Genomic DNA, 57,671 nt, shown 5'->3' with positions numbered 1-57,671 from the left:
TGTAACAGATGTGATATCGGTTTTAGACGTTGCCGTTGCTGTAGTTTGATATGAAGGATTAAGAACAACTCTGAATTTACTATCAGAGGTTAAACCAATATTGAAACTCTTTCTATCTGCAGAAGTTTGTTTATCAGCGCTAAAGTCTACATACACGATATTTGTATAGTTTGATTCTGCTGTTTTACCACTAAGTGTTAAAGTACTTCCATCAGAAGGAGGAGCAATAAGAACAGGTTCTTCAGTGTTCTTTTTACAGGCCATAAATGTTACCGCCAAAAAAGCGACGGCGATCATTGAGTTAAGTTTATTCATCTTGTTATAATTATGTTGTTTATTGTTAAAGTTTATTCCAGTTATAGGTTAATCCAAGAACATACGATCGACCATAGCTATATGGAACATCGCCACCTGTACTATGCGCGCCACCAGTGGCAGTTGAAGTATTGCTAAGTTGTGTTACGTTAAAGAGGTTTTTTACACCCGCATTAATGGTTAAAGATTTAAACAAGTTTTTATTCAGCATTAAGTCTGCGGTATGGAAATCGCCAATCTTTACCAGTTTTATTGAGCTGGGATCATTTTCGATTGTAAGTTTATAGCTTGGTAAGCTTCCTGTGTATTTGTAAAACAAACTAATGCTACTGTTTATTTTAGGGAACGTATAGGTTATATTCGAGTTTACTTCTGTGGCCCATGCAAATTCAGGAGTCTCCAAATCCAGATTGCTCTCTCTTAAATCATTGTATCGGCCGATATAAGATACCCCGAGAGTTGCCTGAAGATTTTTATAAATCAAGGTATTGTCTAATGTACCACCAGTTGTTTTATATTTTTCTACATTAAATAGTGAGGTTATGGTGTTATCTGTGGGAGATTGAGCAAAGTTAATCCTGTTTTTAAATAGATTATAGAAGCCGGATAGGGTAGAACGGAATTGCAGATCTTTTTCGTGTATGCCTGCCCAGGCCAACGAGCCATTAAAACTGTTCGATTCTTCAGCTCTTAAATTCGGATTGCCCAAAATATTATGACTGGCATCTACAAAATCGTAATACAACTCCCTCAAAGCAGGCGAACGAAAACCCTTAGCGTAAGCCAGACGTAGATCTAAATCTTTTGTTAAAGTAAATTTGGTATTTAATGATGGTATAACCGGAGGCGCATGATAAATAGAATTCTTGATAAACCTCAATCCAGGCCTTACATTTATTCCATCAGTAAGTTTAATCTCAGCAGAAATAAAAGCTGCGTAATCATTAATTACAGGTGATCCATTAATTCTTTGTCCGCTAGCAGCATCTCTATTGTATTCGATGCCAGGCTGAAATGAAACTGATTTATTTAACGTGTAAATTGCAGTGGCCCTAAAAATGGTCGAGTTGAATTTTGCTATGTCTTGCTCACCTTTATCTTTACTTAAAATTTCAGTATTATTTGTAAAGTTATGAATAACGGTATGGGTCGAACGTTTTAGATCAGTATAACCTCCTATAGCTGTGACTTGTAATTTATTACTTACCCTCCATTCAGACTGCAATTGTTGGGTATAACGTTTTGTCATATAGGTGGCGAGCTTTCCTTCAAAACTTGATGGATTTATTCCAAAACGCGAATCTATATCTTCATTTAAGCCATCTACACGGTACCATATATTAAAATTTTGGTTTCTATAACCTATTTTGGTGTTACCAAGCCATTGTTCTTTAGGCTTCCATTGATTTTTATAGATACTAAATTCTTCTAAAAATCCTGTTTTTGGAGCCATATTCCAACCACCAAAATCGACATGGGATGCACCTAATAACACACTCCAGCGTTTTTTCTGCCAACTAAAACTTAGATTCTGGTTGTGCTGCCCTGCGCCATTGAGTAGGTTATATTCTTTTCCCGCTGTTTCTTCCTGTACACGTGCGTTAACACTCAGTAATTGTTTTCCAGGATTTTTGGTTATGATATTAATTACGCCGGCCAGAGCATCAGTACCATACACCACAGACATCGGACCTTCTACAATTTCTATCCTTTCTATAGTATTAATGTCAATCTGATTTAAACTTTCACGGGCATCCGATCGGTCTACCATTGGCACGCCATCGAGTAGGATTTTAATATTTCTGCCAGTCATCCCCATCAAAGAAACATCAGCTGTACCTAAGGTTAAATCGTTACTAAAGCGAAAACCGAGTTCAGTATTTAAAATCTGCTGCACATTGGTTGCTGCTCTTAACTTAATCCGCTCTGCACTTATTGTTTTTACATTGTATACCGAATTCCGCAAAGTTTGCGGCCCATATTGCCCCGTAATAACTACATCTTTTAAATCATTTGCCTTTGCAGTATCAACTTTAATTTCTTGAGCCACAGTAACAAATCCACAAAGCGATAAGACAACTGATAAATATATCTTCATTTATTTAGACTAATTATAAATAATTATGCAAATTTGTAGATAATCACAAAAAACAGATAACGTTAAACGGATAATTAATACCGCCAAACGGATTAAATGAATAGGAAACCATCATGATTTTTTAAATCACTCAATGGAATGAATAAAATCATGATAGCTTCATCACCTTTAAAAAAGAATACATACAGATGAAAATTAAACTCTCAACATATCCAAAAGGAAAAATTATTTATAAGAATACCTATCCTGATAATTTTGATAGTATTAAGGATGTAAATGAGGAGGCTGTAACATTGGAAAAGGACGGTGTGAAATACCATGTAAAAGAAAAGTGGTTTAGGGGAATTCACATTGGTATTATTGAGATCGATCCGCATCAGGAAGAGAATTTTTGCTTAGAATCTTCTCAGCAACATATCGGCTTTCTATTTTGTATGAGCGGTGCGATCAATTATTGTTATAATCATGAACAGGATAATTTTTCATCATTGATTAAAAACGAGCAGGATTTTAATATAGGCAACGTTAATTCGATTAAATTTAAGGTAACAGCGAAAAGCAGATACCTTTATATACAGCTCACAGAACAGTATTTCCGAGAGGTAACTGGCGGAGAACTTATTAATTATATCAAAACTGCAATTCAAAAATCCATTAGCCCGGAAATCGGGTTGATACTGCAGCAAATTATTTACCCTAAGCACGAGGGTAGGATAAAGCGCCTATTTCTGGAAGCCAGGATATTTGAGTTAATTATCGCTTATTTTAATCAAAAACTAGAAAAACAAATACTCGTTTTAAAAAAGGAGGATGTAGAAAAAATTCTGTTGGCCAAACAATTGGTAGAGTACGATTTACAACATCCGAATTCGTTAATGGAGCTGTCGCGTAAGGTTGGTATTAATGATTATAAGCTTAAAAGAGGTTTTAAGGAATTAATTGGGCATACTGTATTTGGTTATCTCCATAAGATCAGGATGGAAAAGGCCCATTATTTTCTATCCAAGGAAAAGAAAACTGTAAACGAAGTTTCTTTTCTTGTAGGCTATAAAAACGCCCAACACTTTATCACAGCTTTTAAAAAACAGTATAATATTTTACCAGGAAGTTTAAATAAAAGCTAGAAATTCAGCGCAAACGTTTGTTTATTCTTTTACCTCGTTTACAATTAAATCAGACTCTACAATGGTATTGTAATAGGCTTGATTCTCAGAATTAGGACTATGAATAAGATCTAACAAGATATTGGCAGCCTTTTGTCCTTGTAAATATGGATATTGCTCTACTGAAGCTACAGGCGAATTATCTAAGTAGCTGATAATTGGCAGATTTGCGTAACTCACCACATCAAAATCATTAATTACATTCAGTTTTTTGAAATACTTGATCAAGAAGAGTGCTACATAATCGTTAAAGGCTACAATTGCCGTAGGTTTACGCTTATGGTTTAAAAATTGATTGGCAGCGTCGATAGTGCCTTCCTCAGTTAAATCACAGTTCACCACCAAAGATGGATCGAACTTTAAACGGTTAAAAGTAATGGCTTGCATATAACCATCTTTACGTTCTTCACTCGCATATAAAGTAGTTGGCCCATTAATCATTCCAATACTTCTATGTCCCTTTTTAAGTAGGTAGTTAACGGCCTTTATAGTAGCACTTTCTAAACTACAAGCTACGTAATGAACATTTTTAAAAGGTGGTATCCGATCAAAAAATACAACAGGGATATTGAAAGAATTCAGCTTCTCAAAATGATCAAATTTCGAAGTGTCTTTACTGATGGATACCAACAAGCCATCAACACGCTGATTCTTCATTTTTTCAACGAGTTTTACTTCCTGCTCGTAGTTATCATGCGACTGGGCAAAAATAACCGTGTAATTTTTCTTAATCGCCTCATCTTCAATTGCAGAAATGGCAATGGAGAAAAAGTGCTCAGAAAGTTCAGGTAAAATTACACCAATAGTATAAGTCTTTCCCTTCTGAAAAAGGATTGCAGCATTGTTAGGCTCATAGTTTAGAGACTTTGCCAACTGTTTAATTTTCTCTCTCGTTACGGCTCCAATACTGGGATGATCGTGCAATCCCCTGGAAACACTAGAGGGAGAAATGTTTAAAATTCTGGCTATTTCTTTGATTGTGGTTGGTTTCGATTGCATTCTAAGTGCTAAACTACATTAAATTTCTTCAATATGTAATATTACAAAATTAATCAAACGTTTGCGTTGTTTTTTTCTTTCATTTCTTTTCTTCCACCTGTAAATATCGATACATTCGGGGAAGTAAAACCATACATTATTCTAAAAATTAATAATAGGAAATTTATAAGTAGAAAACAATTTTGGATCGTTTAAAACGAATTTCGACATTAAAAATGAGTTGTAATGATAAAGAAACACCCCAATGATTAACAAAAAATGCCCCTCAATTGAGGGGTGTTTAAAAGAAAAAACGAGAAGTGTTCGTACCACTCCTCGTTAAACGGGTTATTTTCCTGCTAACAGGAAACAATAAGTTATCTAAGCTATATGTTTAACCCATTTCAAAGGTATAAAATTTACGCATTTTTAATAACGTAATTCGTTAAACAAGTTATTCCTAGCTATTGTTGTAATGCCTCAAAATTTGAGGCATTTTTTGTTAAATAATGAGGTGGAGGGAAGTAATCCATACGTCATATATATAGCTGAAGCTATTTTTATAAAAGCATATTCATACTTTGGTTTTATTTTTAATTGAAATGATAGCTGTATATATTGTACTCTTTTTGGTTGTAATGTTTTTTATTATTACCAATATTCCGGTTTTTGGCCGTTTACCAAAAGATTTAAGGCTGGAGAAAATCCATCAATTGCCCAATTACAAGGATGGTGCATTACAAAACCAATCGATAACACCCATGCAACCAGAAGGTGTTAGCTTTCTTAAGGTTTTAAACGCATTTCTTTTCGAAAAACATCCTAATAAGGCTCCAGATAAAGCACTTCCTTTTATTGCACCTAACTTAAACGGAAAGCCTAAAAGCGATGCTCCTGAAATTATCTGGTTTGGCCATTCATCTTACCTGATCAAAGTAGAAGGTTTAAGAATTCTGGTTGATCCTATTTTCAGCAAAACTCCTTCTCCATTTTCATTTATCGGGAGTAAGGCCTTTTTGGGTACGGATGTAGTAAAAGCAGAAGAGTTTAAAAATATCGATATCCTGATCATTACACACGATCATTATGATCACCTGGATTATAATAGTATCTTAAAGATTGCACTACAAGTTAAAACGATTGTTACTTCGCTTGGCGTGGGGGAACATTTAGAAAAATGGGGAATTAAAGCCGATAAGATAAATGAGTTGCGCTGGAATGAATCGCTAACGTTGTTTAATAGCTTAGTTTTAACTGCTGTTCCGGCGAGGCATTTTACCGGAAGGAAATTTAAAAGAAATCAAACCCTTTGGTCGGCATTCGTACTGAGCACTGCCAAATATAAACTCTTTTTGGGAGGCGATTCTGGCTACGATACACACTTCGCCAAAATAGGTGAGGAGTTTGGCCCTTTCGATTTAGCCCTGCTCGAATGTGGGCAATATAATGCCTATTGGCCATATATCCACATGTTTCCGGAAGAAACAGTGCAGGCTGCAATCGATTTAAAAGCAAAAGTTTTAATGCCAGTACATTGGGGTAAATTTAGCTTAGCCATGCATCCATGGAACGAGCCCATTAAAAGAGTCGTTCTAGCTGCTGCAGCAAAACAGCTTCCTTTGGTTACGCCGAAATTAGGGGAAACAATAATTATAACTGAATATCTGCCTACCGAAAACTGGTGGCTGGAAGAATAAAAACTAAACAATAATTGTACTATGGTGTTTAATTCTAAAATCAAATACAATTATGAAAACTGATCTTGTAGAAATTTTTCAAACCATTAGGGCCGGAATACAACCGTATGCTACACGTGGTTACACCGTACATGAAAACTCCGAAACAGGATACGATTTGTATAGTGAAAAAAATATTGAGCTAAGCGGAGAAAAAATAACTGAACGCTTTTTTACTGGTGTTTACATTAATGGGAGCGAAGTAGAAGTTAAAATAAATACAACCGAATTTTCTACAACGAATCAGAACTTAAGCCACTTCGGAGAAAATACCGCAGGTTTAAAAATTACTGAATTGGATGATCCTAAATTAAAGGAAGTAGAAACCCTCGTAGAAATTATCCATACTAACTTTAAAGAAAAAGAATGGATTTAACAATCTGATGGTTAAATTTGCAGCAGATAATTTTTCTGCATAATCTTCTACTGATTGAATAATTTAACCTCTGATTTTAACTGGCATCATCAATTAAGTTTGGCACTTGCTAATAATAAAATTGAGTGCCTTTTTTTTATAGAAGATAAATTTCGGTTATTACGAATTCATCATCAATTATTAATTCATCTGGTAAGTTTAAACCATAAATTTACCCCACAAGATTTCATTGGGTTGCAAGAAAGATATTACCAAGAAGGTATTAAACTCATTCACCTTTGGGAAGACCTATGGCAATCAAAACCAGATCAGGTTTTAGCGAGAATAAAATCTCTGCTTGGCAAAAATATCCGTATTCACGGTAGAAAAACCAAAGTATTCAAAATTACTAAACCAGTTTCTGATTCTTTTTTAATTGAAAATCACTTGCAGGGATCAGTAAGTAGCCGCTATAAAATTGGTTTAGTTGAAAAAGATGAACTCGTGGCCGTTGCTACTTTTTCGGCACTTCGCAAAATGAATCATACCGAAAATTATAAATCGGCAGAATTGATCAGGTTTGCCGTTAAAGCTGGTTATTCTATTACCGGAGGGCTAAGTAAGCTGATTGCTTTTTTCGCTGAAACGTATAAACCTAATGACCTGATGACCTACGCAGATCGCGATTGGTCTGCAGGAGAGGCTTATATCAAATTAGGTTTTAAGCAAACAGCAATTTTGGAACCTCAAATATATGTTCTGGATGAAAACCTAAATCGTCAGCTTAAAAAAGACCATCAGGTTTTGTCAAAGGAAGTGTTTAACACAGGAAGTTTAAAGTTTATTCTCAAATTTTAATGAATAGGCACAATCTCATCATCATTTTAGGTGCAACGGCATCGGGTAAAACGAAACTTGCCGTAAAGGTTGCTGATGCGCTAAATGGAGAAATTATTAGTGCCGATAGCCGTCAGATATTTAAACGGATGGATATTGGTACAGGAAAAGATTTGCAAGAATATCAGATTAACGGCAAAACAATCCCTTATCATTTAATCGATATTTTAGCGCCGGGCGCACGTTATCACGTAGATGCCTTTAAAAACGATTTCTACAAGGCCTTTGAATCTATAATAGAAAAAAACAAAATACCCATCCTTTGTGGCGGAACAGGAATGTACATTCACAGCCTTTTGCAAAATCAAACTTTTACTGCGATTCCTGTAAATCAACAACTAAGAGATCAATTCAATTTATTATCGAAAGAAGAATTGATTTCAAAATTGCAAAGTGATAAAAACCAAAATATTGATCATGTTGATCTATCCTCAAAAAAGAGATTAATCCGTGCATTAGAGATAGCAGAATATTTGAAACATAATACGCTGGAAGCTATAGCGCGGCCTGAAATTAAACCCATTATTTTTGGATTAAAGAATGAAGTGGAAATAACACGTGCAAAAATCCTGGCAAGATTGGATCAAAGATTCAAAGCAGGCTTAATCGAGGAGGTAGCTCAATTGCTTAAAGAAGGCATTAGTAAAGAAATATTGGTTTTCTACGGACTAGAATATAAATTCATCGTAAACTACCTGGATGGATTATTAACTTTTGAAGAATTAAAGCTAAGACTTGGCATTGCCATTTGCCAATATGCCAAACGACAAAATACTTTTTTTAGAAAAATGGAAAAGGACAATGTGGAGATCATTTGGCTAGATGCTTCAGCGGATACAAACTTACTACAACAGCTGATTATTGAAAAAGTTTCAATTAGCGAAAATTAACTTTTATTAGTCATTTTAACGTTGGAATAAGGTCTAAATTGCTTCAAAAAAGCCCTTTTGGCACAACCTTTGTGTTTGTTGGAACATATTAGTTTAACTCAAAAATAATAATAACCTTAAATGAAAACAATTACTAAAATTATTGCTACTTCAGCAGCTGTCGTGGCTTTATTCTTTACTACAAATGCTAACGCGCAATCTAGAAACTTAGGCATAGGATTAAATGTAGGTGCTGGAACAACAACTGGATATGGCTTAGTAGTAGGTGGAGACATTAGATATCAATTTAACGTTGATAAACAATTATCTATTCCTGTTACAGCAGGTTATAATAACTTCTCAATAAAAGACTCTTACGGAGGTGGAAGTTTTGGAATTATCCCAGTTAAGGTTGGTGCAAAATATTTCTTTAATGATTCAGGAGCAGGCGCTTATGGTTTAGCTGAGCTTGGTGCTGGTTTTGGCACAAATAAGGGTTCAGGTACTTCATTTGTTTACTCTCCAGCAATTGGTTATGCATGGAGTAATGGTTTAGATTTAGCTGCTAAATATGAAGGTTACTCAAACAATGGCAGTATTGGTTTCGCTGGTATTCGTTTAGCTTACGGATTTAGCTTGTAAACTTAATCACAGATCATATCGAAAGCCCCGACTAAAGTCGGGGCTTTTTTATTTCACAACATTCTGAAAAAAATGAAAATTTTAAAATCCACATTAGATATTTTAACGTATATAAACTAAACCCTTAATTAATAACTTAAAATATCTAAAATGAAAACAGTTACTAAACTTTTTGCAACGACATTAACGGCCCTTGCAATTTTAACCACATCAAACCTAAAAGCACAAACCATGGATTCTACGGAACCAATGACAGCCGGAAGTGGTATGGCTTTTAAAATCGGTGTAGGTGTAAATGGTGGATTATTTCCAGACAAGTCTGAAATGGATTACGGTTACGGTGCAGATGTAAAACTTCAGTATGATTTAAGCCCATTCGTAGCAGTAACAGCTTCTGGTGGCTATACCCGTTTAAAATGGAAAGGTAGCCCGCTTAAATTCGAATTTATTCCTTTATTAGGTGGTGTTAGGGTATTCCCGATTGAAAGAATGTACCTGGCTACTGAACTTGGTTCAGGTTTAGCTATAAAAGATGGTGCCAACATGAACTTTATCTATACCGGAGGTTTAGGTTATGAATGGAAAAATGGTCTTGATCTTGGTGTGAAATACGAAGGTTATGTAAACAATAGCGCTTCTGATCTTTACTTCATGAAAACCGGGCAATTTAATCTGAGACTAGCTTACAATTTCAAATTATAATTAAAACATCATATAATTTAAAGTCCCGATGAAAATCGGGACTTTTTTATTTATTTACCATTTTAATTGCTATTTTGAACCCAAAACCAAATACAATGAAAAGAATATTCGGAATAGCAATACTTACCGCTTTAATGGCCTGTAACCAGGCAGAAAAAAAATCTGCTGAAACTAACGACTCCACCAAAACGGATGCTGCATCGGTTAAAAATGAGATTTCGATAAAAGACGAAAAGAAGCTGGCCATATTTACACAATATGTAGATTTAAAAAATGCGCTGGTAAAATCTGATGCTGTAAGTGCACAAAAATCTGCTGCTGTATTAAAAAATAGTTTAGCCGCCTACGAAGGTTGCGAACCCACTGCTGATATTGCCGGGAAAATTGCTGCAAGCAATAATCTGGTTTCGCAGCGAAAAGATTTTACTGTTTTAAGTGCTGATCTAATTGCTTTACTTAAAAATGCAGAAATAGAAAAAGGTACAATCTATGTTCAACATTGTCCAATGGCGAATAAAGGAAATGGAGGAGATTGGTTATCAAGCGAAAAGGAAATTAAAAATCCTTATTACGGTAACGAAATGTTAGAATGTGGTAGGGTTGCCGAAGAGATTAAAGCAAAATAAGGTTCCAAATCTGGTTTTATTAAGCATGATTGTTACGTCATTTTGACTAATTATTCATATTAATTTAACAGATTTGTTATGCATGTATATTAATTTTATATAATTTAGAAAGCTATAAACACAATACAATAATATGTCAGATATTGCAGAGATAAAAGTTGATGGTAAGACAGTAGAATTGCCAGTAATTACAGGAACAGAAGATGAAAAGGCCATTGATATTTCGAAATTAAGAGATTTAACTGGCTTCGTAACTTTAGATACTGGTTTTAAAAATACTGGTTCTACAAAAAGTAAAATCACTTTTTTAGATGGTGAAAAAGGCATTTTAAAATATAGGGGATATTCAATTGAAGAGCTTGCCGCAAAATCGAGTTTTCTGGAAGTGATTTATCTGATTATTTATGGTAATCTTCCAACACAAAAAGAATTAGAAGATCTACAGGCCGATATTAGCAAGCATACATTGATTCATGAGGACATGAAGAAATTCTTTGATGGTTATCCATCAAGGTCTCATCCAATGGGTCAATTGGGATCTCTGATTTTCTCGTTGTCTACATTCTATCCAGAGTGTTTAAAACCTAATCAAACGGCAGAAGAACAAGATTTAACTATCATTAAACTTTTGGCTAAATTCCCAACCATTGTTTCTTTCGTTTATAAAAAATCATTAGGTCATCCACTTATTTATCCAAAAAATAAATACGATTATGTAACCAATTTCCTTTGGATGACATTCGGGCAACGTACAGAAGATTATGATGTAAATCCAATCGTTGTTAATGCCATGAATAAATTGCTTATTCTGCATGCAGATCACGAGCAAAACTGTTCAGCATCGACAGTTCGTATAGTAGGTTCGTCTGATTGTAATTTATATGCTTCAATTGCTGCTGGTATTGCCGCACTTTGGGGGCCACTACATGGTGGTGCTAACCAGGCTGTGATCGATATGCTTGAATTAATTAAAGCTGATGGTGGTGATACAGAGAAGTGGATTAATAAAGCAAAAGATAAAAACGATCCATTCCGGATGATGGGCTTTGGACACAGGGTTTACAAAAACTTCGATCCAAGAGCTAAAATCATTAAAAAAGCATGTGATGATATCTTAGAAAACTTAGGTATTGATGATCCGATTTTAGAAATTGCTAAAAAATTAGAAGAAGCAGCTTTAACCGATCAATACTTCATCGATCGTAAGTTATATCCAAACGTAGATTTTTATTCAGGTATTATTTACCGCGCATTAGGCTTCCCATCTGAAATGTTTACCGTTTTATTTGCGCTAGGCCGCTTACCAGGATGGATTGCACAGTGGAAAGAAATGCATGAGAATAAAGAACCGATAGGTCGTCCACGTCAGATTTATGTTGGCGAAACAGATAGAGAGTTTGTTGAGCTTAAAGACAGAAAATAATTTCGTTAAGTATAAAAAAACCACTCGATAGTATCGAGTGGTTTTTTTATGAGTTCTATTTTTTATTAAATTCTGTCATTGTAGCGATGCTCCCCGTGTACCGTCATTTCGAGCGGAGTGCAACGAAGTCGAGAAATCTGTCTCGAGAACACTTCTGATTAGATCTCTCTCCCGACTTAATGTCGGGACTGCGCTTCAGTCGAGATGACGTAACGTATTAAGTAGCTACGTAATAAATCAAATTGATCATTGCCATTTCCGATAACTTGAAGGCCACAGCATAAAGAATCAAAATCCAGAAGATTTTAAATATGGTGCTCCAGGTTTTGCGCTGATAAAAAATGGTAAGGGCCTTAAACATGTACCAGAACAAAAATACCGTAACACCCACTTTAATAATACTACTTACCACAGAGTCTTCACCGAAAACATGTTTCATGATGGGTTGGGTAAAAATGGAGATGATAAAATAAACCATCATTCCATGAATGGTAAAAATCAGGTGATCTAAATAGTAAATGTGGTTTTTCCTGAAATTGAGCATAATAAACCAGGCCAGTAAAGGCATTAACAAAAAGTATTGCTTTGGTCGGTTATGTTCTAAGGTTTCCTGAATTACTTCTGATTTTTCTCCGATCGAAATCGCCCTCTTTTTTTTCCATTTCTTATACCAGCCATCTTGTTCAGAAAGAGGTAGCTTTTTCTGTCTGGATAGATAAGCAGCATAAGTGCTATCGTTCCTTTCGATATGGATATCATTATATTCGTCAATGATATCAGTAAGCGAATCAGATTTTAACTTCGCATTTTCTGCGTTTAATCTGTTCAATTCCTTTCCCTGATCGGCAAATCCAAGATTAATAAATTCTTTTTTCTGAATTGCTTTATTAATCGATTTTGTAGCTTTATTTGCAATGTCTTTAGATATCCCAGTCAGCTTTAGCGCTTTATTCACACTATCCGTAACATTTTGATCCTTTTTCTTTTCAATACTGATATGGCCATAATCAGAATCCTTTTCTACATGTTTTGGTGAATACACGACCAAAAAATATACGATGGATACAAAGATGTACATACTCACCGGATTGATGTACCTGGCTCTTTTACCAGCTAGATAATCGAGCGTAACCTGACCAGGTTTTGTTAAAAGAGGAGAGAGGGTTTGAAAGAACTTATTGTCGAAATGAAAATAATGTGCTACGCTATGGCTGATAAAGCCCCAAAAACTTTCTTTTAATTCTAAATTAGGTTGACCACAGTCGCTACAATAATGTTTCTCAACGTGGGCACCGCAGTTTAAGCAATTGTGTTCTTTTCTATACTTACCAGCTGACATGGGATAAATCGAAATTATAAATGGTTAATGGCTTCTACTTCTGCTCGGGTATGTTTGTGTTTAAATATGATTACAAATACTATTGAAATAACTAAAACATAGATGGTAAACGATAGCCAGATATTATGCCAGTCTTTTACATCTAATGCCCTGCTTAAATTTCCATTTTCCAATACACTGATTCCTTTGTTTTTCAAAAATTGAAGCAGATGTTTATTGTCTGCTTCGCTCTTTACATATTTAGATAGCGAATCAATACTGCTATAATAAGTAGTAAAATATTTATTGATCATCCAGCCAGATACTAAACTTCCAAAAACAGCTCCAAAACCATTTGTCATCATCATAAACAGTCCTTGGGCAGATGAACGTGTTTTAGGTGTTGTTGAAGTTTCTACGAACAGTGATCCCGAAATATTAAAGAAATCGAAGGCCATACCGTATACAATACAAGAGGCAATGATCATCCATAAATTGGTGGATGGATCACCAAAGGCAAATAAACCAAAACGTAATACCCATGCGAACATGGCGATTGCAATTACCCATTTAATACCAAATCTTTTCAAAAAGAACGGAATGGCAAGAATGAACAATGTTTCAGATATTTGAGAGATGGACAAAATGATGGTAGAATACTTGATCACAAAAGATTCCGCAAAAACAGGGAACAGCTTAAATTCATCTAAAAAAACATCTCCATAAGCATTTGTTAACTGTAAAGCAGCGCCCAAAAACATAGAAAAAATGAAGAACAGTGCCATTTTATAATCAGCAAAAAGCTTAAATGACTCTAGCCCCAGCTTTTGTGCAAATGTTTTTTTCTCGCTAATTAAATTCAGAGGTTTACATGCCGGGAGTGTAAAAGAATATACCCCTAATAATAATGCACTTACACCTGCAATGTAAAATTGATTTGCACTTGCCTTATTCCCGGTTAAATTGGTAAGCCACATGGCAGCAATAAAACCAACGGTTCCCCAAACACGGATGGGTGGAAAGTTTTTTACAACATCGAAGTTGCCGTTTTTTAAGGTTGTGTAGCTGATTGAGTTACTTAATGCTATGGTTGGCATATAAAAACACATGGCCACCAGCATTACCCAAAAGAAACTATGCGGACTTTCTACCTGAGGCAGATAAAACATAGTGGCTGCATAAAGAATATGCAAAATGGCATAGAGCTTTTCTGCATTGATCCATTTATCGGCTATGATTCCAGTTATGGTTGGCATAAATAGCGAAGCAATGCCCATTGTAGAAAAAATTATCCCAAAATCTGCGCCATCCCATTGTTTGGTCCCGAACCAATAATTTGCAATCGTAATTAACCAGGCAGCCCATACAAAGAATTGCATGAAACTCATTATAGTTAAGCGAAACTTAACATTCATAATAATAGTTTAGTTTGATTATTGAAAGTAAAAGCTGAATATAGAACTATTTTGAATCATAATCCAAAATGCACCCAAATTATTTTAAACAATTTGGGTCATCTTAGAATTTAGCTTTTTATTTAGGGATTTTCAGGAAAAATCTGAAGAAATTTTGATTGGATGAACATTTTTAAAGAAAAATTAAGATGTTCCCCGTTTGTTTAGTTCGTCTCTTAACCTCGCAGCTTTTTCGTAAGCTTCTTCGGCTATGGCTTCCTGTAATTTTTGCTGAAGTTCTTCCAAAGTTAGATCACCAAAGCCTTGTTGGGTAGTTGATGTTGGCACACTATCTGCTTCTGGCTCCTTTGCAATTGAATCCATATTTTCCAGAAAAAGAAAATCGTTTCCTTCAATTACGATTCCGGCAGAGGCCAGTATAAATTCGTAGGTATAAATCATCGCATTAAAGCGAACGGCTAAAGCAATTGCATCAGATGTTCTGGCATCAACCTCGTGCGTATTTTTACCATCGCTACAGATCAGCTTAGCATAAAAAACACCATCAACCAAGTTGTAAATAATAATTTCCTGAATATTGATATGAAAAGTATCAGCCATTGATTTGAATAAATCATGTGTTAATGGCCTACTAGGAGTCATTTTCTCAATTTCTATAGCAATGGCCTGCGCTTCAAATGCACCAATAATAATCGGTAAGCGACGGCGTCCATTTACTTCTCCTAAAACAAGGGCATAAGCACCAGATTGAGTCTGGCTGTAAGATAAACCTACAATATCTAATTTAACTTTTTTCATATTTGTTTTCCAAACCTCGCAGGTTTAATTCGGGTGATAAGTTTTTTTTCGGTCTCATTAAAGGCTATCGCCATTTTAAAACCTGCGAGGTTTAAAGGTTTATTTTTATGCTTTATGTGCTTTTAATGCTTCAATTAATTTTGGTACAACCTCAAAAGCATCGCCAACAATACCATAATCGGCTACTTTAAAGAAAGGAGCTTCCGGATCTTTATTGATTACTACAATCACTTTTGAAGAACTAACACCTGCTAAATGCTGGATAGCGCCAGAAATACCGATAGCAATATAAAGGTTAGGACTAATGGCAATACCAGTTTGACCAACGTGTTCTGAGTGTGGTCTCCAGTCTGCATCCGATACTGGTTTAGAACATGCTGTAGCTGCGCCCAATAAACCAGCTAATTCTTCGATCATTCCCCAATTTTCTGGTCCTTTTAAACCTCTACCAGCCGAAACTACCAATTCTGCATCAGGTAATGACACTTTATCTGTTGCCCTAACAATCTCTTTAATAACAGTTCCTAAATCTGATTGTTTAACATCAGCGGTAAAAACTTCTATTGCTGCATCTGTAGCATTTTCTTTAACACCGAAAGCATTTGGATTTAAGGCAATTACTTTATTGGCCGATGTTAATTCGGTAATCGCGAATGCTTTACCTGAAAAAGCGGTTTTCTTAACCGAAAATTTACCATCAGTGCTCGGTAATTCTACTGCACCGTCAGCTAAACCTGCTTTAAGTTTTACTGCAATACGCGGTGCCAAACCTTTACCAGAGAAAGAGTTAGATAAAACTATAATATCGGCACCATCTTTTTCTGCTGCTGCAGCAATAACGCTTGCATAGGCTTGGTTTACAAATGTTTTTAGTTGATCGGTACTTACATTTAATACTTTTGATGCACCGTATTTACCTAATTCCTTTAATTCGCTGTCGGCTACATCGCCTATAGAAATTGCGATTAAATTAGTTGATTGTTGATCGGCAATGGCTTTGGCATAAGATACGGCTTCAAACACCGATTTCTTAAATTTTCCCTCAGCTTGTTCTACATATACTAATACTGACATATATTTACCCCTAAATCCCCTAAAGGGAAATTTTATTTTATAATGAAATTAATTCTATTTATTATCTCTTTCTTATTAGACAACTGAAAATTGCCAACTGTTCTATATTACTTTAGCTTCGCTATGTAACAAGCTGATTAACTGTTCTGTTTGATCGGCAGGAATTAACTTTACCGTTCCACGAGGAGCAGGGGTTTCGTATTTGGTTACTTTGGTTACTTCTTCAATTGCAACAGCATCTATCACAACCAATGGTTTTGTTCTGGCACTCATGATACCACGCATATTCGGAATTTTAGGTTCTGCTACACCTTCGGCACAACTTGCGATAAACTTACCCGAAACAGTTAGAACTTCTTTACCACCTTCAATTTCTCGTTCTATCGTTGCAGTATCTCCGTCAAGATCTAATTTTTTGATAATCGATACAGATGGGATATCTAAAAATTCGCCAACCATAGCAGCAATCTGATTACCATTGTAATCGATAGATTCGCGACCAGTTAAAATAATATTGAAATCTTTATCTTTTGCATATTCTGCAATCTGTTTTGCCACGAAATAGGCATCTCTCGGTGCCGCATTAACCCTAACTGCATCATCTGCACCAATTGCTAGCGCTTTTCTAATAGTTGGGTCGTTGCTCGCTTCGCCAACATTAATCACTGTAACTGTTCCTTTACCGCCTTCAGTTAACTCAATTGCCCGTGATAAGGCGATTTCATCGTATGGATTAACAATATATTGCACACCTGACGTATTGAATTCGGTATTATCATTGGTAAAAGTTATTTTTGTCGTTGTGTCTGGCACATTACTGATACAAACTAATATTTTCATATGTTAATAGTGGTTTTTATTGCTATGACATTATCAAGCCGAAATTTTTAGCTCATGATAATTTCATATGTTATGTGTTTATTATATAAGGTCTTTCTGCAAATTTAATTAAAAAAGCAAGGAAATAAAATGTCATCAACCCGTTTAATCAAGTTATTAGAATTTTTAGAAAGCGATCCTAACGATCCTTTTATACTATATGCCTTAGCCACAGAGTATAACGCACAAAATGATAAGGAAAAGGCTTATTCTTTTTACCTTCAGTTAACGGATAAACACCCCGATTATGTTGGCACTTATTACCATTTGGGTAAATTACTCGAAAAAGACGATCAAAAAGACAAGGCTATAGCCATTTATCAGAAGGGTATGCAAGTGGCACGCAACAAAAGAGACATGCATGCTTTTTCTGAATTACAGGGTGCATATAATACAGCGGCTGGATTAGATTATGAAGACGATTAACCCCCAACCCCTTAAGGGGCTTTTAGTTTAAATTATAAATGCAGATAAAACCTATTGCCACTAAAAAACAATGGCTGTTTATCAGAAATGTGATCTTTTTTACATTTACTTCTTTTGGAGGGGCGCAGGCGCATTTGGCGCTATTGCTTAAATACTTCGTTCAGAGCACTAAATTTATCTCAGAAGAAGAGTTGTTAGAACTAAATGCACTGGCACAGGTACTCCCAGGACCAGCATCTACACAAACCCTGGTTGGGATAGCCTGGAAGGTTGGAAAACTTAAATTAGCCATTATTACTTTCCTGATCTGGATTTTACCAACAGCAACCATAATGACCTTTGCTGCAATCAGTTATGCTTTACTCGATCAAAAGCAAAAGTTTAATGATATTTTAGAATACATCCAGCCAATTGCACTGGGTATTGTAGCTTACGGCGCATGGAAACTTGGTAAAAAGGTTTTATCCTCGCAGGTTTCTATATTTTTGGCCATTGCCTCGGTTATAGCAACCTTGGTTTTAAGAAATGCTTATGTATTTCCGCTATCTATATTAATAGGCGGAATGATCTCGTCAGCGATTGAAACCCCGAAAGAAGAAACTGAGTTAAGGGTTAAACTTTTTTCGAATATAAACCCGCGGAAATTAGTTTACTTTATTGGCGCATTATTATTGTTTGCATTGGTAGGGGCGATCATTAACAGAACATCACCTTTTAGCTTACCTATCCGTTTATTAGAAAATTTTTACCGGAACGGCATATTGGTGTTTGGTGGCGGACAGGTACTTGTTCCTTTGATGTTTACTGAGTTTGTAGAGATGAAACATTATTTACCTTCATCCGGTTTTTTATCTGGTTTTGCCTTACAGCAAGCCTTACCTGGCCCAACATTTTCGTTTACCAGCTACTTAGGCGCATTAAGCATGAAGAATTTTGGATACGGATTATGGGGCCAAATTCTAGGAGGATTAATTGGGGTTATCGGCATAAACTTACCTGGACTAATTCTCGTTTTATTTATTGTACCTTTTTGGGATGATCTGAAAAAGATCTCTCGGATCCGTCATAGCCTATCAGGAATCAATGCTGTTAGTGTTGGATTTATTATCGCTGCGTTTATTCTCCTCTTAATCCCAATGGGATTTAACTGGGTGTTTTTGGGGATTATGCTCGCTACGTTTCTGTTACTTAATTTCACTAAACTAAGCCCACCTGTTATCGTGTTGGCAGGCATATTAATTGGATATTTATTTTAGTATAAAATAATATCCAAATCGAGTTTATAGAAAAATTGTTAAAACTTGAAAAGCAAATACAGTAAATTTCAGGTTAATACAGTCCCGCTTTCACTGCTGCTCCGATGAAGAATCGGGAGCATTCGTTCTATCAGGTTTAGATTGGTTGGGCTTCGTGCTACTAGGCTCAGTTTCCGTGCCAGTGACATAGTTTTTAGTCTTTATTGCAGATGAAATCCTTTTTTGTCATGCTTAGGGATAATTTGTTGCATAAAAAACAATATTGATGACAGGAGAATTTAAGGAAAATAAATCTCCTCGGGGGGGCGTCATTTCGAACGAAGTGCAACGTAGCCGAGAAATCTATCTTCCAATTTAATCTGCCTCAAAGATCTCTCCACTCCGCGGTGCTTTGGTCGAGATGACGATCTATCAATAAGATTCTGTAAATGGTAACAGAGTCGAAGGGCAAAAAAGATCATAGCATAAAGCAACTGCAAACTTCAAAAAAGCTTAAAACCCCTATGCTAAAAAATAAAATAAGTTTTGTTCCGAATAACGGATATTGATTACTAGTTCCTAAAACGGCGGATCGTCATCGTTATAATCATCCATTTTTGATGGACGGATAATCACATTGCTTTGTTTTTCGAAATCTTGAGAAGGGTACATTCCGGCAGAGGGATCTGCAGCAAATGAATTTGGTGGTGCGTTAAAATCATCTTCCAGATCGACGAACTTCACAAACTTACCTATGAATTTAAGTGGTACAATTCCGGTTTCACCGTTACGGTGTTTTGCAATAATAACCTCACCAATACCAGCCTGCGATCTTCCTTGCTCATCTTCAGTAATACCGTAATACTCAGGACGGTACAAGAACAACACCATATCCGCATCCTGCTCAATTGAACCTGATTCACGTAAATCGGATAACATTGGTCGCTTTCCTTGTAAACCAGGTCTACTCTCTACCGCACGACTTAACTGTGATAGTGCAAGCACCGGAACATCAAGTTCTTTCGCAACAGATTTTAGCGCCCTAGATATACTACCAATTTCTTGCTCACGGTTACCGCCACCTTTTCCTTCTCCTTTACCATGCATTAACTGCAAGTAATCGACAATTACTAATTGAATATCGTATTGTGATTTTAATCTTCGGCATTTTGCCCTGAACTCAAAAATATTTAGTGCAGGTGTATCATCAATTAATAGGGGAGCTTCGGTTAAACGGCCAATTTTACTGTGCAACTGCTGCCATTCCCATTCCTGTAAATTTCCTTTTCTGATTTTTTCCTGTTCAATTTCTGCTTCTCCAGAAATCAAACGGTTAACCAACTGAACTGACGACATCTCTAATGAGAATACAACTGTTGGTTTTGCAAAATCAACGGTGGCGTTTCTTGCGCAGGTTAGTACGAATGCCGTTTTTCCCATCGCCGGACGTGCAGCAATAATTACTAAATCTTGCTTTTGCCAACCGCCTGTTATTCTATCCAATCCTGTAAAACCTGTTGGCACACCGGTTAAACCATCGGTTTTAGTACGAAGTTCTTCAAGCGTGGCTAACGATTGTTTGATAATATCGTCCATTTTCTGTGTATCTCTACGCAGGTTATTCTGTGCGATTTCAAAAAGTCCTTTTTCTGCCTGATCTAAGAGATCGAAAATATCAGTCGTATCTTCATAGGCATTTGTAATAATCTCGGTTGAGATTCTGATCAATTCACGCTGAATATATTTCTGAGAAATAATACGGGCGTGAAACTCAATATTCGCTGCTGAAGCAACTCTATTGGTTAAATTAGTGATGTAGTAAGCGCCTCCAACTATTTCTAAAGTACCTAATGTTCGCAGTTCAGCTGTTACTGTTAAAATATCAACCGGTCGTGATTTCTGAAATAGAATATGGATCGCTTCAAAAATTTTCTGGTGAGCAATGTTGTAAAAAACCTCTGGTTTTAAAACATCAATAACAGCAGAAAGCGCATCTTTTTCAAGCATCAAGGCACCTAAAACGGCTTCCTCGAGGTCTAATGCCTGAGGAGGAATTTTTCCTTGTGAACTAATGGTATTACTTAACCTGCTTTTTCTAGCAGTCATACTATTCTTTCCGCCTTGTTCATTATCGATACTCATTCAACAAAAGTAAACAAATTTTGATGCGATTGTTTGAATTAGTTACTAGCTGTTTGTTAACAAATTGAAGCATAATCAGATTAAATTTTCTAGGATTTTATAAATCGCAAAAATTTTTAAACAATTAAATGTTAATAAGAATGATATAGATTAGGGCTAAAACATTTTATTTGAATACTTTTGCCTAACAATTTCAAAACATGGATAATTTTAGAAGACCGCAACGCGCAAAAGAGAATAATGAGTTTGTATTTGGTATCAGAGCCGTAATTGAAGCCGTTAAAGCAGGAAGAGATATTGAAACAATTTATCAGCAACGCGGCTTAGGTGGCGAATTATTCTTAGAACTGAAAGCACTTTTAAAAGATACCCTGATCCCGTTAAATTCAGTTCCGATTGAGAAACTTAACCGCATGTCGCAGAAAAACCATCAAGGTGTAATTGCGGTGATTTCTCCGATTACCTATCAGAATATTGAAGATATTGTTCCTGCTGTTTTTGAAAAAGGTGAAGTGCCATTAATTTTGGTTTTAGATAGCGTGACTGATGTTCGTAATATGGGTGCAATAGCACGTACGGCTGCCTGTGTAGGTGTTCATGCTATTGTTGTTCCGTTAAAAAATGCGGCGCAGATCAATGCTGATGCGATTAAAACATCCGCAGGTGCATTATTTAGCATTCCGATTTGCCGCCATGCCAACCTGCACAAAACCTGCTTGTTTCTACAGGAAAGTGGCCTGCAAGTTGTAGCCTGTACCGAAAAAACCAGTGATTTTATTTATGCCCCGGATTATACCATGCCTACAGCAATTGTTATGGGCGCTGAAGATGAAGGAATTTCTAATGATCTTTTAAGGGTAGCCGATCATTTAGCTAAAATACCAATGGCTGGTAAAATCGAATCGCTAAATGTTTCGGTAGCTGCCGGGGTAATTTTATACGAAGCTGTTAGACAAAGAACAGTTTAATGTAAAAGGAGAGATGTAAAATGGATGATGTAGCGTAGTTCACATCATCCATTTTACATCACACATTATCCTTTCTAAATAAACTTATTCCCAAATCGGGATTTAACTTCAGCTACAAACTCTTTAACCCTTTGCTCTTCGTTTCTTGGGCAGATCATGAGCATATTATTGCTTTCTACAACAATGTAATCGTGAAGCCCCTGCAGGATAACCAATTTATCTTTCGGAACATTTACCATGCAGTTCGATGAATCGAACATCAGTACCTGCTCTGAAGGGATAACGGCATTACCAACATAGTCTTTCTCAGCCATCTCATAAATAGAGGCCCAGGTTCCTAAATCAGACCAGCCAAAATCAGATGGAAGCACATAAACATTATCTGCTTTTTCCATAATCCCAAAATCTATTGAAATATTGGTGCATTGGAAATAAGCATTATTAATAAAGGCTTTTTCTCCTTCAGTATTCAATTCAGATCTACCGATATTAAATATTTCATACATATCTGGCAGATGTTTTTCGAAGGCATTTAAAATCGCTTTAGCCGACCAGATAAATATCCCGGCATTCCAAAGAAAATCGCCGCTTTGCAAAAAAGATTTCGCCAATTCTAAATTTGGCTTTTCTGTAAATGTTTTAACCTTATGCAGATCAGTATCAGTGTTGAGCACATAATCGGTATGCTGAATATAACCATAGCCCGTATCTGGACGATTTGGTTTAATCCCTAATGTGATTAAACAATCGTTTTTGGAAGCTGCATCCAATGATTGCTCAATAGACTCTATAAAGCCATCAATATTGGCAATGGTATGATCAGAAGGAGCCACAACAATGGTCGCGTTTGGATTTAATTCTGCAATTTTTAAACTTCCGTAAGCAATACATGGTGCTGTATTCCTTAACAAAGGCTCTGCTAGAATTTGATTAGCGCTAAGCTGTGGTAACTGCTCTTTTACTAAATCCGAATAAATTTCGTTCGTAACAATAAAAATATTTTCAGGAAGGCAAATTTTTAAAAATCGATCGTAGGTACTTTGTATTAAAGTTTTACCTACGCCAAAAAAATCGATAAACTGTTTTGGGTATTCTGTTCTGCTTACTGGCCAAAAGCGACTTCCGACGCCACCAGCCATAATTAATGCATAATAATCTTTATTCATTTTATAAATTAAAATTACACGATACCTTCATTTAAAAGATCGTGTAAATGGATAATGCCAAAGTAAGTATTTTGTTCCAGAACTAACAACTGCGTTATATTGTTTTGTTTAATAATATCTAAGGCATCAACTGCTAAAGCATCAAATTGTATGCTCTTTGGTGTTCTGCCCATTATATCTTCGGCTTTTAAGTTTGCAATAGAATTGTTATTTTCTAACATCCGCCTAATATCACCATCGGTAATGATGCCAAGCACCTTATCGTCATCATCAACAACAACAACAGCACCCAAACGGTTTTTGCTAATTTCTATTAAAACATCTTTAACAGAAGCTGATGGATGTATGGCAGGTTTTTCATTAGATAGGGCAAGATCTCGGGCCTTTAAATATAATTTTTTTCCTAAAGATCCGCCCGGGTGATACTTTGCGAAATCTGATTCGTTAAAATCTCTACATTCCAATAAACAAATCGCTAAGGCATCGCCTAATGCCAATTGCGCTGTTGTACTTGTAGTGGGCGCCAAATTATGCGGACAAGCTTCTTTTTCGAAAGAAGTGTTCAAAATCAGATCAGCTTGCTCAGCTAAAAAAGAATTCATCTCACCAACCATCCCTATTAAAAGATTGCCAGAAGTTTTTAACAAAGGAGTAAGCACTTTTATCTCTGGAGTATTTCCACTTTTAGAGAGGCAGATTACAATATCATCCACCTGGATCATCCCCAGATCGCCATGAATAGCATCAGCAGCATGCATAAAAATAGCAGGAGTACCTGTTGAGTTAAAAGTTGCTACCATCTTTTGTGCGATGATTGCACTTTTCCCTATACCCGTTACAATTACCCGTCCTTTACCATGTAAAATGCTTGATACGACTTTTTCAAAATCGCTGTTAATATTCTTTGCAACATTTAATATTGCTGCTGCCTCAAGCTCTAATGTGCTTACAGCTGATTGGATTATCGATTTTTTACTTTTCAAAGAGAAAATAATTGTATGTTAATACTTGAAATTCTTGTAAAATTATGTTATTTTGGATACAAAAATAGCATCGCATATTTTATTACACAAAATGGACGTGAAAAAGTCGTTATTTGATAACCTACAAAATTTCTTCGGGTTTGATAATTTCAAGGGTGATCAGGAGTCGATCATTACAAATATTTTAGAAGGCAATAACACGTTTGTTATTATGCCAACAGGCGGAGGGAAGTCTATTTGCTATCAGTTGCCCGCTTTAATGAGCGAGGGAACAGCAATCGTTATCTCTCCACTAATTGCATTGATGAAAAACCAGGTAGACCAATTAAGGGCTTTTGGTGGAAATGACAGTATTGCTCACTTTCTGAATTCATCATTAAACAAATCTGAAATTACTCAAGTTAAATCTGATCTTTTAAGCGGTCAGACTAAGTTATTGTATGTTGCGCCCGAATCTCTGGCGAAGCAGGACAATATTGAATTTTTAAATCTGATTAAAATCTCTTTCGTTGCTGTTGATGAAGCGCACTGTATCTCTGAATGGGGGCACGATTTCAGACCAGAATACCGTAAGATCAAACAGGTTATTGCAGGATTGGGGAACAACATTCCAATTATTGCACTAACTGCAACTGCTACACCAAAAGTGCAGCAGGATATTATGAAGAACCTCGGAATGACGGAGGCAACATTGTTCAAATCTTCGTTTAACAGACCGAATCTCTTTTACGAGATCCGCCCTAAAAGAGACATTACTAAAGAGATTATTAAGTACATCAAGTCTAATCCAGGCAAATCGGGCATTATTTATTGCCTGAGCCGTAAAAAAGTAGAAGAAGTTGCAGAAGCGTTAAATCTGAATGGAATTAGCGCTTTGCCTTATCATGCAGGTTTAGATCCTAAGGTGAGAGCCGATACACAAGATAGGTTTTTGATGGAAGATGCAGAGGTTATTGTAGCTACCATCGCTTTTGGTATGGGGATCGATAAACCCGATGTTCGCTTCGTTATTCACCATGATGTGCCAAAGAGTATGGAAGGCTATTATCAGGAAACGGGTAGAGCTGGCCGTGATGGCGGTGAGGGGGTATGTATCGCTTTCTACGCTCAAAAAGATGTAGACAAGCTGGCTAAGTTTATGAAAGACAAACCAGTTTCAGAACGCGAAATTGGCACACAGATATTGAAAGAAGTGATTGATTATGCTGAATCTGGCGTTTGCCGTCGTAAGCAAATCCTTCATTATTTCGGTGAAAATTTTAATGAAACAGGATGTAATTGCATGTGTGACAATTGCAAAAAGCCTAAAAAACAATTTGATGCCGAAAGTCAATTGTCAACCGTTTTGAAATTTATCGAAAAATCAGGCGAAAAATTTGATGATGCACACTTGTTGAATGTTTTCTTAGGTTTAGAAACCGCTCAAACCATTGCTTACGAACACAGCAAAATTCCTGAATTTGGAATCGGTAAAGAAGAAGGTGAGTTGATGTGGAAATCGATTATTCGACAGGCTGTTTTAAATAATTACCTATTTAAAGATATCGATAATTACGGTTTATTAAAATTAACCAAGCAGGGAAGAGATTTTATTGTTAACCCTTATAGCCTTAAATTCATACTAAACGAACCAATAGAGAATGGTGTTGACGATGATGATGATGATGTAAAACAAGGTACAGGTGCTTTAGATACACATCTTTTATCGTTACTTAAAGAGCAGCGTAAAAAAATTGCGAAACAGAAAAGCGTGCCACCTTTTGTTGTATTTCAAGACCCATCTTTAGAGGAAATGTGTACACATTATCCAATTACGATGGAAGAACTTCGCCAGATTTCTGGTGTGGGTTCGGGTAAAGCGATGAAATTCGGAACACCTTTTATCGAACTGATCAAAAAATATGTCGAGGATAACGATATTGAACGTCCAATTGATCTGATTATTAAAACGCAGGCCAATAAATCGCAGATGAAGGTTTCGATCATTCAAAATATCGACAGACAGATTGGTTTGGAAGATATTGCCGATTCGAAAGGAATCACTTACGAAGAAATTCTGAAAGAGGTAGAGTCGATCGTTAACTCAGGTACTAAACTGAACCTGAATTACTTCATTGATGAAGTAATTGATGATGATAGGCAGGATGAAGTTTTTGATTATTTCAGGGCGGCCGAAAGCGATTCTATCGACGAAGCGCTCAATGAATTAGGCGAAACCGATTATACCCGCGAAGAAATTCAATTGATGCGAATTAAATTCATGTCAGAACTAGGAAACTAAAAATTAGACGTGAGGTATGAGAAGTTAGATTTCAGACAAATTCAGATCTCACATCTCGTGTCTCATGTCTCACATCTCAAAAATGATAAACTATTTAGATAAATTAAAAAATACAGCTTCAGGAAATTTCTTTTTAATGGCTGGTCCATGCGCCATTGAAGGTGAGGATATTGCCATGAGAATTGCCGAAAAGATTATTACAATTACCGATAAACTTCAGATTCCATATATTTTTAAAGGTTCGTACCGAAAAGCCAACAGAAGTAAACGAAGTTCTTTTACTGGCATTGGCGATGAAAAAGCTTTACGCATCTTAGAACGTATTGGTAGAGAATTTGGCGTACCGACTGTTACTGATATTCACGAAAGTGCTGAGGCTGCAATGGCTGCTGCCTATGTAGATGTATTGCAGATACCAGCATTTTTATGCCGTCAAACGGATTTATTAATCGCCGCTGCTGAAACAGGAAAAGTGGTGAATGTAAAAAAAGGCCAGTTCCTTTCTGCAGGTTCAATGAAATTTGCTGTAGAAAAAGTAAAAGAGGCTGGTAATAATAAAGTAATCCTAACTGATAGAGGTAATACCTTCGGTTATCAGGATTTGATTGTTGATTACCGTGGATTACCTGAGATGCAAAGTTTTGGCGTACCAGTGGTGATGGATTGTACACATTCCTTGCAGCAACCTAATCAGAGCAGTGGTGTAACTGGAGGTAAACCTGAGTTAATTTTAACCATTGCTAAAGCGGCAATTGCAGTTGGAGCAGATGGTTTATTTATTGAAACACACCCCGATCCTGCAAATGCAAAATCAGATGGTGCCAATATGTTACATTTAGACCTGTTGGAAGAAACGTTAACAAAACTGATCCGAATCAGACAAGCTATACTATAATTTTGAACAATCCGAAAGTATTTCTCACTGCCGAATGGCGCAAACTTGCTTTGGCACAGTATGCTGTAGATCAGGAAATACTTTCGAAATATCTCCCTCCACATACTGAGCTGGATGATTGGCAAGGTAAATACTATGTGAGTTTAGTGGGCTTTATGTTTGTTGATGTTAAGCTTCGAGGCCTTAACATTCCTTTCCATACCAATTTTGAGGAAGTTAATCTTAGATTTTATGTTAAATTTAAAGATGGCAGTACCTGGAAGCGGGGAGTAGTTTTTATCAAAGAATTTGTACCCAAGCCAGCCATCACCTTTGTAGCAAATACCATTTATAAAGAAAATTACCAAACATTTCCGATGAAACATGTTTGGATAGAACAGGAAAATCAAATTGAGGTAGATTATCTTTGGAAGAATAAAAATTGGCATAATTTTTCAGTAACGGCTGTATCAAAAGCTGAAGAAATCTTGGTCGGAAGTGAAGAAGAGTTTATCACCGAGCATTATTGGGGTTATACCAAAATCGGGAAAAATAGAACATCTGAATACGGGGTAGAGCATCCGCGCTGGGAAGCTTATCCTATAAAAGATTATAAAATCAATGTCGATTTTGAGATTAATTATGGTAGTGATTTTGCTTTCTTAACGCATACCAATCCCGATTCCGTAATGCTTGCAGAAGGTTCCGAGATTAGGGTTTTAAAAGGGAAGAAGTTTTAATACTGCCATACTTTTGTCATTCTGAATGCAATGAAGAATCTTTATATATAAATTTCAACCTGTATTTCATAAGCTAAGGATTCTTCACTATTTTCAGAATGACTGATTGCAAAGAACGATCGTCTTTCCCGCGCAGGCGGGAATCTTAATGCAATCTACAAATCATATAAAAGCATTACGATTCCCAATCGAGTTGGGAATGACGTATCACTCTAATGTTTTAGCTAAAAACTGTATTCTCAGAATGACAAAGTTACTATTATATTCTATGGTAATCTCCTCGCCAATGCTCAATGGCTTGTTTAAGCTCATCAGGAGATAACTTATTAGCCACAGCTCTATCAACTAAGGCTAAAAATTCTTCATCACTAGCAAAACGCAAAGCCATTATTTGTCTCATCCTTAACTCATTGGGAAGCGCTTTACCGGAAAGAATGTAATAACGCAACTTTTCTTCGGCCCTTGCAGCTCTATCCTGTGCTTTAAGCGCAAACATCCGTGCCATTACAGCTATAATCGCTATCAGGAAAAATGCAAGCACAATTAAGCCTGTAATTATGGTGGGGATGGCCATGCAAGAATAAATGGCAAAACCTAATCCTAAAATTGCTAAGGGTATTGTGAAAAAATGAAAAGGTGGATAAAATCTTTTATGGTTTCCGTAGTGCTGCGACATCTTTATCTATTTTATATATTATTACTTTTTATTTCTTGAAATTTGAAGCACATTTTTAATATGTTCAGCAACCGCTGCGCTTTGAATATTTTCTCCAGTTTCGATATACCTATTTACTGGTCCACCACATTTAAGACAAAAGCCTCTTAAAATAATATCATTCAATTTATTTAAATAAGGTTTATAATTCGTGATAGTAGACATCTTTTTACATTCTGTACAATAGGAGCTTTCTAGTATAATATCGAGGTGCTTATACTGCGCTAACATAATAATTTCTATGTCGTAATCTTCAATTTCTATTTCCATAAAATTCACCAATTATATTTTAGTGATCAAGAACGAGGTTCTACGGTTATTTTTTCGGCCTAATTCTGTTTTATTATCGGCAATGGGCTTACTGGCCCCAAAACCCTTAAAGGTAAGCTTTTTAGCATCAATACCGTTTTTGATCAGGTATTCGTAAACCGCATTTGCACGGTTAAATGATAATTTCTCATTCAATTTATCATCTCCAACATTATCTGTATGGCCCTGAATCTCAATCTGAACACTTTCATTTTGATGCAAAAAATCGATAAGTAGATTAAGTTCACGGATAGAGGCAGGTAAAAGATTAAACTTGTTGGTATCAAAGAATATATTCCTTAGTGTAACATTTCCGCCTTGCTTGATCTTTTCGATATAAACTTCAATCTGGTAAGGTTTATTAATATCCCCAGCCTTGAGCTCGAAGTTTTCAGAGTAAAACATGTAGCCTTCAGCATTTACATTAAACAAATAATTGCTTCCAACTGGCATTACCGCTAGAAATTGGCCAGTCTCCGGATCAGTATAATCATCAAAAACAGTTTTATTGGTTTTCAAATCTACCACCTGAACATTGCTTTCGATCGTTTTCTTAGTATCCCGGTCCCTTACAATCCCCTTCACATAAGAAACCTTTAATGGTTTGGCTACTTCAGGGATACCAAAACTATAAATATCCTGTAAACCAAATCCTCCTTTTAAGTTCGAAGAAAACAGGCCGAAATTCCCATCGGCACTTACTACCAAACCACTTTCATCTTCAAAAGAATTGATCGGATAACCAATATTAATGGGCTTTTGCCATTTGCCATCATTTTCCTGTCTGCTATAATAAATATCTTTATTCCCGAAACTTGGCCAACCATCAGAAGAAAAATATAAAGTTTTACCATCCACATGCAAAAAAGGGGTATTCTCATCGAAAGCGGTATTAATGTCTGGTCCAAGATTAATGGCAGGTCCCCATTTGGTATCGTCGGTAATGGTACTTTTCCATATATCATAACCACCGGATCCACCAGGTCTGTTGCTGATAAAATATAAAGTCCGTCCATCGGGGCTTATTGCAGGCTGCGATTCCCAGAATTCTGAATTAACGGGCTGACCAACATTATAAGGTTCACCCCAATCTTTTCCTTCACGGTGCGAAACGTAAATATCACACCTACCTAAACCATCAGGGCGGTTGCACCCGGTAAAAAACAGATACTTACCATCAGGAGAAATGGTTTGTGCACCTTCATTGTATTTCGTTGTGTTTATTTTGCTTGATAATGGTGTGGCAAGACCCCATGAGTTATTTTTAAACTGCGAGGTCCAAAAGTCTTCATTGCCATTCACCTGACGAGTAAAAACCAAGGTTTCGCCATCAGCAGTTATCGCAGGAAAGTACTCAGCATCAGTTGTATTTACGCCTTCACCTAAATTTGTTGGGCTATATTTTACGGATTTCTTTATTGCTATGGTAGCAAAATCGCAATCTAAAAGGTATTTTTTTGCTCTTCTCGCTCTATCAGACGACGAATCTAGCATCAAAAATTCACTAAAATGTTGTTTCGCTTTTAAATACTCTTGCGTAGCAAATTCTGTTTCGGCCAAGCCATAAATTACTTGTGGAGCCACAGCTTTATTGATCAAGATCGCTTTTTCATAAGCCGTTCTGGCATCCGGATATTTTTTTTGTGCTTTATAAATACCACCTAATACTACATAGGCATTTTGAAATAATGGATCGGCCTCAACAGCACTTTTTAAAGCCTGTTCGGCAGATATATAATCCAGTTTCTGAATCAGTGGACCAGCCTTTTCGAAAAAAGTCTGTGCTTTTTTGTTAGATGAGCTTTGCCCAAAACAATAAATGCTCAGTATGCTAAAGATAAGGACGAGACGGAATTTCATTACATTAACATTTGGTTATAAAGCTAATGTATTGTTTTTAAGGAATATTTAAAAATTTGTGGGTTTGTAAAGAAATTTCCCATTTAGGATTGGCCATTACATATTCGATAATTAATGGAGTAATTTCTTTTGATTTAGACCATTCTGGTTGAAGGTATAGCTTACAGGTAGGAGATACCATTGCTGCATATTCTTCTGCCCATTTAAAATCACTTTTATTAAAAACAATAACCTTTAATTCATGTGCAAATGGCGTAATATCTGGTCTTGGCGCCTTAAATTTCTTTGGCGACAAACAGATCCAGTCCCAGTTTCCAGAAAGTGGGTAGGCACCAGATGTTTCGATAAAGGTAAGAATACCTCTTTCTTTTAACTTATTGGTTAAATAATCGAGATTATAAATCAAGGGCTCGCCACCAGTAATTACAACAGCTTTACCCGGAAATTTATCGGCATTTTCTACAATAACATCTGATGGGGTAAGTGGATGCATTTCTGCATCCCAGCTTTCTTTAACATCGCACCAATGGCAGCCTACATCGCAGCCTCCTAAACGGATAAAATAAGCTGCTTTACCAGTATTAAATCCTTCGCCCTGTATAGTATAAAATTCTTCCATTAAAGGAAGTAATGTGCCGTCTTCTGGTATTTCTTGTTTCATTTTTGAGGATGCAAATATCCTAAAAAAATATGGTGAAGCAGTTCCTCTTTTGAAATTTAATGGAAAGATGAAATAAGAGTGATATTTATTTGCTGTATTTTAGCAGAATGAAGTGGTTTAAGGCATTAAATAACAACCAAATTCCCCGTCCAGATACCATCAAAACCATTGAGGTTGCCGGAAAACAGATCTGTCTGATCAATAATGACAATAAAATTATCGCGACTCAATCTCATTGTCCGCATGCTGGTGGCCATTTTAGTGGAGGCTGGTGCAAAAATGGAAACCTTGTTTGCCCAATCCATCGATATGAGTATAATTTAACCACAGGTAGGGGCGCAGAAGGGCAAGGCGATTACATCAATATCTACCCAACCGAATTACGTGAAGATGGCCTCTATATTGGTTTCGAAGAAAGTTGGTGGAGTAAACTTTGGGGATGATATATTCACGTCATGCTGAATTTATTTCAGTATCTCTTTAATTAAGACCCTGAAATAAATTCAGGGTGACGAGTGTATTATAAAATCAATTTAACAAATGCCTCTTGAAAAAATCCTGGCAGTTCAAAATTTCAATTTCTGAGAAATAAAAATCTTCAATATCTTCTGTAATAATACATTTGCACTCAACAGATTTGGCAGCATAATATTCCAGTCCGTCTTCAAAATCGTGAATTGATTTGTTCGATAAAGTATCCAAAACACCTTTTGATGAATTTTCAGCAATCTTAATGTGTTGGCAAAGCAAATCTATTTTCTGCTTGGCTAATTGAGATTTATGTTTTTTTTCAGCGAAATAAAATGCTATAGCTAAACAAAGGGGAGAAGTATAAATTTCAAAATTTGGATGCGATGCTAAACTTAAAATTCTCGATGAATAGGTATAAAGTGGGAATTCCTTATTCAATACAGAAACAAGAACATTCGCATCTAAAAATATCTTCATCAATTACTTTTTAGAAGAATAGTACTCGTTTTTTGAATCTTTACGTGTTGATTTTGGCATTTTTTTATACTCTACTTCACCCTCAGCTACCATGCTCACCCAATCTGAAATGGGAAAGTCTTCTAAAGATTTATATTCTTTAGCAGTTACCTGAGTTAAGAGGTGCTCTATTAATCGCGATAAGCTAATGTTGTTTTCAGCGGCATATTTTTTTGCCCTTACCACAACATCTTGATTAAAACTTAAAGTTAACTTAGTATCCATCTAATTAAATTTTAATTCAAATATAACAATTACACGTAGGGATTTAAAATATTACACGTAAAAAAAATCGACTCAAATATTTGAGTCGATTTTTAATATCTATGGCAGTAGGTTTTCGCTTTAGTTTTAAACTTTTACCTTTTCGTTTATGAATAAATTTCTTTCCTTGCCGATGCCAGCGTATTTTTCAGTAAACCTACAATTGTCATTAAACCCACACCACCTGGTACAGGCGTAATGTATGAAGCTTTTGGTGCCACGTTTTCGAAATCTACATCCCCATATAACTTAAATCCCGATTTGGTTTCAGCAGAAGTTTCTCGGTTAATACCTACGTCAATAATAATGGCACCAGGTTTTATCATATCGGCAGTAACAAAATTCTTTTTACCAATTGCAGCAATCACAATATCAGCCTGGAGAACCTGCTCTTTTAGATCTTTAGTACGTGAGTGTGTAAGTGTTACCGTACAATTGCCTGGGTTTGCGTTACGGGCCATTAGAATACTCATTGGGCTACCCACAATGTTACTACGACCAACAACAACACAGTGCATTCCTGTGGTGTCGATACCATACTCTTGCAACATCAATAAAATACCATAAGGCGTTGCCGGGATGAAGCAAGGTAGGTTACGCATCATCCTGCCTAAATTTACAGGGTGAAAACCATCTACATCTTTACGGTGATCAATCTTTTCAGTAACTTTCTCCGGATCGATGTGTTTTGGCAGAGGCAACTGAACAATTAACCCGTCTACATCATCATCCTGATTAATTTCTTCAATTTTCGCCAATAATTCAGCTTCAGTTACCGAGTTATCATATCGATGTAGTGATGATTTAAAACCAACTTTTTCGCAGTTTTTCATCTTACTGGCTACATAGGTTTCGCTTCCCCCATCATTACCAACTAAAATAGCAACTAGGTGTGGCTTGCGACCACTTTTATTTAAAAATTCGGCAGCTTCTTCTGCAATTTGAACTTTAACTTTTTCTGATACGTATTTACCGTCTAATAATTTCATTCTTATGAGATGTGAGATACTAGATATTAGATTTGAGATCGGACGGCTATTGTCTCATGTCTCAAATCTAACATCTCAAATCTTATTCTAATCTAATTTCAAAACCGCCATAAATGCACTTTGTGGAATCTCTACGTTACCCACCTGACGCATGCGTTTTTTACCTTTTTTCTGTTTCTCCAATAACTTACGCTTACGGGAAATATCACCACCATAACATTTAGCCGTTACATCCTTACGCAATGCACTAAGCGTTTCACGGGCAATAACTTTAGCACCAATAGAGGCCTGTATTTTAATCTCAAATTGTTGACGAGGGATTAATTCTCTTAATTTCTCGCAGATTTTCTTTCCGAAATCGTAAGCATTACTACGGTGAATCAGAGATGATAACGCATCAACAGGTTCGTCATTTAACAATAAATCAAGGCGTACCAAATCAGATTTACGATAACCAATTTGGTGATAATCAAACGAAGCGTATCCCTTAGAAAGTGTTTTTAACCTGTCATAGAAGTCGAATACAATTTCGGCCATTGGCATTTCGAAAACCAATTCAACCCGGTCTGATGTTAGATATGATTGATTAATAATCGCTCCTCGTTTTTGAATACAAAGCGACATTATTGGACCAACAAAGTCAGCCTTGGTAATAATATTTGCTTTAATATAAGGTTCTTCAACCGAATCCAATTTACTTGGATCTGGCAAATCAGATGGATTATTTACGATAAACTCATCACCTTTAGTGGTATGTGCAATATACGATACGTTGGGAACCGTTGTAATTACGGTCATATCAAATTCACGCTCTAAACGCTCCTGGATAATCTCCATGTGCAACATTCCTAAGAATCCGCAACGGAAACCGAAGCCTAGTGCCGCAGAACTCTCCGGTTCGAAAACGATAGAGGCATCATTCAATTGCAACTTGTGCATGGCTTCCCGTAATTCTTCAAACTCATCGGTATCAACAGGATAAATCCCGGCAAAAACCATTGGTTTAACCTCTTCAAAACCTTGAATAGAATCTAACGATGGTCTGGCCACAGTAGTAATAGTATCACCAACTTTTACCTCTCTGGCTTCTTTAATCCCAGAAATAATGTAACCCACATCTCCAGTTTTAACCACACTACGTGGCGACATATCCAATTTCAAAATACCTACTTCATCAGCCAGATATTCTTTTCCTGTATTAATAAACTTTACTTTATCACCCTTCTTGATTTCGCCGTTAACTACTTTATAATAAGCAATAATGCCTCTGAATGAGTTAAAAACAGAGTCGAAAATCAATGCTTGCAGCGGTGCTTCCGGATCTCCAACCGGAGCTGGAACGCGGTCAACAATTGCTTGTATAATATCAGGAATTCCCATTCCAGTTTTACCTGATGCAGGAATAATATCTTCACGTTTACATCCAATCAAGTCAATAATTTGGTCTTTAACTTCCTCGGGCATTGCCCCAGGTAAATCCATTTTATTTAAAATAGGAATAATCTCAAGGTCATGCTCTAAAGCTAAGTATAAGTTGGAAATGGTCTGTGCCTGAATCCCTTGCGAAGCATCAACAATAAGCAAAGCACCCTCGCAGGCAGCAATAGAACGTGAAACTTCGTATGAAAAATCTACGTGTCCAGGTGTGTCAATAAGGTTGAAATTATATTCAATATCACCAACTTTATAGTTCATTTGTATGGCATGACTTTTAATAGTTATGCCTCTCTCACGCTCTAAATCCATGTTATCGAGCAACTGCGCCTGTGCTTCACGCTTCGAAATTGTCTCGGTGTATTCTAATAACCTATCAGCCAAGGTGCTTTTACCATGGTCGATATGTGCAATAATGCAAAAATTACGTATATGCTTCATCTTTGCGCAAAGATATGTTTTTTAAGGTAATTTTTAATCTAGAAAATATCGATACCAGATACATTAATTTGAAAAGCAAATGCAGTGGTTTTTCGGTTACTGCAGTCCTGCTTTCCACTTTATCCCGATGTTGGTTCAATGCTGGTCCGATAGGTAGAAAATCGGGATGTTCGTTCCAATCAGATTTATTAACCATTTGTAGTAATTCTTTTGAAGAGTTTTATGACCTGATGCTTAAAATTAACCACATATAAACACAGATAATATTTATTCAATCTGACAATATATATCTGTGTGCATCTGTATTTATCTGTGGTAAAAAATTAAACCTTAATTTTCTTCCATTTACCTTTTTTAAACAGAATATAGGCAGCTACTGCAATACCAGCTTCAGCCGTTGGTATGGCAATAAAAACACCTGTTGGCCCCATTTCTAAAAATTTAGCCAAAAAGTAAGCTAAAGGAATCTGGAATAACCAAAAAGCAAAAACATTAATTTTGGTAGGTGTCCAGGTATCGCCAGCGCCATTAAATGCACTGCTAAAAACCATCGCTGCTCCATAAATCACAAAACCAATGCTTAAAATTTTTAAAGCTTTGCTTGCAACGGCAATCACATTTTCGTCTGATGTAAAAAATGCCGCGAACAAATGCCCACAGGTTAAAAACAGCACACTTACAACTGCCATAAAAATAATAATGTACTTCAAGGTTTGAAATACCGATTTTTCAGCGCGGTCTATATGGCCTGCGCCTAAATTCTGACCTACCAGCGTAGCTGCAGCATTGCTTAATCCCCATGCTGGTAACATAAAGAACATCATTAGTCGTAATGCAGTTTGGTAACCTGCCGATCCCGTATCGCCACCAGTAGTGGCAATCAGTTCTGCTAAAAACACCCAGCTACAGCTCGCAATTACAAATTGAAAAATGGCTGGCGCAGCAATCTTAACGACAGCCTTAATCTGCGCAAAATCAGGCAAGAAATGACTAATGCGTATTTTTAATATATTTTTACCACTAAACAGATTATAAATCTGATAAGTAACACCCAAACCACGACCAATTGTAGTAGCAATTGCAGCCCCCGTTAAACCAAATGCAGGTATTGGACCTAAACCATTAATAAAAATAGGGCAGAGGATAATATTCGCAATATTGGCGATCCATAAACTCCGCATTGCGATTGCTGCATTACCAGCACCTCTAAAAATCCCGTTAATTAAGAATAAAAGTACAATAATGATACTTCCACCCATCATAATGCGAACGAATGCGATACCTTGCTCAGCAGTTTCAGTTGAAGCACCCATGAGCAATAGAATTTCTCTGGCGTAAATTAACCCGAGAATACTGATTATTATGTTAATGAAAACCGCTATCACAATAGTTTGCATAGCCGCTTTTGATGCCGCTTCAGGATTTTTCTCACCAATCCTTCGTGCAACTACTGCAGTTGCAGCCATGCTTAAGCCAATGGCCAGCGAATAAATAATGGTCAAAACCGATTCCGTTAAACCAACGGTTTGTATGGCATGGCTACTATTTTCTAAATGACCTACAAAATACAGATCGACCAAAGCAAAAACCGATTCCATAGCCATTTCCAGCATCATTGGAATAGCCAATAAAATAATTGCGCGTTTAATACTAATTGAAGTTAAATCAACTTCGTGACCTTTTAAAGACTGTACCAGGATATCGAAAAAAGACGATAATTTGCCCTGTGCCTTTGTGGAATGTGACATATAATAATAAAGTAAGGTGTAATGTATAAATCAATTATACGCCTTTCAGCGTACATATCTAAAAATTGAAATGGGAGGGAATCCTCGGTTATTTAGAACCTCAAACGGATTGCAGATACTATCATTGTTCTGGCCTTTTTGATGACGCAAATATAAATAAAATTTTGAATTGTCAAATTTTGATGACCAATTATTATTGATTGATGGATTTTTTTCCACTGATCCATGGTCTGTGTCTCACAGACGATTTAGGTTAAATTTATGAGTTTTTCTTGCCACGGAAACACAGAGCGCATGGAAATTTTGATTGGATGTCTTTAATTATATTTAGTCACAATTTAATTAGGATAACATGAGGACGAAACTAAAATCTCTGTAACCTCATTAATCTGTGTAATCAATATTAAATACTATATGCCTTAATCATTTCTTCTGAAACCTTTGTTCCACGGCCTGTATTGAGATCAATCAATACATAATCAAAAATACCATCTGATGCTATTTTACCGGTTTTTTGATTGACTATTTCGAACTGAACAGCACAGCCTTTATCGTTCATGGTTAAAATACCTGTTCTGATTAGCATTAAGTCGTTCATCAACAGGGGACGTTTGAAATTGATATCAACATGACTTACTACCCAACCCAAACTTTGTTTTGTAAAATGTTCCCAAGGCATGTTATAGAACTTTTCCATTTGCTCGTAACGGGCTGCCAATACATAATCTAAGTATTTACTGTTATGTACATGGTTAAACATGTCAATATCATCAGGCCGTACGCGCAATTCACTTTCGAAAATGCTATATTGATTCTTTTCCAAGGGTAAATATTTTTTTTTTTTGCAAAAGTATTAATAATGACTGAATGTAAAGTATTACTTGCTAAATGTGAATATGATGTTATGTATTAGTTGCAATTTATCGTATTTTTGATATGAAATGGGAAAGCTAACTTTATCTGATATTACAATTCCACGCGAAACAATAGTCGAAGAGCGTGAAAATGTTTATTTAAGTCGTTCGCCCGAGCAGCGCTTTTTTGGTGTTTTGCAACTTAACTACATTTCAGTTACCATGAATGGTGGCAAGCCTTTAAAATCTCCCCAAGGAAAAGGTATTATCATCCGTAAGCCAAACGTATAAGCTTCATATGTCGTTTGATAAAGAGAACCCAGAAATGCTTTTGTTATTGGAAATACTTTTTGATGCAGGTCTTCGACAGGCTCAGACTGACAATCACAAAAAGATTGTAACGAGGGCGGGAGTGTAGTAACCGCCTGAAACTGAACATTGCTTTACCCCTAAATCCCCTAAAGGGGACTTTTAACTATCATTTAATAACACTTGCTTATAAATAAAAATAGCCTTACCTTTGCGCCATAATTAATTAATTTTTTATTGCTTTAATATTATTCAAGAATGTATTTAAGTCCAGAAAAGAAAGCCGTAATCTTTAAACAACACGGAGAAGTAGAAACCAATACTGGTTCTGCAGAAGGTCAAGTAGCGTTATTTACATACCGTATTGCGCACTTAACAGAACACTTAAAGAAAAACCGTAAAGATTTTTCAACTCAGTTGTCACTTCAAAAATTGGTAGGTAAACGCCGCGGTATTTTGGCTTACCTATACAAAAAAGATATTGAGCGCTATCGTGCTATCATCAAAGCTTTATCGCTTCGTGATATCATTAAACAAAAATAAGCGCAAGTTTATCATTAAAGCCATTCTTTAGAGAGTGGCTTTTTAATTTCCTGTTAATTATTTTTGACGGGATTTGTTATAGATAGGCTTTTTTAATCCTATCTTCGTTTGCAAAAACAAAACATATATAAACAACGGTGTGTAGAAAGAGGAAAACACATCATAATTCTAATTAAATGAATGTAATAAAAAAATCGTTCGATTTGGGCGATGGCAGAATTGTAGAAATTGAAACTGGTAAATTGGCTAAACAAGCTGATGGTTCGGTTGTAGTAAAAATGGGCGATACGATGTTGTTAGCAACGGTAGTATCAACTGTTGGTGCTAAACCAGGCACTGATTTTTTACCATTATCGGTTGATTATCAAGAAAAATATGCGGCTACAGGCCGTATTCCAGGAGGCTTTTTACGTCGTGAGGCAAGATTATCTGATTACGAAGTGTTAATCTCTCGTTTAGTGGATAGAGCTTTACGCCCAATGTTCCCAAGTGATTATCACTCTGATACGCAGGTGATGATTTCTTTAATTTCTGCTGATAAAGATATCATGCCAGATTGTTTGGCAGGTTTAGCGGCATCTGCTGCATTATCAGTTTCTGATATTCCTTTCAATGGTCCAATTTCTGAAGTACGTGTTGCTAAAATCGATGGTAAATTAATTATAAATCCGAAAGCTAGCGAATTAGAGCGTGCAACTTTAGAGTTTATGGTTGCTGGTTCGGCTAATGATATAGGTATGGTTGAAGGGGAGTGCGATGAAATTCAGGAAGATGAAATGGTTGAAGCTTTAAAATTTGCGCATGATGCAATTAAAGTTCAATGTGCTATCCAGGTTGAATTAACTGAAGCTACCGGCAAAACCGTTAAGCGTGAATACAACCATGAAGACCATGATGCTGATTTAAAAGCTAAAGTTTATGCTGATACTTACGATAAAGTTTATGCTGTAGCAAAAGCTGGTGGCAATAAAGATGTACGTAAAGAAGGTTTTACTGCGATCATTAACGAATTCTTCGAAGCAATGCCAGAAGATACTGCAGATTTAACTAAAGCAATGGCTAAACATTATTACCATGATGTTCAGTACGATGCCATTAGAAATTTATTGTTAGATGAAGGTATCCGTTTAGATGGTCGTAAGACTACAGAAATCCGTCCAATCTGGAGTGAAGTTGGTTATTTACCTGCTGCTCACGGTTCGGCTGTATTTACACGTGGTGAAACACAATCGTTAACTTCAGTTACTTTAGGTAGCAAAGATGATGAGCAAATGATTGATGGTGCTTTCTATAATGGCTATAATAAATTCTTATTGCACTATAATTTCCCTGGTTTCTCAACTGGTGAGGTTAGACCTAACAGAGGCGCTGGCCGTCGCGAAATTGGTCACGGTGCTTTAGCACAACGTTCATTGAAGAAAGTATTGCCTCAAGGTGAAGCAAATCCATATACAATCCGTATCGTTTCCGATATTTTAGAATCCAATGGTTCGTCATCAATGGCAACTGTTTGTGCAGGTACACTAGCATTAATGGATGCGGGTATTAAAATCAAATCGCCGGTTTCTGGTATTGCAATGGGTTTAATTACTGATGAGAAAACTGGTAAATACGCAATCCTTTCTGATATTTTAGGTGATGAAGATCACTTGGGTGATATGGACTTTAAAGTAACTGGTACTGAAAATGGTATTGTTGCTTGTCAGATGGATTTAAAAATCAATGGTTTATCTTACGAAGTTTTAACTAAAGCTTTATTACAAGCTAAAGAAGGTCGTTTACACATCTTAAACGAGATGAAGAAAACCATCGGCAGCCCTAACGAAGATTACAAACCACATGCACCACGTATTGTTTCTTTAACTATTGATAAAGAATTTATCGGTGCAATTATCGGCCCTGGAGGTAAAATTATCCAGGAAATGCAACGCGAAACCGGAGCTTCAATTTCTATCGAAGAAGTTGATGGTAAAGGTATTGTAGAAGTATTTGCAGATAACAAAGCAGCAATTGATGCAGCGGTTACCCGTATCCGTAACATCGTTGCTAAACCAGAAATAGGTGAAGTTTACCAAGGTAAAGTAAAATCAATTATGCCATTTGGTGCATTTGTTGAGGTTATGCCAGGTAAAGATGGTTTATTACACATCTCTGAAATTTCATGGGAACGTTTAGAAACTATGGACGGTGTATTAAAAGAAGGTGATAAAATCGAGGTTAAACTATTAGACATCGATAAACAAGGTAAAATGAAACTTTCTCGTAAAGTTTTATTGCCAAGACCAGAAAAACCAGCTGCGCCACAAGCGTAGCCCCTAAATTCCCTAAAGGGGACTTTTAGATACTTCGAAACCCTTTCAGTTTTACTGGAAGGGTTTTTTTGTTGATATAAAGATTAACATCGGTATTTCTAATTAAAAACTTTCGCACTTCTTTTGTAACTTGCATCGTAGCGTCATGCTGAATTTATTTCAGCATATTTCTTGCATGATAGACCCTGAAATAAATTCAGGGTGACGATCGTTTTAGATTTTGCTGATACTATATGATAGCGATTTACTTGCATAATTGAAAGGATTAATACTTAAATATGAAATACATTATTGCCCCATCCATACTCTCTGCCGATTTTGGCAACTTGCAACGCGATATTGAAATGATTAACCAAAGTGAGGCCGATTGGTTTCATGTTGATGTAATGGATGGTGTTTTTGTGCCGAATATTTCTTTCGGATTTCCAATAATGGCTGCTGTAAAAAAGCATGCTACCAAACCATTGGATGTACATTTAATGATTGTTGAGCCTGATAAATTTATTGGTGAATTTAAGGAGGCAGGAGCAGACCGAATCACCGTGCATTATGAAGCCTGTACGCATTTGCACAGAACTATTCAACTAATTAAAGCTTCTGGCTGCAAAGTGGGTGTAGCTTTAAATCCACATACTCCGGTAACTTTGTTACAGGATGTAATTGAAGACCTTGATCTGGTACTAATTATGTCGGTTAATCCAGGTTTTGGCGGGCAACAGTTCATCCATAATACTTACAAAAAAATAAAGGATTTAAAAGCCTTAATTAAAGGTGTAAACGAAAACTTAATTATCGAAGTTGATGGTGGCGTTGGTTTACGAAATATTGGTACATTAGTATCGGCAGGTGCCAATGCTTTTGTAGCTGGAAATGCAATTTTTGCAACGGATAATCCATCAGAAACCATTTCCAAAATGAAAAGCTTGACGGCCACCAGCATAAACGTTTAAGATTTTTCAACCACAGATCAAAAGGATAGACACAAATTTTGGACAAATATTTTCGATTCAAAATTCTAACCTAATCAATACTTCTGTGAAAAAGAAGAATATCTGTGCGCATCTGTGGCTAATTTAACCAAATCTCTACGCGTAATCTATGCTCAAATTTCGGCTAATCCTTTTTCTTTTAATTTCTGGTTGCGGTTTTGCTGTGGCTCAGCCGTTAGTTAGGGTTTCGGGAATAGTTTACAGCGATGAGAAATTGCCATTATCGCAGGTAACGGTGATTGTTTTAGGTCAGGCACAATCTACCGTAACCGATGAATTTGGCGTGTATACCATTTATTCAAAATCGAAAACTTTTAGCGTTAAATATTCTCTTTTAGGTTACCAGCCTCAAATTTTAAAGTTTAATGAGCGCTCAGGTGCTAGGATTATTAAACAGGTAAACTTAATTGCCAATATTAATGAGTTAGAGCAGGTTAACATTACCAATAAACAGAATCAGTTAAGTAACACTACTACTATTAATATTGCCGATGTTTCATCAATACCCTTGGTTTCTGGCAATTTTGAAACCATGCTCAAAACGCTGCCAGGTGTTTCTACAAATAACGAATTAAGTGCCCAGTATAGTGTTAGAGGAGGTAATTTTGATGAAAATCTAATTTACATTAATGATGTAGAAATTAACCGACCAGTGTTGATCCGCAACGGACAACAGGAGGGACTAAGTTTTATCAATTCAGATCTGGTGAGTAAAGCAAAATTCTCTGCAGGTGGCTTTGAAGCGAAATATGGTGATAAACTTTCATCGATCTTAGACATCAAATACGATAAACCGGACAGTAATCAAACTATCTTTAGTACTAGTCTTTTAAATACTTCGTTAACGACTAAAAAGATATTCAAAAACAGTTTCCTACTAGCTAGTTTACGCTATAAAAACAATTCGAGTGTACTGATTAAACATGATGAAAAAGGGAGTTATAACCCTAATTTTGCTGATGCTCAACTCCTGTATCAATATGATTTTTCGCCAAAATTCAATATCAGTTTTTTAGGGAGCTTTAACCTCGGTCAGTTTAAATTGGTGCCAACCAATCGAGAAACACAGTTTGGAACTTTGAGTACAACGCTAAGGTTAAATGTTGATTATACCGGACAAGAGATTGATGATTACCAAACTTTAGGTAGTGCCATAACCGCTACTTATTCTCCTAAACCAAACTTGGTCATCAAGTTTATCAACAGCTACTTCAGCACCCTCGAAAGGGAGCGTTTCGATATTAATGGAAGTTATACATTCGATGAAGTAGATAATACTTTTTCTGGTGAAAATTTTGGTGTAATCAATAAAAACAGAGGCATTGGTAGCTATTATAACTATGGACGGAACAGCCTGAATACACAGATTTTTGCATCCGAAATTAAGATAGATCAGAATTTTAATAACCATGTTTTTTCCTGGGGGATAAAATTCGACAATTCGAAATTTAACGACCAATTGAACGAGTACAATTACACTGATTCTGCCGGCTTCATTTTACCTAACAATTCGAAAAACATCACTTTGCAAAATGTGATTAACGTGCAGAATAATATCGACATCAAAAACTACAGTACCTATATTCAGGATAGCTATTCACTTTCAAATTCGGCAGAACTGCAATTGGGAGTACGCGCTACATACAGTTCCTTAAGCAAACAGTTATTAATCAGTCCGAGGATGTTAATTGCTTACAGGCCCAACTCGAACAATAAAATTTTAAGGTTTTCTGCTGGTGTTTATAAACAACCGCCTTCTTACAGAACCATTCGTGGTTTTTCGGGCGTGCTAAATATCGATCAAAAAGCGCAAAGTTCTTACAATACCTCTCTTGGCTATGAGTATGCTTTCGATGCCTTCGGAACGCGGTTAAAATTTACTTCGGAGGCTTATTTTAAATATTCTGACCGATTGATTCCATATAAAATAGATAACCTGAGAATTAAATACCTTGCCGATGAAGTATCGCGCGGTTATGCTTATGGTGCCGATTTTAGTATTGGGGGTGAATTTGTTAAAGATCTGGTTTCCTATTTCAGAATGTCGGTAATGCATGCAAATGAAGATATTATCGGAGATAGTTATGTCCAGAATGGAACTACAATTTATCCTGGCTATTTAAAAAGGCCAACCGATCAGCGTTTAAATTTTTCTATATTTTTTCAAGATAGATTATTAAATAGTCCAACTTATAAAGTGCACTTAAACGCGCTTTATGGTTCAAGGCTACCAATTGGCCCATCACAAACGCCAAGGTATTTGGATAAGTTTTTTATCCCATCGTATAAGCGTGTAGATATCGGTTTCTCTAAAGATTTCCTCGATGACGCCGCACTGCACAAACCTAAGTTTTTGGACAAGAATTTTAGTTCGGTTATTCTCTTTTTCGAGGTTTTTAATATGCTGAATATCGACAACACGGTTTCTTATCTATGGCTAAAGGATGTAGATAATGTTCAGTACGCCATTCCAAATTATTTAACAGGCAGGCAGTTTAACTTAAAGTTAATTGTGATGCTTAAGAACAGACCGTAAACATTAACCAACTGGCTAAAGATATTTAAAAAAGGCGTCTTTGTAGTGATATCGAACGCCTTTATTAAATAATTTTCTTTCTTTTTATTTATAAAGATGCTTAAGTGCAACGATATCATTATCGTTAAAAGTACTGCTGCTACCATCAAAACAGGCTAACATTATAGATCCGGCGTCTGGTTTTGATGGTGTTCCTTTAATGCGAATGGCACCAATATCATCCTTCCCCTCATTATTATTTCCGGGATCGTTCGGACAGCTAAAATTACGGTTCATATAATCGGTATGTCTGAAACCAATACAATGGCCAATTTCATGCTGGAGTACAGAAGCGATGTAATTCTTGTTTGGATTAGTACCATAGGCCTGCGGATGTATATTCATTTTAATGTTTGGATGTGGCTCACCTGATGCTTTAGGAAAGCCAGCATACCCAAGCAAAATTGTACCATTAGGTTTAGGGCCCTCACGGAAGCCACCGATGTGTATATCGCCTGTTTTGCCAGACATCGCTCTTTTGAATTTAATCCTTAAGTCTAACGCATTATACCTTGAAATCATGATATCTGCAGCTTTACTGTATGGATCTGCTAAATTGGAGCCTACCGATATGCTGATTACTCGTGGTAAACTTTTAACAAGGTTTTTGGTCCTGTATTGTTCAGTTTCAGCAATATTAAGGCTAATTCCCGACGCTGTTTCAGTTAAATTTTCTTCAGTTAAAAAAATATCACCTTCTACTACGTATCCATCCTCATACTTTTCTACGTTGCTAGTACCAAAACCCAAGCTTTTTATCTGCTCAATTTTATCAGCTGGTACATCAATTTTAGTTTCTGCTGTTTGTTCAGTTGCATTGTTTTTACAAGCGTAAAATGCTGTTATAAATAAACAGGCTGTAATCGTTGACGAAAATTTTAGATGCTTCATAAACTCGACATTTTAATTTTTAAATAGGTTAGTAATAGCGTTTGAAAATCGCTTTTGTTTTGCTCTCCTAATTAACAGCTATCGCATATTTTTGTTTGACAAATTCAATTTATACGAAGATCGGCAATCTAGCAGTTGTGATAAATAGTTATAAAAGGGGAAATTGTGTTTAATCAGTAGCAGGTAACTGATCAGACCTGCTAATTCAAATCGCAATTAACGTTGTTTTTATAAGCTAGAAATGACATTAAATTGCTGAATCTGAAAAAGGTTTACCAACTGATGAAAATGCTATAATTACTGCTCAAAATAAAAAATGAATAAACAACTTTAGTTAAACGATTTAATTACAAAAACTGCAACAAATTGATCAATTTTCTGCTTTTTTTTAGCAAAATTTAATTTTTTATGATACGATTTTATGGGCATAACTGCTTTAAAAATTTTACATTTACGCCCATAAAACATTATATAATAAGATGAAGCATAATTTTGGCGCAGGCCCTTGTATTTTACCTCAAGAAGTGTTTAAACAAGCAGCTCAGGCTGTTTTAGATTTTAACGATGGATTATCAATTTTAGAAATTTCGCACAGAACAACCGAATTTGAGGCAGTTGTTGCTGAAGCTGATAAATTGGTAAAGGAATTATTAAATGTGCCGTCGGGTTATTCCGTTTTATTTTTACAAGGTGGTGCAAGTTTACAGTTTGCAATGGTTCCGATGAACTTATTGGGCGATGGACAAACAGCAAGTTATTTAGATACTGGTGTTTGGGCAACCAAGGCATTAAAAGAAGCTAAATTTATCGGCAATGTGAATGTAGTTGCGTCGTCGAAAGATGCGAATTATACTTTCATTCCAAAGGATTTTGAAATCCCTGCTGATAGTGCTTATTTCCACTATACTTCAAACAATACCATTTACGGAACTGAGCTTTTCGAAGTACCTAAAACAAACGTTCCTGTTGTTTGCGATATGTCTTCTGATATTATGAGCCGTGTAATCGATGTTTCTCAATTCGATTTAATTTATGCTGGAGCTCAAAAAAATGTAGGCCCTGCTGGTCTAACCATCGCTATTGTTAAAAATGAGGTTTTAGGTAAAATTGACCGTAAAATTCCATCGATGTTGAACTACCAATCGCATATCGATAATGATTCGATGTACAATACACCACCAGTTTTCTCCATCTATGTAGCTCTATTAAACCTTCGTTGGTTAAAATCGAAAGGTGGTGTTGCTGAAATTGAAAAAGAAAACAAACAAAAAGCAGAAGCACTTTACAGAGAGATTGATCGTAATCCGTTGTTTAAAGGAACCTGTGCAGTTGAAGACCGCTCTAGAATGAATATTTGTTTTGTAATGGAAAACCCAGCGTTGGAAAAACCATTTTTGAAATATGCTGAAGAGCAAGGTATTGTTGGTATTAAAGGACACAGAAGTGTTGGTGGTTTCCGTGCTTCGATGTATAACGCGTTACCAATTACAAGCGTTCATGCTTTAATTGATGCCATGCAACTATTCGAAGAACAACAAGCAAAAGCAAATTAATTTAAATTTTAACCACAGATGATTATTGCGATTATTTAATCGGTGTAATCAAACAAATCTGTGCAATCATAAATAAAATGATTAAGATATTAGCAAACGATGGGATCGATCCGATCGGAAAAGAATTATTAGAAAAAGCAGGTTTCCAGGTTGATACCGAAACCATTCCTCAAGATAAATTAGCTGAAGCTTTAAAAAACTATGATGCCATTACTGTTCGTAGTGCAACAAAAGTTAGAAAAGAGTTAATTGATGCTGTTCCGAATATCAAATTAATTGGTAGAGGTGGGGTAGGTATGGACAATATTGATGTGGAATATGCACGCAGTCAAGGTGTTGCTGTGGTAAATACACCAGCTGCATCTTCATTATCTGTAGCGGAATTGGTATTTTCTCATTTATTTACCGGTATCAGATTTTTACAGGATGCTAACCGTAAAATGCCTGTAGAAGGTTCTACCCAATTCAACAACCTTAAAAAGGCTTATGCCAAAGGAACTGAATTAAGTGGCAAAACCATTGGTATTATCGGTTTTGGCCGTATTGGCCGTGCTACTGCTAAAGTGGCTTTAGGTTTAGGGATGAATGTTTTAGCTTACGATTTATATCCTTCAGAATCAGAAATCACTTTAGAATTCCAAGGTGGAAAATCAGTAAGTATTCCAATTAAAACTGTTTCATTAGATGAAGTAATCACGGGAAGCGATTTCTTTAGTTTACACACTCCATTTGCTGATAAGCCAATTTTAGGAGCAGAAGAATTTGCTAAAATGAAAAACGGAGTAGGCATTGTAAACTGTTCTCGTGGTGGAACAATTGATGAACCAGCTTTAATTGAAGCATTAAATTCTGGCAAAGTTTCTTTCGCTGGGTTAGATGTTTTCGACAACGAGCCTACACCATTGGCAGGAATTTTAACACACCCAAAAATTTCATTAACACCACATATTGGTGCATCAACCAACGAAGCACAGGAACGTATTGGTACGGAATTGGCAACGTTGATTATTGAGCATTTTAAGAAATAATTTAATATTGCCCAGACCTTATAGGCTTTCAAAACCTATAAGGTCTTTATATCTAATCTAACGCATTTGTTAGCACCCAATAGCGGTAACCCAATAACGCCTTCTGAAAAGTAGTGAGCTTATTCGGATCTTTTTTATACAAACTTGGTAAAATTGTGTTGTTAATTTTAACCAAGACTTTAAACAACGCTTTTTTCATACTCTGCTTATTGCTTTTAAATTTATAGAGCAGCTAAAATCTGATTGTAATTTTAAGCGTTGATTTTAGCGCTTTCATATTGCTGCAGTTTCTTATTGAAAAAATAAAACCCACCTGCCATTACTAAAATCAAAAAGACAATAATATAGGTTGATAAACCTCCTTTATTCTTTTTATCTAAATCTTCTTTGAGTTGTGCATTTTGATCTTGTAGTTTTTTAATCGTTTGCATGTAACGCGCTATTCGCTCCTGAGAGTTATCCGCCAAAGCTACTTTCTGCTGATTCTGCAAATCTTTATAATCCATTAATACTTTCAGCTCTTTGAAAATATTATTATCTGTTAAAACTACTTGACGAAGAATTTCATTGGAATTTTTAATATCACGTTTGGTTTGCCAGCCAAATATTCCAGTTCGCTGATTTAAACTTTCATCATACTGACCAAATTTGGCACTTCTTTCTGCAAGCAAAGAATTTACTTTAGCACGCTGTGCAGCATAAGCAGTGGTATCTTGCTGTGCAAAGGCATTCAGGTTCAGCAATAAAATAGTAAGCAGGTAAAAATATTTCTTCATGCGGTATAAACGTGAAAAGGTTAGAAGTTGTTTTATATTCCGTCACTCTGAATTTATTTCGGAGTCTTTTTCAAGATAGGTGCTGAAATAAATTCAGCTTTAGTCTCTCTACTACTTTGACCTTAACTAAGGATGAAATTCAACCCGCACAATATCACCTAAATGCAAACCTAATAAGCCACTTGCTTTTCCTTTATTAATAGCAATTTCCAAATGGTTACTAATGCCGAACAGGCAAAGTTTTTCGCCTTCCTGTACTTCATTATAATGCCAGCTCAATTGAGTAATGGTTTCGCTTTTTCTAAAATATAAAGTAAAATCCCTATTCTTCTGTATTTTAGTAAAAAGATCTTTGGTAATGTTAGTGATTACGTTGCAAAAAGTATCAATATATACCACACTTCCTCGAATCACATCCCGTTCTATAACAGGATGTAGAAGCATCTTCTGCTCAATCTCTGCTACAGGTAAACCAATTTCTTTCAGTTTGCCTCCTTTAGCTAAATGCGTTGCTGCTTTAACAAAAATATCAACCAGTGGGAAATGAAGATATTTTAAATCCTGCATAATATTTAGCTCCACTACATCTTCTGGGGTATCATCAAAAAGAAGGGAGAAAATACCATTATCAGCTCCAACAAAAAAGTGATCACGATGCTTTACGGCAATGTATTTGGTGTTTTCGCTATACACAGAATCGATACCGATTAAGTGCACCGTGTTCTTCGGAAAGTATGGATAAGCGTTTTTTAGAACGAAGGCTGCGTAAGAAATATTAAATGATGGGACCTCGTGGGTAATATCAACTAAATTAACATTAGGCATAAGACTCAACAGACTACCTTTAAGGGCACTCTGGTAAAAATCTTTTGAACCTAAATCTGTTGTTAAAGTAATTATCCCCATTAAAAATTCATTATTATTGCTTATTCTTGTGTACAGGCCTAAGCGTCTGCAAATATTCAAATTTTAATTAATATACCCCGATAACTTTTTAAAATACTACAGTTTGAACGAATTAAAATTAACCCTGGACACCGTAAATCCTGCTCACTTTTGGGGCCCGAATAACGAGAATTACGAATTGATTAAAGGTTCTTTTGCTAAACTAAAAATTGTAGCCAGAGGGAGTGGAGTTACAGTTCTTGGTGATGAACAGGAACTTAAGACTTTTGAAGATAAGTTTAATCAGCTGGTTGCTCATATGGAGAAATATAGTTCTTTGAGCAATAATGATGTTGAATCTATTTTAGGTGCCAAAGCAATTGGTGTGGAGAAAAAATCAGTTGCAGACCCTGCTAGTGGAGGTGGAGAAGTAATTGTATTTGGTACAAACGGTTTATTGGTTAAAGCCCGAACGGCTAACCAGCGTAGAATGGTAACCAGCATTACTAAAAATGATATCCTATTTGCCATTGGCCCTGCTGGAACAGGAAAAACATACACAGCCGTAGCACTAGCGGTTAGGGCATTAAAGAACAAAGAAATTAAACGGATTATTTTAACCCGTCCAGCGGTTGAGGCTGGAGAGAACCTTGGTTTCTTACCAGGCGATTTAAAGGAAAAAATAGATCCATATTTACGCCCACTATACGATGCATTAGACGATATGATTCCTGCAGAGAAATTGAAATTCTACATCGAAAACCGTACGATAGAAATTGCTCCCCTGGCATTCATGCGCGGACGTACATTAGATAATTGCTTTGTGATTTTAGATGAGGCCCAAAATGCCACAGATATGCAGTTAAAAATGTTTTTAACCCGTATGGGGCCGACTGCTAAATTTATCGTAACTGGCGATGTTACACAAATCGACTTACCTAAAAAACAGATGTCGGGTTTATTTAACGGCTTAAGGATTTTAGAAGATATTAAAGGAATCGATATTATTTACTTAAGCGGTGAAGATGTTGTTAGACATAAACTGGTGAAAGATATCTTGAAAGCTTACGGCGATATTCAATAAGTCGGAAGTCAGAAAGTCAGGGGTCCGAAGTTTAAGTCTAATAATAGAACTACTTTGGACTTTTGCTATTTACAACTTTTATCATCCGACTCCGGTCTTCGGACTTTCTAACTTTCAGACTTTTTTCCTATTTTTATCCCCTCATGAAAGCACTAAAAGAAACTCATTTCAATTTCCCAAATCAAAGTAATTTTTACAAAGGTAAAGTTCGCGATGTATACACTATAGCCGACCAGTTTATGGTAATGGTTGTATCAGACCGTATTTCTGCTTTTGATGTAGTATTGCCTGAAGCTATTCCATTTAAAGGACAGGTATTGAACCAAATTGCGGCTAAATTTTTAGCAGCTACTCAGGATATCGTTCCTAACTGGGTTTTAGATGTACCAGATCCAATGGTTACCATTGGCCGTATCTGTGAGCCATTTAAAGTAGAAATGGTAATTAGAGGTTACTTAGCTGGGCATGCTTGGCGCGAGTACAGTAGCGGTAAGCGTTCTGTTTGTGGTGTTTCTTTGCCTGATGGATTAAAAGAAAATGATAAACTGCCTCAGCCAATTATTACTCCGACTACAAAAGCTTCAGTAGGGCATGATGAAGATATTTCAAAAGAAGATATTTTAGCAAAAGGAATTGTTTCAATAACAGATTACGAAAAGTTAGAAAAATATACTTATGCATTGTACCAAAGAGGAACTGAAATTGCAGCAAAAAGCGGATTAATTTTAGTAGATACTAAATACGAGTTTGGTGCTGCCGATGGTGTAATCTATCTAATCGACGAAATTCATACACCAGATTCGTCACGTTATTTTTATGCTGACGGATATCAGGATCGCCAAAATGCAGATGAGCCACAAAAACAACTTTCAAAAGAGTTTGTAAGAAAATGGTTAATTGAAAATGGTTTTCAGGGAAAAGATGGACAAGTTGTTCCGGAAATGACACCTGAAATTGTAAATTCGATTTCAGAACGTTACATCGAACTTTACGAACAAATTGTAGGAGAGCGCTTTATAAAAGCTGATGCTGATGCCATTTCTAGCCGCATCGAAACCAATGTTTTAAAGGCTTTAGAAACACTTTAAATTCGAAACAAATTTTATACATTAGTAAAATAAAGATTAGAGAGATGAAATTTTCAGTAGATAAACACGATAAATATGTAACCTTAAAGTTAGAAGAGCCTAAGTTTACAAACGATAATGCCCCAGGTTTGAAATCAGAATTCTATTTGCTCAATGCTGAGGGATTTCAAAATATAATCGTTGATTTAAGCTATGTTACAGAGTGTAGCGATGCACAGGATTTAAGCTGCTTATTGGTTGGCGATAGACTTTGCAAATCGGCAGGCGGATTATTTATCGTAACTGGAATTAATGATGAGCTGGCATCGATTATTGAATTATCAAACATATTTCAATCTGTAACGTTTGTAAATACAATAGACGAAGCAACTGATTTTATCTTTATGGATGAGTTGGAAAAAGAGTTTAGAGGCGCTAAATAACAAAATATTTAAATAACATTCCGGCCTCGTAGTTCTAAAAATCTACGAGGCTTTTTATATCTTATCATGATGAAATTTGAAGTTACAATTTTAGGAAGCAGTTCTGCTACTCCTGTATTTAACAGGAACCCATCGGCACAGCTTTTAAATTGTAATGAAAAATATTATTTAATCGATTGTGGTGAAGGTACACAACAGCAATTGGCCAAGTACAACCTTAAAGCCGCCCGCATCGATTATATTTTTATCAGCCACTTACATGGCGATCATTATTTTGGTTTAATTGGATTGCTATCCAGTTTGCACTTAAATGGTAGGGTAAAGCCTATGCAGATATTTGGTCCCAAATCTTTATTAGAGATTTTAGAGATCCAGTTTAAATATTCTGATACGGTGTTGAGGTATCCAATAGAATTTTTCCCAATTGAAGCCGATCAGTCTACACAGATATTCGAGAATAGTGATTTAACAGTTAAAACTATTGTTTTAAATCACCGTATCCCTACTACTGGCTTTATCTTTCAGCAAAAGAAACGTCAGCGAAAACTGATAAAAGAGAAGACTGATGAAGTACCTATGGCTTATTACACGGCCTTAAAAAAAGGAATTGATGTAGAACTGCCAAATGGCGAGATTTTACGCAGCCAAGATTATACCACAGAGGCAGAGGCACCGAGATGTTACGCCTATTGCTCCGATACCTTATTTGATGAAAGTTACTTTGCTACAATAAAAGATTCCGATACGTTATACCATGAAGCTACCTTTATGCACGACTTATTGGATAGAGCTAAAGAAACACATCATACTACAGCCTTACAGGCGGGAGAGATAGCCAAAATCATCGGAGCAAAGAAGTTACTCATTGGGCATTTTTCTTCTCGGTATAAAACCTTACAAATGCTTTTAGAAGAAGCACAGTCTGTTTTCGAAAATACTGAATTAGCGGTTGAGGGGAGAACTTTTCAGCTTTAGATTTTTTTTTCATTTTTTACCACGCGTACACAGAGAAAAAGCGCAGAGAGTACAGAGTTGGATGCAAATTAATCGTTAAACATAATCTGCGTTTATCTTCTTAAATCTGCAGGAGCTTAAGAGCAGAAAATTCCCCGCAGATAACGCAAATCACCGTAGAATCAAAATTCCTTACATCTTACATTTTGCATCGTTTAAAGATCCTTCGTTGCATTACCAATGACAGATTCCAAAAACCGAGCGTCATTCCCACGCAGGTGGGAATCTTAAAGCTTATATTGCATTACGATTTCCAATCAAGTTGGGAATGACGAACTGCTAAAACCTGTCATTGCAACTCCAATGTTTTTCAGTTAAAACTGACCTCAGGATGGTAAAAGAATAAGCTATTCAATTTTCCGTGCCATCTGTGCTTCCGTGGCAAAAAATTGGCATACAGAATTGTAACCATAAAAAAAGCCTTACAATTTAAAACTGCAAGGCTTCCAAATTTATAAAAATTAATTACTTGTCTTTTTTGTTGCCACCTCCAAATACCGAGAAGTGTACATAACGCTTAGGATTAGCTTTTAAATCGATCATTAATTCATCGAGATTTTTTGAAGCATTATTTAAATTCTGATACATTTTATCATCGTTTAACAATAATCCTAAACTGCCTTTTCCATCTTTAATTCCTGAAATTACGCTTTGTAAATCAGCAATAGCATTGTTTGCATTATCTAAGGTTTGTTTAAAGTTAGCAGCTGCAAACTTATCGGTAACCGTATTAATATTGGTTAAAATGTCGCTGATCTTTTGATTGTTGTTATTTAAGTTAGCAGTAATGCCTTCAACGTTCTTGAAGATTGCTTCAATACGTGCGCTTTCTGAACCTACTAAACCATCAACTTTTTTAGAGGTTGTTTCTAACGAAGCCAATGTACCTGCAATACTGTTAAAGCTCTTGTCAACATTTTTTTGAAAGTTAGGGTTTAAGATAGAATTTACACTACTTAAAATAGAGTCCATTTTACCAATAATTAACTCCGCTTTCTTTTGAACTGGCTGAACTTGCTCCATCAGCCCTTTCTCTACATTAGCATTTAAGGTGTAGCCATCTTCTGCCATTTTTTTAGAGTTACCCAACGACATTACAATGGCTTTGCTACCCAAAAGATCAGTACCTTCTAAACGGGCAATACTGTTTTCGGGAATTTCATATTTGCTGTTCACACTTAAGGTAGCAATAATACTACCATCTGGTTGCAGTTCCAGTTTGGCTACACGGCCAATCTGATAGCCATTAATAAGGATAGGTTTTGATACAGTTAAACCATCAACCCTGGTATATTTTGCGAATAATGTAGTTTCACTTGAGAAAATTGAATTTCCTTTTAAAAAATTATATCCAATTATTAATAAAGCAATGGCAAATGCAGCTAAAATACCTACTTTGGTTTCGTTCTTAATCTTCATGAGTGTTTTATTTAATGGCTACAAGTGCAGAGATATCCTTTCTTCACTTGTCTGAGCGTAATTAATTTTTTGTGCTAAACCTTATAAATACACAAAGGCTGCAATATTTGTTTGGTATCAGTTTTATATTTTTTACAAAGTTAAAATAACTATCATTTATAATGCCACTTATTTAACCTCAATATTTTTTTTGTATGTTTTTATTGCTTCTAAAATAGATTTGGCGATCTCGTTTTGTCCATTTTGCGAATTAATATATTTTTCTTCCTGCGTATTCGAAATAAAACCTACTTCTGTTAAAACGGCGGGCATACCACAGCGCTGCAGTACCAAAACCCCCTGTTCTTTAACACCGCGGCTAAATCGTTCATCTCTGCTGATATAGCTATTCTGTATTAATTTGGCAAATTTAATGCTTTTGTCTCTAAAGGTATTTTTTAAAAGCGATAAAAGAATAAAACTACTTGGGTTACTTGGATCATACCCATCGTACTTGCTTTTGTAGTTCTTTTCCAATTTAATATCGGCATTCTCTCTGATGGCAGCATCTTGTTCCTTTAACCGATGCGATCCTGCAACCAGTGTTTCTACTCCTTTAACATGTTTGTTGCCCGGAGGCATCGAATTGCAGTGTACCGATATAAAAAGATCTGCATTGGCTTCGTTCGCTATTTCTGCCCGCCTGTACAAATCAACATCAATGTCTGTTTTACGCGTAAAAATTATTTTAATATCTGGCATTTCCTCTTTTATTAATGCGCCTAATTTTAATGCAACCTTTAACGAAATATCTTTTTCTTTCGAAAAACTACCAGAAGCACCAGGTTTTCTGCCGCCATGACCAGGATCAATTACAATTGTTTTGATCTTATAACCCTGAGCAGGCGCTTTTTCAGCAATTAGTAACGAAAATAAAAGTATTGTAATCAGAAGTTTAATCTTCATGCACGAGGGATATTAAAATGATGTTTCAGCTATACGTTTATAATTTTTAATTGCTTTAATAATTCCATTCACAATCTCATTTTGTCCCTCAGGAGAATTCATGTAGTCTTCTTCATCTGGATTACTCACAAAACCTATTTCAGTTAACACTGCAGGCATAGCTGCACGGGCTAATACCGCAAGGCTTTTCTCTTGTACACCTCTGTTGGTGCGGCCTGCATTAACGTATTCTTGTTGAAGCATTGAAGCAAACTTTAAACTCCTATCTCTATTGGTTTGTTTCATTAAAGATAACATAATGTCGCTCTCAGGTGTGTTCGCTATAAATCCTTCGTAGTTTTTCTGATAATTCTCTTCCAGAAACATGGATGCATTCTCTCTTTTAATCACCTCATCCTGTTCACCTAAACGGCCAGTTCCTGATACAAAGGTTTCTGTTCCCCGTGTTGAGGTACTTTTAGATGTAAACGTTCTATACACAGGTACTTTTCTGCCTCTTACTTTTTTATAATAATCTACCACTCTCGATACCCTAACCGGCATATCATTTAAATGGATAGAAATAAATAAATCGGCTTTGGCATTATTTGCAATATTGATACGCTCATATAAAGGAATAAATACATCCGACTCTCGGGTATAAATAACTTTGATATCTTTCAAACTATCTTGAAGCGCCCGGCCAAGGTTCAATGCAGTTTTAAGTGCCACATCTTTTTCCTTAGAATACACACCGTGGGTTGCACCATCTTTACCACCATGACCAGCATCGATCACAATTGTTTTAATTTTATATTCTTGCGCAAACACCTGATTATCAATAGAATTTGATAACACTAGATAAATAATAATTGTTAAAATGGATTTAAGATACATCAATGGTATATTTTTCACTAATTTTGAACGTTTTTGATTAAACATTTGTGCAAAAATAACATTCAAATACGAATTTGAAACTTCTTAAGAGCTCTATTTTACTAATATCTGTCATTTTATTAACACTTGTTGTTGGTAAAGCTAACGCATTTTCCCATTTTTCATTGCAACAAATCATCCAGCAAGACACAACTAAAAAGGATACTACTAAAAAGACAGGTAAAAATAATAGTAGTATCGACCAAAAAGTAGAATACAAAGCGGAGGACTCCGTAAAAATGAGTGCCGATAAAAGTATTGTCTATTTATACGGAAACGCAAGGGTTGTATATGGTGATTTTGAGCTAGATGCGGCTTATATCAAATACGATAAAAAGCAAAATTCCATATTTGCACGTGGTATTAAAGATCCGAAAACTGGTAGATATACCGGAAAACCAATCTTTAAATCGGGTGCTGATGGAACAGCTATAGCAGATTCTATTTTTTACAATTCAGAAACAACCCGGGCCAAAGTATATGGTGTTTTTTCTGAACAAGAAGGAGGTTTCTTCTCTGGCGGGCAAAGCAAAAAGCAAATAGATGACGAACTGCACA

56 protein-coding genes (2 of these 56 cut by a window edge) are annotated in these 57,671 nt (G+C 36.1%); 28 read left to right on the top strand and 28 right to left on the bottom strand.

All coding sequences use genetic code 11. The features are described 5' to 3' along the window. Together EZ456_RS17200 and EZ456_RS17195 are read right to left on the bottom strand one after the other, a co-directional pair. Positions 1-315 carry the 5' end (the start) of an HmuY family protein gene (locus EZ456_RS17200; protein WP_131532245.1) on the bottom strand. The gene continues 735 nt to the left of window position 1, outside the view, so only the first 315 of its 1,050 coding nucleotides appear in the window; it begins with the start codon at positions 313-315; its stop codon lies off the left edge, out of view. 25 nt (positions 316-340) lie between these two features. Continuing rightward, complete coding sequence (locus EZ456_RS17195) at positions 341-2,413, bottom strand: TonB-dependent receptor plug domain-containing protein (RefSeq protein ID WP_131532243.1); 2,073 nt, start codon at positions 2,411-2,413, stop codon at positions 341-343. A gap of 188 nt (positions 2,414-2,601) precedes the next feature. Between EZ456_RS17195 and EZ456_RS17190 the strand changes: the two genes are divergently transcribed. After that, positions 2,602-3,537 (top strand): helix-turn-helix transcriptional regulator, encoded by a 936-nt coding sequence (locus EZ456_RS17190; RefSeq protein WP_131532241.1) that lies wholly within the window; start codon positions 2,602-2,604, stop codon positions 3,535-3,537. Positions 3,538-3,558: 21 nt separating this feature from the next. Here EZ456_RS17190 and EZ456_RS17185 read toward each other — a convergent pair whose 3' ends face one another. Further along, positions 3,559-4,575 (bottom strand): LacI family DNA-binding transcriptional regulator, encoded by a 1,017-nt coding sequence (locus tag EZ456_RS17185; RefSeq protein ID WP_131532239.1) that lies wholly within the window; start codon positions 4,573-4,575, stop codon positions 3,559-3,561. Between the two features lie 581 nt (positions 4,576-5,156). On the opposite strand from EZ456_RS17185, the gene EZ456_RS17180 reads away from it, so the two are divergent. The 8 genes from EZ456_RS17180 (at position 5,157) to EZ456_RS17145 (ending at position 11,804) form a co-directional block, all read left to right on the top strand. Continuing rightward, the gene (locus tag EZ456_RS17180) at positions 5,157-6,251 is read left to right on the top strand and encodes an MBL fold metallo-hydrolase (protein ID WP_165501355.1); all 1,095 of its coding nucleotides are present in this window, start codon (positions 5,157-5,159) and stop codon (positions 6,249-6,251) included. Positions 6,252-6,303: 52 nt separating this feature from the next. After that, positions 6,304-6,666, top strand: a complete 363-nt coding sequence (locus EZ456_RS17175) for a hypothetical protein (protein WP_131532235.1) — start codon at positions 6,304-6,306, stop codon at positions 6,664-6,666. Between the two features lie 54 nt (positions 6,667-6,720). Further along, on the top strand, positions 6,721-7,503 hold the full coding sequence (locus tag EZ456_RS17170; RefSeq protein ID WP_131532233.1) for a PDDEXK family nuclease: 783 nt from the start codon (positions 6,721-6,723) through the stop codon (positions 7,501-7,503). Then, complete coding sequence (miaA, locus tag EZ456_RS17165; protein WP_131532231.1) at positions 7,503-8,432, top strand: tRNA (adenosine(37)-N6)-dimethylallyltransferase MiaA; 930 nt, start codon at positions 7,503-7,505, stop codon at positions 8,430-8,432. The genes EZ456_RS17170 and miaA overlap by 1 nt, the downstream gene beginning before the upstream one ends. A gap of 120 nt (positions 8,433-8,552) precedes the next feature. After that, positions 8,553-9,053, top strand: coding sequence for a hypothetical protein (locus tag EZ456_RS17160; RefSeq protein ID WP_131532229.1), 501 nt, complete (start codon positions 8,553-8,555; stop codon positions 9,051-9,053). A gap of 150 nt (positions 9,054-9,203) precedes the next feature. After that, entirely contained in the window at positions 9,204-9,755 is a 552-nt protein-coding gene (locus EZ456_RS17155) for a hypothetical protein (RefSeq protein WP_131532227.1), read from the top strand. A 95-nt stretch (positions 9,756-9,850) separates the two neighbouring features. Then, complete coding sequence (locus EZ456_RS17150; RefSeq protein ID WP_131532225.1) at positions 9,851-10,381, top strand: DUF3347 domain-containing protein; 531 nt, start codon at positions 9,851-9,853, stop codon at positions 10,379-10,381. Positions 10,382-10,514: 133 nt separating this feature from the next. After that, entirely contained in the window at positions 10,515-11,804 is a 1,290-nt protein-coding gene (locus EZ456_RS17145; protein ID WP_131532223.1) for a citrate synthase, read from the top strand. 217 nt (positions 11,805-12,021) lie between these two features. Here EZ456_RS17145 and EZ456_RS17140 read toward each other — a convergent pair whose 3' ends face one another. The 5 genes from EZ456_RS17140 to EZ456_RS17120 all read right to left on the bottom strand — a co-directional run bounded on the left by EZ456_RS17140 (position 12,022) and on the right by EZ456_RS17120 (position 17,249). Further along, the gene (locus tag EZ456_RS17140; protein ID WP_131532221.1) at positions 12,022-13,143 is read right to left on the bottom strand and encodes a DUF3667 domain-containing protein; all 1,122 of its coding nucleotides are present in this window, start codon (positions 13,141-13,143) and stop codon (positions 12,022-12,024) included. Between the two features lie 14 nt (positions 13,144-13,157). Then, positions 13,158-14,537: a nucleoside permease gene (locus EZ456_RS17135; protein WP_131532219.1), complete on the bottom strand. Its 1,380-nt coding sequence runs from the start codon at positions 14,535-14,537 to the stop codon at positions 13,158-13,160. A gap of 183 nt (positions 14,538-14,720) precedes the next feature. Further along, entirely contained in the window at positions 14,721-15,335 is a 615-nt protein-coding gene (locus tag EZ456_RS17130; protein ID WP_131532217.1) for a bifunctional nuclease family protein, read from the bottom strand. A gap of 105 nt (positions 15,336-15,440) precedes the next feature. Continuing rightward, entirely contained in the window at positions 15,441-16,409 is a 969-nt protein-coding gene (locus EZ456_RS17125; protein WP_131532215.1) for an electron transfer flavoprotein subunit alpha/FixB family protein, read from the bottom strand. 102 nt (positions 16,410-16,511) lie between these two features. Further along, positions 16,512-17,249 carry an electron transfer flavoprotein subunit beta/FixA family protein gene (locus EZ456_RS17120; protein WP_131532213.1) on the bottom strand — a complete coding sequence of 246 codons (738 nt, stop codon included), beginning with the start codon at positions 17,247-17,249 and terminating at the stop codon, positions 16,512-16,514. 129 nt (positions 17,250-17,378) lie between these two features. Between EZ456_RS17120 and EZ456_RS17115 the strand changes: the two genes are divergently transcribed. Both EZ456_RS17115 and chrA read left to right on the top strand, forming a co-directional pair. Then, positions 17,379-17,714: a tetratricopeptide repeat protein gene (locus EZ456_RS17115; RefSeq protein WP_131532211.1), complete on the top strand. Its 336-nt coding sequence runs from the start codon at positions 17,379-17,381 to the stop codon at positions 17,712-17,714. A 38-nt stretch (positions 17,715-17,752) separates the two neighbouring features. After that, entirely contained in the window at positions 17,753-18,970 is a 1,218-nt protein-coding gene (gene chrA / locus EZ456_RS17110; RefSeq protein WP_131532209.1) for a chromate efflux transporter, read from the top strand. 558 nt (positions 18,971-19,528) lie between these two features. On the opposite strand, the gene dnaB is transcribed toward chrA, so the two are convergent. Next, on the bottom strand, positions 19,529-21,091 hold the full coding sequence (dnaB, locus tag EZ456_RS17105) for a replicative DNA helicase (protein ID WP_131532207.1): 1,563 nt from the start codon (positions 21,089-21,091) through the stop codon (positions 19,529-19,531). Positions 21,092-21,291: 200 nt separating this feature from the next. Here dnaB and rlmB point away from each other — a divergent pair, with 200 nt between their 5' ends. Next, positions 21,292-22,059 carry a 23S rRNA (guanosine(2251)-2'-O)-methyltransferase RlmB gene (gene rlmB / locus EZ456_RS17100; RefSeq protein ID WP_131532205.1) on the top strand — a complete coding sequence of 256 codons (768 nt, stop codon included), beginning with the start codon at positions 21,292-21,294 and terminating at the stop codon, positions 22,057-22,059. Positions 22,060-22,133: 74 nt separating this feature from the next. Here rlmB and EZ456_RS17095 read toward each other — a convergent pair whose 3' ends face one another. Both EZ456_RS17095 and EZ456_RS17090 read right to left on the bottom strand, forming a co-directional pair. After that, a complete protein-coding gene (locus EZ456_RS17095) occupies positions 22,134-23,225 on the bottom strand; it encodes a mannose-1-phosphate guanylyltransferase (protein ID WP_131532203.1) in 1,092 nt (363 codons plus the stop codon). A gap of 14 nt (positions 23,226-23,239) precedes the next feature. Further along, the gene (locus EZ456_RS17090) at positions 23,240-24,208 is read right to left on the bottom strand and encodes a KpsF/GutQ family sugar-phosphate isomerase (RefSeq protein WP_131532201.1); all 969 of its coding nucleotides are present in this window, start codon (positions 24,206-24,208) and stop codon (positions 23,240-23,242) included. A 91-nt stretch (positions 24,209-24,299) separates the two neighbouring features. Between EZ456_RS17090 and recQ the strand changes: the two genes are divergently transcribed. From recQ to EZ456_RS17075, 3 genes are all read left to right on the top strand, one after another. Continuing rightward, positions 24,300-26,489 carry a DNA helicase RecQ gene (gene recQ / locus EZ456_RS17085; protein ID WP_131532199.1) on the top strand — a complete coding sequence of 730 codons (2,190 nt, stop codon included), beginning with the start codon at positions 24,300-24,302 and terminating at the stop codon, positions 26,487-26,489. A gap of 82 nt (positions 26,490-26,571) precedes the next feature. Beyond that, positions 26,572-27,384, top strand: a complete 813-nt coding sequence (kdsA, locus tag EZ456_RS17080) for a 3-deoxy-8-phosphooctulonate synthase (RefSeq protein ID WP_131532196.1) — start codon at positions 26,572-26,574, stop codon at positions 27,382-27,384. A gap of 2 nt (positions 27,385-27,386) precedes the next feature. Beyond that, positions 27,387-28,103 carry a YqjF family protein gene (locus tag EZ456_RS17075; protein WP_131532194.1) on the top strand — a complete coding sequence of 239 codons (717 nt, stop codon included), beginning with the start codon at positions 27,387-27,389 and terminating at the stop codon, positions 28,101-28,103. A 259-nt stretch (positions 28,104-28,362) separates the two neighbouring features. Here EZ456_RS17075 and EZ456_RS17070 read toward each other — a convergent pair whose 3' ends face one another. From EZ456_RS17070 to EZ456_RS17055, 4 genes are read right to left on the bottom strand one after another with little or no spacing between them, the layout of a single operon-like run. Then, on the bottom strand, positions 28,363-28,779 hold the full coding sequence (locus EZ456_RS17070) for a DUF6526 family protein (RefSeq protein ID WP_131532192.1): 417 nt from the start codon (positions 28,777-28,779) through the stop codon (positions 28,363-28,365). A gap of 21 nt (positions 28,780-28,800) precedes the next feature. Further along, positions 28,801-29,088: a hypothetical protein gene (locus EZ456_RS17065; protein ID WP_131532190.1), complete on the bottom strand. Its 288-nt coding sequence runs from the start codon at positions 29,086-29,088 to the stop codon at positions 28,801-28,803. A 12-nt stretch (positions 29,089-29,100) separates the two neighbouring features. Continuing rightward, entirely contained in the window at positions 29,101-30,987 is a 1,887-nt protein-coding gene (locus EZ456_RS17060; protein ID WP_131532188.1) for an OmpA family protein, read from the bottom strand. 37 nt (positions 30,988-31,024) lie between these two features. After that, entirely contained in the window at positions 31,025-31,648 is a 624-nt protein-coding gene (locus EZ456_RS17055; protein WP_086546275.1) for a 7-carboxy-7-deazaguanine synthase QueE, read from the bottom strand. Positions 31,649-31,755: 107 nt separating this feature from the next. Here EZ456_RS17055 and EZ456_RS17050 point away from each other — a divergent pair, with 107 nt between their 5' ends. Continuing rightward, positions 31,756-32,091: a Rieske (2Fe-2S) protein gene (locus tag EZ456_RS17050; RefSeq protein WP_131532186.1), complete on the top strand. Its 336-nt coding sequence runs from the start codon at positions 31,756-31,758 to the stop codon at positions 32,089-32,091. Positions 32,092-32,176: 85 nt separating this feature from the next. Here EZ456_RS17050 and EZ456_RS17045 read toward each other — a convergent pair whose 3' ends face one another. The 7 genes from EZ456_RS17045 to EZ456_RS17015 form a co-directional block, all read right to left on the bottom strand. After that, positions 32,177-32,596: a PIN domain-containing protein gene (locus EZ456_RS17045; protein ID WP_131532184.1), complete on the bottom strand. Its 420-nt coding sequence runs from the start codon at positions 32,594-32,596 to the stop codon at positions 32,177-32,179. 3 nt (positions 32,597-32,599) lie between these two features. Then, a complete protein-coding gene (locus EZ456_RS17040) occupies positions 32,600-32,860 on the bottom strand; it encodes a DUF6364 family protein (RefSeq protein WP_131532182.1) in 261 nt (86 codons plus the stop codon). Positions 32,861-33,006: 146 nt separating this feature from the next. Then, positions 33,007-33,888, bottom strand: a complete 882-nt coding sequence (locus tag EZ456_RS17035; RefSeq protein ID WP_131532181.1) for a bifunctional 5,10-methylenetetrahydrofolate dehydrogenase/5,10-methenyltetrahydrofolate cyclohydrolase — start codon at positions 33,886-33,888, stop codon at positions 33,007-33,009. Between the two features lie 87 nt (positions 33,889-33,975). Beyond that, positions 33,976-35,763 carry a translation elongation factor 4 gene (gene lepA / locus EZ456_RS17030; RefSeq protein WP_116249814.1) on the bottom strand — a complete coding sequence of 596 codons (1,788 nt, stop codon included), beginning with the start codon at positions 35,761-35,763 and terminating at the stop codon, positions 33,976-33,978. Then, positions 35,747-35,959 carry a hypothetical protein gene (locus EZ456_RS17025; RefSeq protein ID WP_131532180.1) on the bottom strand — a complete coding sequence of 71 codons (213 nt, stop codon included), beginning with the start codon at positions 35,957-35,959 and terminating at the stop codon, positions 35,747-35,749. The genes lepA and EZ456_RS17025 overlap by 17 nt, the downstream gene beginning before the upstream one ends. A gap of 127 nt (positions 35,960-36,086) precedes the next feature. After that, positions 36,087-37,511: an MATE family efflux transporter gene (locus tag EZ456_RS17020; protein WP_131532179.1), complete on the bottom strand. Its 1,425-nt coding sequence runs from the start codon at positions 37,509-37,511 to the stop codon at positions 36,087-36,089. A 403-nt stretch (positions 37,512-37,914) separates the two neighbouring features. Continuing rightward, a complete protein-coding gene (locus EZ456_RS17015; protein WP_131532178.1) occupies positions 37,915-38,334 on the bottom strand; it encodes an acyl-CoA thioesterase in 420 nt (139 codons plus the stop codon). A gap of 118 nt (positions 38,335-38,452) precedes the next feature. Here EZ456_RS17015 and EZ456_RS17010 point away from each other — a divergent pair, with 118 nt between their 5' ends. The 5 genes from EZ456_RS17010 (at position 38,453) to EZ456_RS16990 (ending at position 45,054) form a co-directional block, all read left to right on the top strand. After that, a complete protein-coding gene (locus tag EZ456_RS17010) occupies positions 38,453-38,656 on the top strand; it encodes a hypothetical protein (RefSeq protein WP_131532177.1) in 204 nt (67 codons plus the stop codon). Positions 38,657-38,932: 276 nt separating this feature from the next. After that, positions 38,933-39,217: a 30S ribosomal protein S15 gene (gene rpsO / locus EZ456_RS17005; protein WP_116249811.1), complete on the top strand. Its 285-nt coding sequence runs from the start codon at positions 38,933-38,935 to the stop codon at positions 39,215-39,217. 176 nt (positions 39,218-39,393) lie between these two features. After that, positions 39,394-41,529: a polyribonucleotide nucleotidyltransferase gene (gene pnp, locus EZ456_RS17000; protein ID WP_131532176.1), complete on the top strand. Its 2,136-nt coding sequence runs from the start codon at positions 39,394-39,396 to the stop codon at positions 41,527-41,529. Between the two features lie 278 nt (positions 41,530-41,807). Then, positions 41,808-42,479 carry a ribulose-phosphate 3-epimerase gene (gene rpe, locus EZ456_RS16995; protein WP_131532174.1) on the top strand — a complete coding sequence of 224 codons (672 nt, stop codon included), beginning with the start codon at positions 41,808-41,810 and terminating at the stop codon, positions 42,477-42,479. A gap of 148 nt (positions 42,480-42,627) precedes the next feature. Beyond that, positions 42,628-45,054, top strand: coding sequence for a TonB-dependent receptor (locus EZ456_RS16990; protein ID WP_131532172.1), 2,427 nt, complete (start codon positions 42,628-42,630; stop codon positions 45,052-45,054). Positions 45,055-45,138: 84 nt separating this feature from the next. Here EZ456_RS16990 and EZ456_RS16985 read toward each other — a convergent pair whose 3' ends face one another. Then, on the bottom strand, positions 45,139-45,984 hold the full coding sequence (locus EZ456_RS16985) for a M57 family metalloprotease (RefSeq protein WP_131532171.1): 846 nt from the start codon (positions 45,982-45,984) through the stop codon (positions 45,139-45,141). Between the two features lie 479 nt (positions 45,985-46,463). Between EZ456_RS16985 and serC the strand changes: the two genes are divergently transcribed. Together serC and EZ456_RS16975 are read left to right on the top strand one after the other, a co-directional pair. Continuing rightward, positions 46,464-47,537 (top strand): 3-phosphoserine/phosphohydroxythreonine transaminase, encoded by a 1,074-nt coding sequence (serC, locus tag EZ456_RS16980; protein ID WP_131532170.1) that lies wholly within the window; start codon positions 46,464-46,466, stop codon positions 47,535-47,537. A gap of 77 nt (positions 47,538-47,614) precedes the next feature. After that, on the top strand, positions 47,615-48,565 hold the full coding sequence (locus EZ456_RS16975; protein ID WP_205945120.1) for a D-2-hydroxyacid dehydrogenase: 951 nt from the start codon (positions 47,615-47,617) through the stop codon (positions 48,563-48,565). Between the two features lie 251 nt (positions 48,566-48,816). Here EZ456_RS16975 and EZ456_RS16970 read toward each other — a convergent pair whose 3' ends face one another. Both EZ456_RS16970 and EZ456_RS16965 read right to left on the bottom strand, forming a co-directional pair. Continuing rightward, the gene (locus EZ456_RS16970; protein ID WP_131532168.1) at positions 48,817-49,341 is read right to left on the bottom strand and encodes a hypothetical protein; all 525 of its coding nucleotides are present in this window, start codon (positions 49,339-49,341) and stop codon (positions 48,817-48,819) included. A 126-nt stretch (positions 49,342-49,467) separates the two neighbouring features. Then, positions 49,468-50,247, bottom strand: a complete 780-nt coding sequence (locus EZ456_RS16965) for an SAM hydrolase/SAM-dependent halogenase family protein (RefSeq protein WP_131532283.1) — start codon at positions 50,245-50,247, stop codon at positions 49,468-49,470. A gap of 103 nt (positions 50,248-50,350) precedes the next feature. Between EZ456_RS16965 and EZ456_RS16960 the strand changes: the two genes are divergently transcribed. The 4 genes from EZ456_RS16960 to EZ456_RS16945 all read left to right on the top strand — a co-directional run bounded on the left by EZ456_RS16960 (position 50,351) and on the right by EZ456_RS16945 (position 53,795). After that, positions 50,351-51,310 (top strand): PhoH family protein, encoded by a 960-nt coding sequence (locus EZ456_RS16960; RefSeq protein ID WP_131532166.1) that lies wholly within the window; start codon positions 50,351-50,353, stop codon positions 51,308-51,310. 143 nt (positions 51,311-51,453) lie between these two features. Then, the gene (locus tag EZ456_RS16955; RefSeq protein ID WP_131532164.1) at positions 51,454-52,398 is read left to right on the top strand and encodes a phosphoribosylaminoimidazolesuccinocarboxamide synthase; all 945 of its coding nucleotides are present in this window, start codon (positions 51,454-51,456) and stop codon (positions 52,396-52,398) included. 44 nt (positions 52,399-52,442) lie between these two features. Further along, positions 52,443-52,820, top strand: coding sequence for an STAS domain-containing protein (locus tag EZ456_RS16950; RefSeq protein ID WP_131532162.1), 378 nt, complete (start codon positions 52,443-52,445; stop codon positions 52,818-52,820). 69 nt (positions 52,821-52,889) lie between these two features. Next, complete coding sequence (locus EZ456_RS16945; protein ID WP_131532160.1) at positions 52,890-53,795, top strand: ribonuclease Z; 906 nt, start codon at positions 52,890-52,892, stop codon at positions 53,793-53,795. Between the two features lie 504 nt (positions 53,796-54,299). On the opposite strand, the gene EZ456_RS16940 is transcribed toward EZ456_RS16945, so the two are convergent. The 3 genes from EZ456_RS16940 to EZ456_RS16930 all read right to left on the bottom strand — a co-directional run bounded on the left by EZ456_RS16940 (position 54,300) and on the right by EZ456_RS16930 (position 57,074). Beyond that, positions 54,300-55,253, bottom strand: coding sequence for an MlaD family protein (locus EZ456_RS16940; RefSeq protein ID WP_131532157.1), 954 nt, complete (start codon positions 55,251-55,253; stop codon positions 54,300-54,302). A 168-nt stretch (positions 55,254-55,421) separates the two neighbouring features. Next, positions 55,422-56,198: an N-acetylmuramoyl-L-alanine amidase family protein gene (locus EZ456_RS16935; RefSeq protein WP_131532155.1), complete on the bottom strand. Its 777-nt coding sequence runs from the start codon at positions 56,196-56,198 to the stop codon at positions 55,422-55,424. A gap of 12 nt (positions 56,199-56,210) precedes the next feature. After that, complete coding sequence (locus EZ456_RS16930) at positions 56,211-57,074, bottom strand: N-acetylmuramoyl-L-alanine amidase family protein (RefSeq protein ID WP_131532153.1); 864 nt, start codon at positions 57,072-57,074, stop codon at positions 56,211-56,213. Between the two features lie 164 nt (positions 57,075-57,238). On the opposite strand from EZ456_RS16930, the gene EZ456_RS16925 reads away from it, so the two are divergent. After that, positions 57,239-57,671: the 5' end (the start) of a putative LPS assembly protein LptD gene (locus EZ456_RS16925; protein ID WP_225876561.1), read on the top strand. The gene runs 2,135 nt beyond the window's last position; only the first 433 of its 2,568 coding nucleotides appear in the window; its start codon is at positions 57,239-57,241; the stop codon falls past the right edge of the window.

It is taken from the genome of Pedobacter psychrodurus, from assembly GCF_004331735.1.
GTDB lineage: Bacteria > Bacteroidota > Bacteroidia > Sphingobacteriales > Sphingobacteriaceae > Pedobacter > Pedobacter psychrodurus.
The sequence above is the reverse complement of the archived record's forward strand: the minus strand, read 5'-3'. Positions and strand labels throughout refer to the sequence as shown.

Bases quoted from the DNA above. Each gene is read 5' to 3' on its own strand.
- EZ456_RS17195 (WP_131532243.1), bottom strand. From the start codon at position 2,413: ATGAAGATATATTTATCAGTTGTCTTATCGCTTTGTGGATTTGTTACT.
- EZ456_RS17190 (WP_131532241.1), top strand. From the start codon at position 2,602: ATGAAAATTAAACTCTCAACATATCCAAAAGGAAAAATTATTTATAAG.
- EZ456_RS17185 (WP_131532239.1), bottom strand. From the start codon at position 4,575: ATGCAATCGAAACCAACCACAATCAAAGAAATAGCCAGAATTTTAAAC.
- EZ456_RS17180 (WP_165501355.1), top strand. From the start codon at position 5,157: ATGATAGCTGTATATATTGTACTCTTTTTGGTTGTAATGTTTTTTATT.
- EZ456_RS17175 (WP_131532235.1), top strand. From the start codon at position 6,304: ATGAAAACTGATCTTGTAGAAATTTTTCAAACCATTAGGGCCGGAATA.
- miaA (WP_131532231.1), top strand. From the start codon at position 7,503: ATGAATAGGCACAATCTCATCATCATTTTAGGTGCAACGGCATCGGGT.
- EZ456_RS17160 (WP_131532229.1), top strand. From the start codon at position 8,553: ATGAAAACAATTACTAAAATTATTGCTACTTCAGCAGCTGTCGTGGCT.
- EZ456_RS17155 (WP_131532227.1), top strand. From the start codon at position 9,204: ATGAAAACAGTTACTAAACTTTTTGCAACGACATTAACGGCCCTTGCA.
- EZ456_RS17150 (WP_131532225.1), top strand. From the start codon at position 9,851: ATGAAAAGAATATTCGGAATAGCAATACTTACCGCTTTAATGGCCTGT.
- EZ456_RS17145 (WP_131532223.1), top strand. From the start codon at position 10,515: ATGTCAGATATTGCAGAGATAAAAGTTGATGGTAAGACAGTAGAATTG.
- EZ456_RS17140 (WP_131532221.1), bottom strand. From the start codon at position 13,143: ATGTCAGCTGGTAAGTATAGAAAAGAACACAATTGCTTAAACTGCGGT.
- EZ456_RS17135 (WP_131532219.1), bottom strand. From the start codon at position 14,537: ATGAATGTTAAGTTTCGCTTAACTATAATGAGTTTCATGCAATTCTTT.
- EZ456_RS17130 (WP_131532217.1), bottom strand. From the start codon at position 15,335: ATGAAAAAAGTTAAATTAGATATTGTAGGTTTATCTTACAGCCAGACT.
- EZ456_RS17125 (WP_131532215.1), bottom strand. From the start codon at position 16,409: ATGTCAGTATTAGTATATGTAGAACAAGCTGAGGGAAAATTTAAGAAA.
- EZ456_RS17120 (WP_131532213.1), bottom strand. From the start codon at position 17,249: ATGAAAATATTAGTTTGTATCAGTAATGTGCCAGACACAACGACAAAA.
- EZ456_RS17115 (WP_131532211.1), top strand. From the start codon at position 17,379: ATGTCATCAACCCGTTTAATCAAGTTATTAGAATTTTTAGAAAGCGAT.
- chrA (WP_131532209.1), top strand. From the start codon at position 17,753: ATGCAGATAAAACCTATTGCCACTAAAAAACAATGGCTGTTTATCAGA.
- dnaB (WP_131532207.1), bottom strand. From the start codon at position 21,091: ATGAGTATCGATAATGAACAAGGCGGAAAGAATAGTATGACTGCTAGA.
- rlmB (WP_131532205.1), top strand. From the start codon at position 21,292: ATGGATAATTTTAGAAGACCGCAACGCGCAAAAGAGAATAATGAGTTT.
- EZ456_RS17095 (WP_131532203.1), bottom strand. From the start codon at position 23,225: ATGAATAAAGATTATTATGCATTAATTATGGCTGGTGGCGTCGGAAGT.
- recQ (WP_131532199.1), top strand. From the start codon at position 24,300: ATGGACGTGAAAAAGTCGTTATTTGATAACCTACAAAATTTCTTCGGG.
- kdsA (WP_131532196.1), top strand. From the start codon at position 26,572: ATGATAAACTATTTAGATAAATTAAAAAATACAGCTTCAGGAAATTTC.
- EZ456_RS17070 (WP_131532192.1), bottom strand. From the start codon at position 28,779: ATGTCGCAGCACTACGGAAACCATAAAAGATTTTATCCACCTTTTCAT.
- EZ456_RS17065 (WP_131532190.1), bottom strand. From the start codon at position 29,088: ATGGAAATAGAAATTGAAGATTACGACATAGAAATTATTATGTTAGCG.
- EZ456_RS17060 (WP_131532188.1), bottom strand. From the start codon at position 30,987: ATGAAATTCCGTCTCGTCCTTATCTTTAGCATACTGAGCATTTATTGT.
- EZ456_RS17055 (WP_086546275.1), bottom strand. From the start codon at position 31,648: ATGAAACAAGAAATACCAGAAGACGGCACATTACTTCCTTTAATGGAA.
- EZ456_RS17050 (WP_131532186.1), top strand. From the start codon at position 31,756: ATGAAGTGGTTTAAGGCATTAAATAACAACCAAATTCCCCGTCCAGAT.
- EZ456_RS17045 (WP_131532184.1), bottom strand. From the start codon at position 32,596: ATGAAGATATTTTTAGATGCGAATGTTCTTGTTTCTGTATTGAATAAG.
- EZ456_RS17040 (WP_131532182.1), bottom strand. From the start codon at position 32,860: ATGGATACTAAGTTAACTTTAAGTTTTAATCAAGATGTTGTGGTAAGG.
- EZ456_RS17035 (WP_131532181.1), bottom strand. From the start codon at position 33,888: ATGAAATTATTAGACGGTAAATACGTATCAGAAAAAGTTAAAGTTCAA.
- lepA (WP_116249814.1), bottom strand. From the start codon at position 35,763: ATGAAGCATATACGTAATTTTTGCATTATTGCACATATCGACCATGGT.
- EZ456_RS17025 (WP_131532180.1), bottom strand. From the start codon at position 35,959: ATGGTTAATAAATCTGATTGGAACGAACATCCCGATTTTCTACCTATC.
- EZ456_RS17020 (WP_131532179.1), bottom strand. From the start codon at position 37,511: ATGTCACATTCCACAAAGGCACAGGGCAAATTATCGTCTTTTTTCGAT.
- EZ456_RS17010 (WP_131532177.1), top strand. From the start codon at position 38,453: ATGGGAAAGCTAACTTTATCTGATATTACAATTCCACGCGAAACAATA.
- rpsO (WP_116249811.1), top strand. From the start codon at position 38,933: ATGTATTTAAGTCCAGAAAAGAAAGCCGTAATCTTTAAACAACACGGA.
- pnp (WP_131532176.1), top strand. From the start codon at position 39,394: ATGAATGTAATAAAAAAATCGTTCGATTTGGGCGATGGCAGAATTGTA.
- rpe (WP_131532174.1), top strand. From the start codon at position 41,808: ATGAAATACATTATTGCCCCATCCATACTCTCTGCCGATTTTGGCAAC.
- EZ456_RS16990 (WP_131532172.1), top strand. From the start codon at position 42,628: ATGCTCAAATTTCGGCTAATCCTTTTTCTTTTAATTTCTGGTTGCGGT.
- EZ456_RS16985 (WP_131532171.1), bottom strand. From the start codon at position 45,984: ATGAAGCATCTAAAATTTTCGTCAACGATTACAGCCTGTTTATTTATA.
- serC (WP_131532170.1), top strand. From the start codon at position 46,464: ATGAAGCATAATTTTGGCGCAGGCCCTTGTATTTTACCTCAAGAAGTG.
- EZ456_RS16975 (WP_205945120.1), top strand. From the start codon at position 47,615: ATGATTAAGATATTAGCAAACGATGGGATCGATCCGATCGGAAAAGAA.
- EZ456_RS16970 (WP_131532168.1), bottom strand. From the start codon at position 49,341: ATGAAGAAATATTTTTACCTGCTTACTATTTTATTGCTGAACCTGAAT.
- EZ456_RS16965 (WP_131532283.1), bottom strand. From the start codon at position 50,247: ATGGGGATAATTACTTTAACAACAGATTTAGGTTCAAAAGATTTTTAC.
- EZ456_RS16955 (WP_131532164.1), top strand. From the start codon at position 51,454: ATGAAAGCACTAAAAGAAACTCATTTCAATTTCCCAAATCAAAGTAAT.
- EZ456_RS16950 (WP_131532162.1), top strand. From the start codon at position 52,443: ATGAAATTTTCAGTAGATAAACACGATAAATATGTAACCTTAAAGTTA.
- EZ456_RS16945 (WP_131532160.1), top strand. From the start codon at position 52,890: ATGAAATTTGAAGTTACAATTTTAGGAAGCAGTTCTGCTACTCCTGTA.
- EZ456_RS16940 (WP_131532157.1), bottom strand. From the start codon at position 55,253: ATGAAGATTAAGAACGAAACCAAAGTAGGTATTTTAGCTGCATTTGCC.
- EZ456_RS16935 (WP_131532155.1), bottom strand. From the start codon at position 56,198: ATGAAGATTAAACTTCTGATTACAATACTTTTATTTTCGTTACTAATT.
- EZ456_RS16930 (WP_131532153.1), bottom strand. From the start codon at position 57,074: ATGTATCTTAAATCCATTTTAACAATTATTATTTATCTAGTGTTATCA.